The sequence below is a fragment of the Kribbella kalugense genome (assembly GCF_004365875.1).
Taxonomy (GTDB): Bacteria; Actinomycetota; Actinomycetes; order Propionibacteriales; family Kribbellaceae; genus Kribbella; species Kribbella kalugense.
On record NZ_SODF01000001.1, the window covers coordinates 2,906,622 to 2,964,292 of the forward strand.

Below are 57,671 nucleotides of genomic sequence, written 5' to 3' on the forward strand. Positions count from 1 at the left end.
TTCGACACCGGCCAGGATCGCGCCTCGGTGACCGATCCGACGTACTTCCCGGGCGGATTCAACGGCGTCGTCTACGACCGGCTGGCCAAGTTCCACATCGCCGAGCACGAGACCCTCGACGCGCAGCTGGGCACACTCGGATACTCGACCGCCGACGTCGACAAGGCAGTCATCTCCCACCTGCACCAGGACCACATCGGCGGGATCCCACAACTCCGCGACAGCGAGCTCCTCATCACTGCTGCGGAATGGGCCCAACTGTCCGGATTCTCCCCCGAGGCCCGCGGCTTCCTCCGGACGCACATCGACGTACCCGGCACGCACTGGGAACACATCGACTTCGGCACCGACCTGGGCCTGGCGCCCTTTCCTCGAGCGTTCGACGTGATGGGCGACGGATCGATCGTCGTACTCCCCACGCCCGGTCACACGCCGGGGTCGGTCTCGATGCTGGTACGTCGGCGCGACCTGCCACCGCTGCTCATGGTCGGCGACCTCACCTACCAGGCGGATCTGCTCGAACGCCGCCAGCTCCCAGGAGTCGGCGACCGGGGCGAACTCGCCCACACCACCGACAAGGTCCTGGCGCTCGCCGAGCTGTTGCCCGGCCTTGTCGTCCTCCCCGCCCACGACCCGACCGCGGCCCAGCGCCTGGTCGACAGCTCTCGGCGGTCCGAGTGAAATTCACCAACACGATCACCATCGAACGACCGCCGGCAACGGTCTTCGCCTATCTGGCGAACCTGGAGAACCTCCCCCAGTGGAACTACGCCTTGTCCGAAACCCAGCAGGTCACGCCCGGCCCACCCGGCGTCGGCACCCGGTACCGGCAGATCCGCACGATCCCCGTTCACACAGAGGAATCCCTGGAGATCATCGAGCTCGCCCCGAACCGTAAGCTCACCGTCCAGGGCACCCTCAGCTCCCTTCCGGCCATCCTCACCTACACCCTCGACGCGACCGACGGCACCACCGCGCTCACAAACACGGTCGACATCCGGCCCCCGCGTCCGTTGAACCTCCTGGCCCCCATCGCCCTCAGCCGCGTCAAGTCCGCCGTCGCCGCAAACCTGGCCGTTCTGAAACAACTCCTCGAACAGTCATAGCCGGCACGAACCCAGCGGGGTGGGGACAAGTGCAGGGTGGTTGAGGAGGTCTCCTCCGTCGCGTGCTGGCCGTCCTCGCCTACCTGAACCGCTGAACCGTATCCTCGGCACCATGTTGAGTGATGGAGTGCGGACGATCGCCGCGGGCGGGGTCGACCATTGGGTCCGGGTCGCCGGCGCGGGCAATGACGGAGTACCGCTGGTGTTGGTGCACGGCGGGCCGGGTGAGAGTTCGTACTCGATCGAGCGGTCCGTTGGTGACGAGGTCGCGAAGCTTGCGCCGGTGGTCTTCTACGACCAGCGCGGATGTGGCCGGTCGGCGCGTCCGTCCGACACCAGCACGTACACGATGGCTCAGCTCGTCGCCGACCTCGAGGAACTCCGCATCGCCTTGGGCGTCGACCGCATCATCCCCTGGGGTGTCTCGTTCGGTTGCCTGCTGGCCGCGGAGTACGCCGTTGCCCACAGCAACCATGTGGATCGGCTGGTCCTGCACGCGCCACCGATCGTCGATCCGCTGCACCCCGGCCTGTGGACGATGCGGCCCAGCGCCGTCGACCCGTTCCTCACGCCGACCGAGCGGGAGGCGCTTCGTACTCAACTGGAGCCCCTCACCGATCCCATCGAGCGCACACTCGCCGCCATCGGCGCGATCTCGCAGAGCGAGAACGCCGTCAACTTCTTCTACTACGACACGGCCAACATCCCCACCGACGACCCCGAGACGCCAGAATCCAACCTGGAGATGGCGCTCGCCCTCGTCGGCACCGAACGCCCCGACCTAGCCGATGACCTGTCCGCCGTCGACGTACCCACCCTCATTCTCGCCGGCCTCTGGGACCGCCACGTCGGCTTCGACATCCCCCGCGATCTGGCCGGTCGCTTGCCCCAGGCAACCCTCGAGATCTTCGACCGATCAGCACACTCGATCGACCAGGAAGAGCCCACCGACTACGTCGATGCCATCCGCAACTTCCTGGGGCGATGATGCAGACTCTCCAAACGACGGTCGAGTATCCCGGCCGCGGCCTGGCCATCGGCCGCGACCCTGACGGCGTACCGTTCTTCACCTACTGGCTGACCGGCCGTTCCCCTGCGTCCCAGGCTCGCGAGCTCGTTGTCCACGATCGCGAGATCATCGTCCGCGACACCTCCGGCGGCCCGGCCGACGACCTCCGCCACTACACCGCCGCCACCCGCGGAGACGACTGGGTCATCGTCGGCAACGGCACCCAGGTCAGCGATCTGACTGCCCTACGCCCACAACAACCCGACCTACAGCTGGCTCTGCGGGACCTCACCTACGAACCCGACCCACCGATCCGCACCCCACGCATCACCGCCGCCGCCACGATCACAGGCACCGAACTCACCGAGGTCGTGGTCGGATCAGCCCGCGCGTACGACGGTGCACCCGAGCTCACCGAGCACCCATCGCTCTACGCGGCCCGGATCCCGCCAGGCTCCGCCATCAGCACAACCACCTACAACGGCACCGCATCCGCCGTCATCACAGACGGCCGGCCCACAACGGCAACCGTCCCGTCCTCGTGGACCGCGATCACCGAAACTCTCTGGGCCGCCCTCAACCCATCCCTGCGGATCGCCATCGCGACCGTCCGGCTGGACGAGGCCACCTTCGCCAACGCCGATCTCCGGTGACCAGTTGATCGCCGGCTGTTACTCGTACATCTTGTCGAGTAGGTCGGCGTACTGGGTTTCTACGTACTTGCGTTTGAGTTTGAGGCTGGGGGTCATTTCGCCGGACTCGATGGTGAGGTCTCGGTCGAGGATGGTGAACTTCTTGATGGTTTCCCAGCGGTTGAGGGTGGCGTTGAGTTCGTCGACGTAGCCCTGGACCATCGTGTGGGCGGCGTCCGAGGTGACGATCTCGGCGTACGGCTTGCCGGCCAGGCCGTTCGACGCGGCCCAGCCGACGATCGCGTCGGGGTCGAGGGTGACCAGGGCGGAGACGAAGTTGCGCAGGTTGCCGTGGACGATGAACTGGCTCGCGTACGGGCAGATTGTCTTGAAGCGACCCTCGATCACCTGTGGGGCGACGTACTTCCCGCCCGAGGTCTTGAAGAGGTCCTTCTTCCGGTCGGTGATGAACAGGAACTCGTCCTCGAAGTGCCCGATGTCTCCGGTGTGGAACCAGCCGTCGGCGTCGATCACCTCGGCCGTCTGGGCGGGCTGGTTGTGATATCCGCTCATCACGCCGTCGCCCTTGACCAGGATCTCGCCGTCCTCGGCGACCTTGAACTGCGTGCCGGGGAAGGCCGGTCCGACGCTTCCCAGCCGGTACTGCGTCGGCCGGTTCAGCGACGCCCCCGCCGCCGTCTCCGTCAGGCCGTACCCCTCGAGGATCAGCAACCCGGCCGCGTGGAACCACTCCGCCAGCGTCTTGTCCAGCGCTGCCGATCCGGACACGAAGAACCGGATCCGCCCACCGAACCGCGCCCGGATCTTCGACAGCACCAGCCGATCGGCGGCGGCGAACTGAGCTGCGAGCAGACCGCTCGGCTCCTTGCCGGCCTGCCGTGAAGCGGAAACCTTGGCTCCCACCCCGAACGCCCAGTCGAACAGCTTGGCCCGCGCCCCGCCCTCGGACTGGATCATCGTCCGGATCCGTGCATGCGCCTTCTCGAAGATCCGCGGCGCCGCCGCCATGAACGTCGGCTGTACGATCGCCGCATTGTCGACAATCTTGTCGATCCGTCCGTCGACCGCCGTCGCGAACCCGATCTGGCACTGCACGGCGACCAGCACCTGACCGAACACGTGCGACAACGGCAACCAGAGGAACTGCAGGTCGTCGGGTGAAAGCACCCGCATCCCCTCGACCGCGGCACCCTCGTACGTCCACACCGAGTGCGGCAACCGCACACCCTTCGGCCGCCCGGTCGTGCCGGACGTGTAGATCAACGTGCAGAGATCGTCAGGCTTGATCCCCGCAATCCGCTCGTCGACCGCGGACGGGTGCTCGGTCAGGTAGTCGTCCCCCAGTACGTCGAGGTCGCCCAGGCTGATCACCCAGTCGCCGTCGCTGTCCAGCGGCGTACCGTCGATCAGCACGACCTTCCGCAGCGACGGTGTCTCGGACCGGTACTCGCGGAGCTTGTCGACCTGTCCCGCGTCCTCGGCGAACACGATCTGCAAGTCGGCATCCGCCACGATGAACGCCACGTCCGAGGACATTGTCGACGGGTAGATTGTCGTCGTCGCGGCCGCGGCGAGTACGGCGGCCAGGTAGCTCTCGATCCACTCGATCCGGGTGCTGGACGCGATCCCGACGCGCTGCTCGGGTTCGACGCCGAGCGCGATCAGTCCGGCCGCGCGCCGGCGGGTCAGCTCCTCGGTCTCCCGCCAGGTCACCGACTTCCATTGCTCCCCGCGAGGGAACCGGAACGCCTCCCGCGCAGGGGTCGCCTCGACCCGCTCCAGGAACATCTGGGCCATCGTGTCCTTGCGGTTGCTGAGGAGCGCGAGTTGGCCGGAGTCGGCGACAGGCGTCATGACTGGCCTCCAATCAGGGGGTCAAGTAACCGGAGAGTAATAGCTATCCAGTACTCCTGACCATGCCACTCGCTTGCCCGGCCGAACCTTCTCCATTACGTTTCCGCAACATGCGCATACGGCCGGTGGCCCTGGTCACACTCTCCGTTCTCCTGCTCGGCCTGGCCTCCCCGGCCCGGGCGGCGACCCCGCCGACGGAGTTCGGCTCCGACTATGACGATCCGCGGACGCCCGCACCCGTGGTGGCGGTGCCGGACACCAAGCACTGCGAAGTGCAGATTGTCCACAATCAGTTCAAGAACTTCGATCCGTACCAGTCGACCTACACGCCCCCGGCCGGCTGCCAGGGTCCGTGGTCCAAGGTCGTACTGCGGATGCACGGTGAGGTGAAGGGCGTCCAGTACGACCGCCTCGGCCACATCACCATCGGCGGCGTCGGCGTCTTCCGCACGTCCACCCCGGAGCCGAGCACTGACGGCATCGCCTGGAACGTCGAGAAGGATGTCACCTCCTACATCCCGCTACTGCGCACCCCGCAACCCGTAGTGATGGAGCTCGGCAACGTCGTCGACGACACCTACACAGGCGTCCTCGACATCACCGTGACGCTCGACTTCTACATGACCGACCGCCATACCCCGGCCGCCCGGACCGCGAACGCCGTACTCCCGCTACAGAACCAGACCCGCGAGGACTCCGATCTGGTGGGTACGGCGACTTTGCCGCGCAACACGACCCGCCTGCTCGGGGAGGTCTACGTCACCGGGTCCGGCGGCGGCTGCGAGGAGTTCTGGGACACGTCCGCCCCGGCCGAGACCGGGTACTCCTGCCCGGACGGATCGCCGTACCGCGAGGTCGACGTGTCGATCGACGGGAAGCTTGCCGGGGTCGCGCTGCCGTACCCGTACATCTACACCGGCGGCTGGTCGAACCCGTACTCCTGGCGTCCGTCCCCGGCACCGCGCGCGTTCGACATCAAGCCGTTGACCTACGACCTCACGCCGTTCGCCGGACTGCTCACCGACGGCAAGCCACACGAGTTCCGCATCCACGTCGACGGGGTGCCGGCCGGTCAGTCCGGCTGGTTCACCGTCCCCAACCTGCACGTCTGGACCGACGCACACCGCAGCCAGACCCGCGGCGGACTCACGTCGTACGCCGTCAGCCCGCTGACCAAGACCGACACCGTGACCGGCGCACCGAACGAAGCCGGCTCCGTGAACACAAAGGCGTCACGCAGCCTCAAGATCAGCGGGTACGTCGACACGTCGGCCGGCCGGATCCGTACGACGGTCCAGCGCGCGCTGAGCAACATCTCCAAGCACGCCTGGGAAGCCGGCGAGTCCCGCGACATCCTCGACGCGAGCTGGCGGGACACCTCGACAACCATCAGCAACGGTCACGTCGCCCGTACCGATCTCGACTACGGCAAGAACGGCGTCCTCACGTTCTTGCCCAACGCAACGATTCCCGGCGGGTACGACGTGGTCACGGACCTGAAGATCCACGACACGATCCGCACTCCGGGGCGCGTGACGACAGAGACGTACGACGGCCGCGCCTCCTGGATCTACGGCGTACCGCGCGACCAACGCCACGCAACCGGAACCCAGACCGTCCGCTTCCAGGCCCTAGGCAACGGCTGCTTCGACCACACCCTGACCGCGGTCAACGGAGTGTACACAAAGGACTTCTACCGCTGCTGATGCTTTCGGGCGACGACACGATGGATCGTCCGGCCCGAGCTCGCGCTTGTGACCTCCTCGTCGAGGAGGAGGTCACACGAGCCGAGGGCGCCCTTCACCGTGGTGACGTCGACGGCGGCGTACAGGCGGCCGGAGTCGTCACGCTTGTCGTCCGCTGACACCCGCCAGGTGAGGTAGAGAACGCCACCAGGCTTGAGGATGTCGACAAGACGTCGTACCGCGGGACCGACCGTGCTCGGCTCGAGGTGCATGATCACGGTCTCGCAGAGCACGTTGGTGAAACTGTTCGACGCGACGCCGGCGAGCTCGGGCAGGGCGGCGTCGTGAAACGCGACGTCCGGATGACGCCGCTCGGCCTCGGCACGGAGGCCGGCGGACGGCTCGAGACCGACCGCCTGGAAGCCGTTCGCGGTCAACCAGGCGGTGTCGCGACCGCTGCCGCACCCGACGTCCGCCGTCGGGCCGAGGGTGAAGTAGGTGCGGACGAGGTCCTGGAGATCGGTACCGGCGGGTTGCGTCTCCCAGTCGTCGGCGTACCCGGCGGCACCGGTGTCGTAGGCGTGCAGCGTCTCGGAATCCACCCGCCTATGGTGCGTCCCAGTTTCTCTCGATGTCAACCTTCTTGACGTCGAGATACCAAGAGTTCGGCGATCTGGACGGCATTCAGCGCGGCGCCCTTGCGGAGGTTGTCGTTCGAGACGAACAGGACCAGACCGCGGTTGCCCGGGACCGACTGGTCCTGGCGGATGCGGCCGACGTACGACGGGTCTTGGCCGGCTGCGAGCAGCGGGGTCGGGAGGTCCGTGACGGCCACACCGGGAGCGGCGGTGAGGATTTCGGTGGCCTGCTCCGGGGTGATCGGCTCGGCGAACTCGGCGTGGATGCTGAGCGAGTGGCCGGTGAAGACGGGCACGCGGACGCAGGTGCCGGCGACCGGCAGGTCCGGGATGTGCAGGATCTTGCGGCTCTCGTTCCGGAGCTTCTGCTCCTCGTCGGTCTCACCGGTGCCATCGGCAACGATCGAGCCAGCCAGCGGGAGCACGTTGAAGGCGATCGGACCGGCGTACACCTTGGGCTCGGGCAGCGTGATGCCATCGGTGCCGCGGGCAAGCTTCCCGCCGACCTCGGCGAGAGCGCGGGCCTGATCCTCGAGCTCACTGACGCCAACGCCGCCGGAACCGGAGACGGCCTGGTACGTCGAGATGACGAGGCGGGTCAGGGTCGCTTGGCGGTGAAGCGGGGCGAGAACCGGCATCGCGGCCATCGTGGTGCAGTTCGGGTTGGCGACGATGCCCTTCGGGATCGTGTCCAGGTCCCCGGGGTTCACCTCGGAAACGACCAGCGGTACGTCGGGATCCATCCGCCAGCCCGAGGAGTTGTCGACGACGACAGCACCCGCGGCCGCAACCTTCGGGGCGAGCTCCTTGGAGGCTGTCTTTCCGTTCGAGAACAACGCCAGCTCGAGCCCGGTGAAGTCGGCCGTAGCGGAGTCCTCCACCACGATGTCCCGATCCCCGAACGGCAACGTCTTCCCCGCCGACCGGGCCGAGGCGAAGAACCGCACCTCGTCCACCGGGAAGTTGCGCTCGACCAGCAACTCCCGCATCACGCCGCCGACCTGACCCGTAGCACCAAACACACCAACTCGCATGCTTGGCAGCGTAATAGGTCGGCGGCGTGAACGCCTGGAAGTTTCAGAGAGCGGACCGCCTAGGCGTCGGCGACCAGGGTGCCGCCGTTGGCTACGTCGGTCTTTTCGATTTCGGTGAAGACGATGCGGACGGCTTCGCGTTTGGCGCCGAGGATGGCGATCGCGGAGTCGGTGACGGCGGCGACGAACTCGCGGCGCTGGTCGAGGGTGCGACCGGAGAGCAGTTCGACGGTGATGTTCGGCATGGACGGTCTCCTAAAGGGTTTCAGTTGAGGACGGCCACCGGACGGGCGGTGACCTCTTCGGGATCGGTGTTCAGCGAGTCGAGCAGCTCGTCGACGTCCTGCCGATTCTCCGGCAGCAGCAGGCCGAGGCCGACGTACACCACCAGTGAGGTTGCCAACGGCAACGCGACGACCAAAGTCTGGTCGGTGGAATCGAAGCCGTACTTCACGATCACCCAGACGATCAGGCCGACCGCCCACGACACTAGTGCCGCCCGAGACCCGCTGCGCCGGAACCATGGAAGCAGCCCGAGCATCAACGGGATCGCGATCGGCCCCATCGTCGCGGCGACCAGGTCGACGACGATCTTCAGTACGACGCCCTCGCCGTTGGTCGCGATCGCGATCAGCATGCTCACCGTCACGAACGTGAACGTCACGATCCGCGCCATCTTCAACGTCGCGGCATCGGTCAGCCGGCGCACGCGAGGTACCAGCACCGGCGCCAGGTCCCGCGTGATCACGGACGAGATCGCGTTCGCGTCGGAGGCCACCATCGCCATCGTGTGCGAGAAGAACCCGGCCAGCACGAGGCCGATCAGCCCGCTCGGCAACAGCAGCTGCGACAGCTCGACGTACGACTGCTCGGGCTTGCCTGGGTGTACCAGCAGCGGCGCCGCACACATCGGGATGAACAGGATCAACGGCCAGACCAGCCAGAGCGCCGACGACAGCAGCGCGGACTTCTTCGCCGCGGATCCGGACGGCGCGGCCATGTAGCGCTGCGCCAGGTTCCACATGCCGCCGTTGTACTCGAAGGTCTTGATGAACAGGAATGCGATCAGGAAGATCGGCGTATACGGCCCGTTCAGCGCATGTCCGTGCCCCGCCGGCAACTGGTCCCACATCTTCCACAACGTCGGTACGCCGTCCAGGTGCGAGAGCACTCCGATGAACATCGCGACGCCGGCGCCGAACTGGATCACGAACTGCCCGAAGTCGGTCAGTACGTCGGCCCACAGCCCACCGAGAGTCGCATACAACATCGTCACCACACCGGTCAGCAGGATCCCCCACCGCATCGGCACGCCGGTGAATCCGTTCAGCAGAACGGCAATCGCGACCCATTTGGACGCGATGTCGACGACCTTCAGCGCGGCACCGGAGTACGCGAGGGCCTGTTGTGTCGGCAGGTTGTACCGACGGGCCAGGTACTCCAGCGGTGAGACCACGCCGTGCTTCGCGCGCAACCGATTCCAGCGGGCCGCGAACAGGAACGCGCCGATCCCAACGCCGACGCCGATCGTCATGGCCCACCACACGTAGACCGTGATTCCGTAGCTGTAGGCAACGGCCGCGAACGCGACGAACATGACCGCGCTGTAACCAGACATGTGGTGCGAGATGCCGGACAACCACCAGGGAATCCGGCCGCCGGTCGTGAAGTAGTCGACGACGGTCTTGACCTTGGTGCGCGACCAGAGCCCGATCAGCACCATCAACACGAAGTACGCGACCAGGACTGTCCAGTCCAAAGCGGTCATGGAGGACCTCCCAGGGGCGATGGGCAAGTGACTAGAAGGTTCCATTGAACAGAACCGAGTGTCAACAGACGGAACCTGGAACATTTCCAGACCGTGTTCCAGGCTTGACGGCAGGTTCCATGAGATAGAACCTAGTTCCGTGACTCTGCAGATCAGGCACGCCACCCATCCCGAGCAGCTGCCCGGTTTCGACACCGCCGCGCTGCGCCGCCACTACCTGGTGGACGACCTCTTCGTCCCGAACACGATCACCGCGGTGCTCACCCACCACGACCGCATCGTGCTCGCCGGCGCCCTCCCGACGAGCGGGCCGCTGACCCTGGACACCTACCCCGAGCTGCGCAGCGAGTTCTTCCTCGAACGCCGCGAGGCCGGCATCGTCAACGTCGGAGGACCGGGCACGGTCACCGCAGACGGCACGAAGTACGAGCTGACCACGGGCGCCTGCCTGTACGTCGGACGTGGCGTCCGTGACGTCGTCTTCGAGGGCCACGAGGCGGCGTTCTACGTCTTCTCCGCGCCCGCCCACACCGACTTCCCGACCACGCAGATCAACCCCGGTGAAGGCAACCGGCTCGAGCTCGGCGACCAGCAGACCGCGAACCGCCGCACGATCGACCAGTACATCCACGCCGACGGCGTCCGCAGCTGCCAGGTCGTGCTCGGTGTGACCACGCTGCACGCCGGCAGCACCTGGAACACCATGCCGGCTCACACCCACGACCGCCGTACCGAGTGCTACCTGTACTTCGGTCTGCCGGAGAGTGAGCGGATCGTCCACCTGCTCGGCGAACCCGACGAAACCAGGCACCTCCTGGTCGCCGACCGGCAGGCGATCATCTCGCCGAGCTGGTCGATCCACGCCGGCTGCGGCACGTCGTCGTACAGCTTCGTCTGGGCGATGGCCGGCGAGAACCAGGCGTTCGGCGACATGGACGGCGTCGACGTACAGGACCTGCGGTGACATTCAGCCTCGAGGGTCGTACGGCGCTGGTGACCGGAGCGCGGCGTGGTATCGGTGCGGCCATCGCGGCCGGGTACGCCGCGGCCGGCGCCGAGCTGATCCTGATGGCCCGGGACGCGGCGCTCGAGGACACACTCGAGGCGATCAAGCAGAACGGCGGCGAGGCGACCGTCATCACCGCGGACTTCGCCGACCCGGCAGCGGTCGAGAAGGCCGCGATCGAGCTCGCGCGCACCAGGCAGATCGACATCCTGGTCAACAACGCCGGCACGATCCGGCGGGCGCCGGCGGCCGAGACCACGACCGCGGACTGGCAGCACGTGATCGACGTGAACCTCAACTCGACCTGGGCGGTCACCCGGCCGATCGGGGCCGCGATGGCAGAACGCCGTACCGGGAAGATCGTCACGATCGCGTCGTTGCTGAGCTTCCAAGGCGGGGTCACGGTTCCGGCCTACACTGCCAGCAAGCATGCGGTCGCGGGACTGACCCGGGCACTGGCCAATGAGTGGGGACCGGCCGGAGTCCAGGTGAACGCGATCGCGCCCGGCTACATCAGTACCGACAACACCGCCGAGCTGCGCGCGGACCCGGCCCGCGAGGCCGCGATCCGGCAGCGTATCCCGGCCGGCCGCTGGGGGCGGCCGGAGGACGTCGTCGGCGCCGCGGTCTTCCTGGCCTCGTCCGCGGCGGACTACATCAACGGCCATGTCCTCGCGGTCGACGGTGGCTGGCTCTCCAGATAATTCGGCCAGATAGGAGTGGCAGGGATGAGCGACATGAGCTCGCCTTCGGCGATCGACAAGACGTTGATGGTGCTGGACGCCGTGCTGGAGCACTCGCGGTTCACGGACGTGGTGAACGCGACCGGTCTGGCCAAGTCGACCGTGCACCGGATCATGGCGTCGCTGGTCGAGCACGAGTTCGTCGCGCAGGCCGACGACGGCTCGTACCATCCGGGTCCGAAGGCGTTACGGCTGGCCGGTCATGCGCTGACCAACGTCGACCTGGCCACGGTCGCTCGTCCGGTACTCGCGGACTTGGTCGCGCAGACACGCTGCACGGTGCATGTCGGGCTGCTGAACGGCGACGAGGCGATCTACGTCGCACGCCTCGACGGCCCGAAGCCGTACCGGATGCCGTCCCGGGTCGGCAAGGCGATCTGGCTTCACTGCACCGGGATCGGAAAGGCTCTGCTCGCCGAGAAGGACGAGAACGACCTCGACGTCCACATCACGCGGACCGGTCTGCCTGCGCGTACGCCGCTCACCCACACCACCGCGACCGCACTCAAGACCGATCTCGCCCAGGTCCGCACCCGCGGCTACGCCCTCGACGACGAGGAGAACGAGCCCGGCATCCGCTGCGTCGCCGCCGTCATCCACGACCACACCGGCGCAGCCGTCGCCGCGGTCAGCATCTCCACCTTGTCGTTGGAACAGTCGATCGCCCAGGTCGCGCTGATGGCACCCGCTGCCATCGAGGCAGCCCGCAAGATCTCCGCCGCCCTCGGCTACCGCGAACCAACCAACTGACGCGCAGCCGCCCAACGCACCACCGGCACGAACAAGACCCCGACCACTGCGAACCACACGCCGAGGATGATCCAACCCGGTACGCCGAGACCGAGCGGAAGCAAGGCGAGGACGGTGGGTGCGACCATTGTGCTGATCGACATGCTGGTGTTCCAGACGCCCTGGTACTGACCTTGGGCGTGGTCCGGGGCGAGGTCGAAGCCGAGCAGGAACGAACCGGACGACTGCAGCAGCTCGCCGGCGACCTGGACCAAGGTGCCCAGTGCAAGCAGTCCGACGGCTACCGCGGCGTTCCCCCAGGAGGCACCGGCGAAGAGAACCATCGATGCCAGCAGCAACAGTCCGGCCGTCCGAGTCGCCCGCGCGGCCGACTTCGGGTCAGAGATTCCGCGTGAGGACCGGACCTGGAAGAGCGCGACCACCACGGTATTGATGATCAGCGTCAGCGCGACCGTCCAGCGCGGCGCGTTGGTGTGGTCCACCACCCAGAGCGGGATCGCGACGTCGAAGATCGCATAGTGGATCGACATACCGGCGTTGAGCCCGGCCACCGCGAGGTAGCCACGGTCGCGCAACGCAATCCAGACCGGACCGTCGTCGGAGTGCGGTAGCGGCGCGACGCGTGGAACTGCGAGGACGACCAGAGCCGCGACGACACTCAGTGCCGCGTCGAGCACGAACATCAAGCGGTACGCCGTACCTGTGTCGAAATGCAGCGCGAACGCACCGATCCCCGCGCCGGCCATGATGCCGATGTTGGTGACCGCCCGCAGATATGCCCGGGCGGCGACCCGACCGGAGCCCTGCGTAATCGCCGCGATCAACGCTGACCGGACCGCACCCGCGCCGCGGTCGACGACGGTCAGCACGATCGAGACGACGAGGAACTGCCAGAACGTGTGAACGAAGAGATACAGCAGCGACAGGCCGCAGACCATCAGGCTGAGTACGACGAACAGCGTGCGCGGACCGCGTCGATCGGCGAGGTGGCCCAGTGGGACCGCCGAGAGCAAGCCGAACAGACCGGCGACCGTCAGGCCGAGACCGATCTGCGCGATCGACAAACCGATGATGCGATTGAAGTACAGGACGCTGACGGTCATCAGCAGGCCGTTGCCGACCCGGCTGAGCAGTGTCGCGAGGGCGAGCGGCCGCAGTGGACCCGGCGCCGGCAGCAGGCCGTTGGCTGCGGGCGTGTCGGTGGCGGCGCTCACCCGCGCGCTGTCACACGGTGAGCGAGGTCACGGAGTTCGTCCATCAGGTCCACACCGGAGTCGAGCATGCCCTGCAGCTTGACTGGGTCCTGGGCGCCGAACATTTCGCGGACGGTGACCTCGTGGTCCGGGCGGCTCAGGATCTCGATCGGGTCACCGGCTCCGATGGTGCCGGTGCGGAGGACCTTGAGGTACGCGCCGGGCCGGCCGGCCAGGTGGAAGCGCTTGACCCAGTGGGGTTCCTGCATGCGGTGCTGGAAGGTGATGCACGGGATGCGCGGTGCGCGGACCATCACCTCGACCTCGTCGCCGATCCGCCAGATCTCACCGAGCAGCGCGCCGTTGACGTCGAGTCCCTCGGTCCGGAGGTTCTCGCCGAACAGGCCGGTCGGGATATCGCGGTCGAGTTGCGCGGCCCACCAGTTCGCGTCCTCTTCGGCGTACGCGTAGAGGGCGAGGTCGAGGCCGCCGTGGTTCTCGGTGTCGCAGACCCGGTCGCCGGCCAGTCCTAGTTCGCCGACGGGGACCCGGCCCGGCTGCGGTCGCTTGTCGATTGCGGTCTGTCCCGTCTCCTTAGGACCCGGGATCAGCTTCTCCACCACATTGACCGTTAGCAACCGCATACCAGCATCTTCCCTCGGTCACCTAGGTCGGATCCACAGGTTATTCGCGCTTGAGCGGCAGTACGGCGATGATCAGCAAGGTCGCTGCAGTCGCGGCCACGCCGATCCAGGCGGCGGCGCCGTACCCGGACTCGCGGGGGAAGACGCCCGTCGTGTGGGCCGCCAGGATGAGTCCGCCGAGCGCGCTTCCGGTGGAGAAGCCGACGCTGCGGACGACCGCGTTCACGCTCATCGCGCTAGCGGTCTCCGCGGCCGGGGTGACCGCGAGGATGACGGCGGGCATGGCAGCGGAGAACGCCCCGACGCCGAAACCAAGGATGCCGTTCGCAACGATCGGCTCGACCAGGTGTGACCGCGCGACCGCGAAGAGTACGAACGCCGCGAGGACAACCGCCGTACTTGCCATCAGCAACAATCGCGCACCGAGCCGCTCCCGCCAGCCCGGGACCAGACGGCCGGCAACGAAGCCGAGGATCGAGAACGGGACGAGGACCAGGCCGGCCTGGAAGGTGTTCAGACCGAAGCCGTAGCCGGCCTCGGCGGGCGTTTGCACGAACCGCGTGATCAGACTGAAGAGCAGGTACATGCCGACTCCCCCAGTCAGCATCACGAGGTTGGCAGCCGCAATCGCCGGATGACGCAGCAGGCGTACGTCGACCAGCGGTTGGTCGGTGTGGGCCTCAAGAAACGTCCAGCCGATCAGCAACAGGATCGCGGCCACGAGGATCGCGATCGCGAGACCGACGTGGTTACGCCAAAGGTTGGTCTGGCCAATGACCAGGAGTAGCGCGGGCAGGGCTATCGCCAGGAGGATCGCGCCGCGGACGTCGAGGCGGGTCGACGGACGTGGTGGAGCTTGTGGGAGCGCGAAGAAGGCGGCGAGCAAGGCGGCTGCGGTCACGACCAGACCGAGTCCGTAGGCGGCGCGTACGCCGGCGAGGTCGGTGAGCAGCCCCGACAACGGATAGCCGATGCCGATACCGGCGGTCGATGCCACCGACAACAATGCGATGGTGCGCGCCGATCGCTGCTCGTCCAGATGATCCCGAGCGACCGCCATCATCAACACGACCAGCCCGAGCCCGGACCCCTGAGCCGCCCGGCCGACCAGCAGAAACGCGAACGGCAGCGGGAGCACGGTCAGCAGACTCCCGACCACCTCAACCCCCAGCATCACCAGTACGACGGTCCGTCGCCGCGGCCCCGACCCGAGTCGCCCCAGCACCGGCGTCGCCACCGCTCCGGCGAGCAACGCGATCGTCAGGGTCCACTGCGAGGCCGCCAGGGATACGCCGTACTGCTCGGCCACCGCCGTGATCAGCGGGGCTCCGAGGCTCCCGATCACCGCGACGATCAGGCCGACGAAGACCAGGAACCAGACCAGCGTGCGGGGCGACGTCCTCATTGGTTCGTCTCGGTGGTGATGTGAGTGAAGAGGCCCGGTTTGATGAGGGTCCTGGCCTGGCGGGACCAGGGTTCATCGACGCGTGGCAGGTCGAGGGCGGCGTTCGTGTTGAGAAGCATGCCGAAGGCAAGGAACGACTTGATCGTGACCGGATCGACCTGGGCGGTGTCGGCGACGGCCTGCCACAGTCGCGCGAAGCTGGCGCGGACGGCGTCGCGGACCTCACCGTCGCCGGCGGCGGCCGCGGCGATCCCCTGAAGCTGGAGCAGCAGGGTCGTGCGATCGGCCAGCATGTCGTTGTACTCCTGCCCCATCGCCGTCAGCGCCTCGATCCCGCTCGACCCGCCGGCGGCCGCGAGCATCGCCAGCGCCATCCGCTCGAACGCGGCATCCACACAAGCCAGGAACAGCCGCTTCTTCGTCTCGTACAACCGGAACACGTACGCCTGCGTGATCCCGGCCCGACGGGCGATCGTCTCGGTCGAGGCGCCGTACAACCCGGCGGTCGCGAACTCCTCCGCCGCGATCCCGAGGATCTGTTCCCGCCGCTCCCGCCCGGTCATCCGCGTCATGGCATCGAAGTTAGTAGGTAGTAACTACTAACTACAACCCAATGTCTCGTACTTCACCCCCGGGTCGTGCAGCGACTCGAGCGGCCGCACCTCGATCGCGCGCAGCTCGACAGTACGTATAGGCCTACTTGACGCGCTTATCGGGGGCGTCACGCGTGCAAGCGGCCGCAGTGGACATATACGTACTGTCGAGCTGCCGACTCCACGCCCGGGAGGTCAGTCCTGGATGGCCTTGACGATCGCGATGTTGCGGGTCAGCCAGTCCTGGGGCAGCGACTCGTCGCTGCCGGCATCCTCGAGCGTCCACAGCACGTTCAGCATCTGCCGGACGATCACCCAGTTGCGGGCGCGGTCCTCGTCGAACCCGGCGGCGTCGACCGTGGTCCAGAACCGTTGCCGGACCGCGAACCGCAGGTCATGGGCGGCCGCCACCTCGTCCCAACGGTTCCAGATCAGCGGCGCCACCTCGAAGTTCGGATCGCCGGACAGCGGCTTCGGGTCGATCACCAGCCAGGGTTCGCGATCCGCGGCCAGCATGTTCTCGTAGTGCAGGTCGGTGTGGATCAGCCGGCCGTCGGTGGCCGGGTCGGCGATGAAGTCCTCCGACAACGAGATCGCCTGCTCGACGTACCGATGCGGGACGGGCGCGGACGCCGGCAGCTTCCGGAACCGCTCCACCCACCGCTTCAGCTCCCCGGACAACGTCCGGTACTGCGGTCCGGCCGGGATATGCAGCCGTTTGTAGGTGCCGCCAACGATCTCACAGGCATCGAGCGCATCGATCGTTGTCAGATCGCGCGATTCCAACCGCTCGAGCAGCAAGGCGAAACGGCGTGGATCCGCCCGCAGCAGCTGTACGGCGCCGTTACCGGCCCACGCCCGCAACGCCAGGTGCTCGGTCTCGGCCTCCCAGTGCGGGAACTGCACCTTGAGTACGGCCCGCTGATCGTCGGCAGTCAGCACCGGTACGACGAGCGCGCAGTTCCCGTACGCCGCCGTACCGTCAACCCGCAGGTCCCACTCGTCGAGCAGGTCGCGAGTCAGCCGCGGCAACCGATCAAGCCAGTCCGCCCAGTCCTGGCCGCGTGAAGCAACGACCAGCAGACCTTCCGGGATGTCGACGGACACCTACTTCTTGCCGGCCTTCTCGCCGGACTCCGTCGTACGGAGGGCTGCGATGAAGGCCTCTTGCGGGACCTCCACCCGGCCGACCATCTTCATCCGCTTCTTGCCTTCCTTCTGCTTCTCCAGCAGCTTGCGCTTACGGGTGATGTCACCGCCGTAGCACTTGGCCAGCACGTCCTTGCGCATCGCCCGGATCGACTCGCGGGCGATGATCCGGGACCCGATCGCGGCCTGGATCGGCACCTCGAACTGCTGCCGCGGGATCAGTTCCTTCAGCTTGCCGGCCAGCGCGACGCCGTACGCGTAGGCGTTGTCGCGGTGCACGATCGCCGAGAAGGCGTCGACCGTCTCGCCCTGCAGCAGGATGTCCACCTTGACCAGCGCCGCGGCCTGTTCGCCGGTCGGCTCGTAGTCCAGCGACGCGTAGCCCTTCGTCTTGGACTTCAGCTGGTCGAAGAAGTCGAAGACGATCTCGGCCAGCGGCAGCGTGTAGCGCAGCTCGACCCGATCCTCGGACAGGTAGTCCATGCCTTGCAGGTTGCCCCGCTTGGTCTGGCACAGCTCCATGATCACCCCGATGAAGTCCTTCGGGCTGAGGATCGTCGCCTTCACCACCGGCTCGTAGATGTCGGCGATCTTGCCCTCGGGGAACTCGCTCGGGTTGGTGACGACGTACTCCTTGCCGTCCTCCATCTCGACCCGGTAGACCACGTTCGGCGCGGTCGAGATCAGGTCCAGGTCGAACTCGCGCTCGAGCCGCTCCCGGACGATCTCCATGTGCAGCAGCCCGAGGAACCCGCAGCGAAACCCGAACCCGAGCGCACCCGAGGTCTCCGGCTCGTACTGCAGGGCGGCGTCGTTCAGCTGGAGCCGCTCGAGCGCGTCCCGGAGCGTCGGGTAGTCGTCGCCGTCGATCGGGAACAGGCCGGAGTACACCATCGGCTGGGGATGCTTGTAGCCGCCGAGGGCTTCGGTCGCGCCGTGGACCGCCGCCGTGACGGTGTCACCGACGCGGGACTGACGGACGTCCTTCACGCCGGTGATCAGATACCCGACCTCGCCCACGCCGATACTCGGTGTCTTCATCGGCTCCGGCGAGATCACCCCGACCTCGAGCATCTCGTGCACCGCGCCGGTCGACATCATCTTGATCCGGTCCCGGTGGACCAGCTCGCCATCGACCACCCGGACGTACGTGACCACTCCTCGGTACGTGTCGTAGACCGAGTCGAAGATCAGCGCCCGCGGCGGCGCGTCCTTGACGCCCTTCGGCGGCTCGACCTGGGCAACGATCTCGCTGAGCAGCTCCTCGACGCCTTCGCCGGTCTTGGCTGACACCCGCAGTACGTCCGACGGGTCGCAGCCGATGATGTGGGCCAGCTCGGCGGCGTACTTCTCCGGCTGCGCGCTCGGTAGGTCGATCTTGTTCAGCACCGGGATGATGTGCAGGTCGGCGTTCAGCGCGAGGTACAGGTTCGCCAGGGTCTGCGCCTCGATCCCCTGCGCTGCGTCGACCAGCAGCACGGCGCCTTCACACGCTTCGAGCGACCGCGAGACCTCGTAGGTGAAGTCCACGTGGCCCGGCGTGTCGATCATGTTCAGGATGTACGTCGTACCGTCCGGGGCCAGCAGCCCGCCGGGGGTGTCCGGCTTCGGGGCGAACGGGAGCCGGACCGCCTGCGACTTGATCGTGATGCCGCGCTCGCGCTCGATGTCCATCCGGTCCAGGTACTGGGCCCGCATCTGGCGCCCGTCGACGACACCGGTGATCTGCAGCATCCGATCGGCCAGCGTCGACTTGCCATGGTCGATGTGGGCGATGATGCAGAAGTTCCGGATCAGCGACGGGTCGGTACGACCCGGCTGCGGCACATTCGTGGGGCCAACGGGCACGGAGGGGATCCAGTTCTGGTCTTGGGTGATATCCGGTCAATCATCCCATGCGGGTCCAGCGGAATCTAAAATCGCGAGCGGCCGACCGCCTGACCGCCTACCGTAGTGACGCATGGCGCACGCTGCTGGGGTCCGGTTGCCCTACGAGAAGATGCCCTTGCCGGTCCGGGACTGGGTGGAGCGCACGCTCGGCTCCGAGGTGGTGACGGCTGCCACACAGCAGGGCGGTTTCTCGCCCGGAGTCGCTGCCCGCCTGGTGACCGCCTCCGGCCGCCGAGCCTTCTTCAAGGCCGTCGGTACGTCGCTGAACCCGAAAACGCCGGAGTTGTTCCGCCAGGAGATCACGGCCGTGCAGGCGATCGGCCCGCTCCCCATGGCACCCACGCTCTACGACGTGTACGACGACGGCGACTGGGTCGGGCTGCTGTTCGAGGACATCTCGGGACGGCTGCCGGCCCACCCGTGGGAGCAGGCGGACGCGGACCGGGTCCTGGACGCGCTGGAGTCGCTGACGGACGCGCTGGACCCGTCCCCGTGGCCTGATGCACCTCTGGTTGCCGTCCGGAGTCACGACTTCCTCAGCCGGTGGGACAACGTGCTGGCCGACAACCTCGCCGTACCGGCGTGGATGGAGGGCCGGGTGGAGGAGTTCGCGGAGCTGGCGCAGACCGGGATCCGGGCGCTGGCCGAGGGAAAGGCACTGGCGCACTACGACCTGCGGGCGGACAACATCATCCTGACCGACGACCGGGTGGTGTTCATCGACTGGGCGCACCCGGCGCTGGCTCCGCGCTGGACGGACACCGTCATCCTGCATGCGGACATGCGGGCGTCCGTCGTACTGCCGGACCTGCCTGACGACGTCGCGATCACCGGCTTCATCGCAGCCGTCGCCGGCGGCCTGTGGTGGGGCGCCGCCCAGCCGGCGCCACCGGGCCTGCCGACCATCCGGGACTGGCAGCGCGAACAGGCGATCATCCACCTCGACTGGGTCCGCGAACGGCTCTGATGCAGCGTTTCGGGGGGATGCGCGTCTCTGGGGGTGTGACGAATCTAGTGGTGAGTATCGAGCAGCATCCTCACCAGGCGGCGGCCGGCGACGAGGCGCGCGAAGCCGTCTCGGCGCTCTACGGCCGCGAGTGGCGCGGTCTGGTGCGCCTGGCCGTCCTGGTGATCGATGACAGACAGACAGCCGAAGACATAGTCCAGGAGGCGTTCGCCCAGCTGTACCGGCGATGGCCGCTGAGGGACTCCGACAAGGCACTCGGATACCTGCGCTCGGCCGTGCTCAACGCGAGCCGGTCCGCGCTGCGGCGCCGCAGGGTGGCACGCCTCTACATCCCACCGCCGCAGGCGCCGCAGGACTCCGCGGAGAGCACTGCGGTGCTCGGGGAGGAACGCCTCCAGGTACGCCGGGCACTCCAGCAGCTGGCCACCCGGCCCCGCGAGGTGCTGGTCCTGCGCTACTACCTCGACCTGCCCTTCGACGAGATCGCCGAGATCCTCGGCATCAGCGCATCCACCGCCAGGGCGACCGCGTCGCGCGGCCTCACGGCTCTGACCAAGAAACTCGAGGAACTCCGATGAACGACACCGAGACCCGTCTGCGCGACTACCTGCACGCCAAGGCCGACACCGTCCCCGACTCCGCCCAGGGCCCAGGCCTGGAACTGGACAGCACCGGCACCTCCACCCGTCGCCGCTGGGTGCCGATGGCGGTGGCCGCTGCCGGTATCGCAGCGGTACTGACCCTGTCCGTGCCCTTCCTGAACGGCTTGGGCAAGCACGACGACCAGCCGTCCGTCAGCGGCCTGCCCGCCATGGGTCCGGTTTCGGCCGGAGCACCCAAGATCCCGTACACGACTCTCGTCCAGAACAACCCGGACAACCCACTCGACACCTGGTGGGCGGCAATCCACGACGGCGGCACGACCGTCAAGAACCCGGGTGTGAAGGGCAATGTCGTCGCACGGACCGAGGGCGGCTGGCTCGTCAACACCGGCTACCCCGATCCGGACAAGGCACAGGTCGCCATCGTCTCGACGACCGGCAAGGTCCGGCCGATCGGGCCGCTCGGGGCCTTCGGCCCGAGGATCTCACCCGACGGGCAACAGTTCGCCGTCGCGCTCTCGAAGTACGGCCGGGCCGAGAATCGAGTGGTCGTCGTCGACATCAGGACCGGCAAGGAGGTGTCGAGCCTCACCGTCAAGACCCCGAACCTCGAACTCCTCGGCTGGAACAAGGACGGCATCTGGCTGGACGAGCACTCTCCGCACCCGGTGGCCGTGAAGCTCTGGCAGCCCGGATCGAAGGATGTCCGGACGGTCGGGACATTCAGCGCCGGCACCCTGCACATGACGCGCAGCAACAACATCGTCACGCACATCGCCTTCAAGGGCGACCAGTCCTGCGTCACAGCTGCCACGCTGGGAGCCAAGGGGCTCGAGGCGAAGCGTGAATACTGCTTCAAAGCCCCAGTGGCCGCGGCGTACGTGTCGGTGTCACCGGACGGGGCGACGATGACCATCAGCAACATCGGGGTCGCCGTCGACATCGCCAGCGGGAAGGTCACGAAGATGAAGCTTCCGGCCACGGCGAAGTGGTTCCAGGACGCGGTCTTCGAGGACCCGGACAACATCATCGTGGTCGACGAAGCTGGTCCGGCGCAGAAGCTGTTCCGCTGCGCCGTCGCGACCGGCGAATGCAAGCAGGTCGCGATCGTCAAGCCTGACGAGATCATCGCCCAAGTTCAACCCTGATCCACGTCCATCGGCTCAGCACGCTGGTTGCGTGCTGGGCCGATGTTCAGTGTTCAGCTGTCGACTCGGACGATGGTGGAGCCGGAGCCGTCGGCGCCATCGGTGAAGTGGACCTGGCCGAGGTAGCGGGTACCTGCGGTCAGGCCGGTCCAGTTGGCGGTGACGTTGGTCTGGCCGGCGACTGTCACCTGCTGGCTGGCCGGGGTGACGGTCAGGTTGCCTTCGGCCTTCTGCGGTTGCCAGTGGTTGAGTTTGACCGCTTGCTCGTTCGCTCCGGCGTACAGGTCGACGTACACGTCCACCTGGCCACCTGCTGGTCGCGGGAGGTTGACCTCTTCCTCCGCCGAGCCACCGGTGCTGCTGCCGAGCAGAGTCGTCGTACCGGCTTGGTAGACGAACACATCGAGGTCTGTGCCCGCTGGGTAGTCAGCGTCGAAGGTGGAGAACCGGGCGTACGTCGTACCCGCCGGGACGTTGACGGTGAACTTCGCGACGTGGTCGTTGGCCTTCGGGGCGGTCGTCGGGAACGCCACGCCACCCGGACTCTTCAGCGCTGCCTCGCCGACCGTGGCCGGGCTCAGACCGACCGCGCTGGCGTTGAGCGTTCCGGCGTACCCAGCCGTGACCGGGACCTCGACGGAACCGCTCGTCCCGGTGCCGTTGACCTGAGTCGGCGCCTTCACCGTGAGCGGTTTGATCGCCAGTGTGCTGGCCACGGAGTGCTGCGCGGACTTCCAGATCAGGCGGCCGAACGAGTACTGCTCGAGCGGTGCGCCGTTGTTCTCGAACGTCACCTTGTACGTCGTACTGCGGCCGGGCAGCGTGATCAGGATGCGTGGCGACACGGTCACCTTTAGAACCTTCAGGCCCTCGACCTTCGGGACGTAGATCTCCGGCAGCTTGCCGACGTTCGTCACGGTCCGGGTCACGGTCTGCTTGCCGGCCAGATCACCGATCGCGATCGTCGGGTAGTTGAGGTCGCTCAGATCGATCTTGCCGTTCGCGCACAGCTCGTGCGTGGCCGGCACCTGACCGGAACCGCAGACGAACTTCGCCCAGTCGGTGTACGTCGAGTCGTAGACCAGACCCGGGTCCATCCCCAGCTTCGGCTGCACCTCGCCGGCGCCGTACCCGAACGGGTTGGCCTGGGAGCCGGAGTCGTTCTTGATCGGCTTGCCGCTGGTGTCCTTGTCGGTCGCGGTCGTCATCATCGCGGACTTGATCGCCATCGGGGACCAGGTCGGGTGCTTGCTCTTCAGTACGGCGGCGATGCCGGCGATGTGCGGCGTGGACATCGACGTACCGCTCATGAACGCGTACTCGCCACCGGCCGCGCTGAACGCGGTCGTCGCGGCCAGGACGTTCGTACCCGGCGCCATGATGTCCGGCTTGAGCAGGTCGCCGTTGCCGGCCGGGGACGGGCCGCGGCTGGAGGAGGCGGCGACCATCGGGGCGGTCACGCGGACCGGCGTACCCGCGCTGATGGCCGCCGTCGGGTTGGCGGTGGCGCTGACGTACGCCTTGATCTCGGCGGCTTTGGTGTCGTCGAGATGGACGGTCGGGACCGAGTGCAGATCCGAGTCGAGCGTGCTCGGGGTGAGGTTGAGCAGGATCATGCCGACGCCGCCGGCGTTCTTCACCTGCAGACTCTTGTCGACGCGGGCGTTCACGCCACGGTCGCAGACCACGATCTTGCCCTTGACCTTCGCCGGGTCGAGCGTGCCGGCCTGGCAGAGTACGAGGTTGGCCGGGTCGGCTCCTTGCAGTCCCGCATCCTTCGCGAGGATCACCGGCGAGCTCGGTACGCCGGCACCGATACCCGCGCCGGTGTACGACTTGCCGTTGCCGAGCGTCACCGTGGTCTGGATGTCGCGGTCATGGGTGCCGTTGGCAACCGATGTCACCCACGGGTACGTCTTGCCGACGGTCGCCTCGCCCGGGCCGGTGTTGCCCGCACTGGAGGCGACGAACACGCCCGCCTTGGCCGCGCGCAGGAAGGCGAGGCCGGTGGCGTTCACGTACGACGAACCGCTGCCGGAGATCGAGTAGTTGATGACGTCCACGCCGTCCGCGACCGCGGCATCGATCGCGGCCACGATGTCGGCGTCGGTCCCGCTGCCTCCACCGGTCGCGTCGACTGCCCACAGGGCCTTGTAGATCGCGAGGCGCGCGTGCGGCGCCATTCCGGAGCCCTTGCCGTAGTCCCGGCCCATGACGGTCATGTCGACGCCGTAGTTGCCGGCCGCAGTACTCGCGGTGTGGGTGCCGTGACCGCCGTAGTCGCGCGGCGACTTGTACTCCGCCGGGATCGGACGGGTGCCGATGCCCTTGTCGAAGTACCGGGCGCCGATCACCTTGTTGTTGCAGGTGACGGGCGCCTCCTCACCGGCCTGGCAGGTGCCCTTCCACTTCTTCGCGATGATCGCGTCGGACTGCTTGGTGGTCTTCATCGGCGCGAAGCTCGGGCGCTCCGGGGTGTACCCGGAATCGATCATGCCGATGATCACGCCGTCGCCGGCCTTGTCGATACCGCCCGCCTGCTGCCACGCGCCGCCCTTACCGGACAGGCCGAGGAAGCGCGGCGTGTCGACGGTGTCCACGTGCTCGATCTCGCTCGGCTCGACGCTCTTCACACCGGACGACTTGGCCAGCTTCACGGCGTCGTCGTACGACATCTGGGCGGAGAATCCGGCGTACGTGTAGTTGTAGTCGTAGAGCTTGGTGATCTTGCTGTTGTGCAGGAGCTGGTCGCGCTCGCTCGCGAGGTGCTTGACGTAGTCGATCACCGGGGCGGCGGTCTTGAGGAGCTTGCCGCCAGGGGCGATCTTCGTCGCGGCGAGGCCGGCGATGTCACCGTCGTACTCCGCGACCGGGGAGTCGTCGAGCTGGACGATGTACGAACCGGTGTCGGAGCGTTTGAGGTCCGGGTCAGCGGTGGTCGGTTGGCTCGCGTTGGCGGCGTTCACCAGCAGCGGTACGCCGGCTGCGGCGGCGATCAGCGCGGTGGCGACGACGATCGCCTGACGTTTGCGGGTCACGGAGTTCCTCCAGGGCTTGGGCTGCGCGATGGTGGAGCTTGGGGCTCGCTTCCCGTGACCAGCGTCACGAGGGCCCGAGTATGCCGTCAGGCCCGCGTCGATGTCACGCTCACTCCAGCAGATGGATGCCGACAGCAAGGGAAAACCCGATGCCCCACCTGACCGAAACGATCTCCGTGCAGGCCTCTGCCGAGGCCGTGTACGCGCTGGTCAGCGATCTGCCCCGGATGCGCGAGTGGAGCCCGGAGTGCACCCGCGTCACCTGGTCGACTGTTGGTTCACGTTTTGTCGGGCACAACCGGGCGGGTGCGGTCCGCTGGGTCACGTTCGGCCGGGTGGTGGCCGCCGATGCCGGCCGGCGGTTCGCGTTCAGCATCCACTTCGGGCCGATCCCGATCTCGCTCTGGGAGTACGACTTCACCCCCACCTCGGGTGGCTGCGAGGTCACCGAATCCTGGACCGATCATCGGCCGTCCGGGCTGAAACTCCTCTTCCGGCCGATCTTCGGCAACCGCACTCCGCGTAATGTCCACGGCATCCACACCACGCTCGTGCGGCTGAAATCGACCGCCGAGGGGTCGTGAGTTTGGAGCTGGGCGTGGCTTGTTGGTAATCTGGCTGTTCGCGCGTTCACGGGTGGTGCTCAGCCGTGCGCCCGCAACACCATCCTGTACTGACCGCATACTTCTGATCGAGGCACTGCTCCGTGGCGAACATCAAGTCCCAGATCAAGCGCAACCGCCAGAACGAGGCTGCGCGACTTCGCAACAAGTCGGTGAAGTCGACCCTCAAGACGGCTGTTCGCCGCTTCCACGAGGCCGTCGACGCCGGCGAGGCCGAGAAGGCCCAGGAGACCGCCCGCAAGGCCGGCCGCCTGCTCGACAAGGCCGTCAGCAAGGGCGTCATCCACGCCAACCAGGCGGCGAACCGCAAGTCGGCCATCTTCAAGAAGGCCGCCTCCGTCTAACGCCGGGCCGCTCCCCGCGGCCCCCAAACGATCGGCCCGTCCCAGCTGACCGGCCGATCGTTTTTGCGTACCCAAACCACGGACCAACCCCCGCGCCAGCCGAGCACCACCGCCCATCCCCCGGCTCACCCACCCGGCGCCCTTCCCCAGACGGCCATCTCAGGGGTCAACCCCTCACCTTGCCGGTTGACCCCGCACAATCCGGCCGGACAACGGTCCAGCTCAGGGGTCAACCCCTGACCTCGCCGCATGGCGCGCAGTCCGGGCGGACAACCGGACCATCTCAGGGGTCAACCCCTCGGATTGCCGGTTGACCCCGCACATTCCGGCTGCGCAACCGGCAAGCTCAGGGGTTGACCCCTGAGATGGTCAGCTCGAGCAGGACCTTCGGGTTAGCGGGGTTTCGGCGCGACGGTCTAGCGGCGGCCGTGGGAGCGGGTGACGGTGAGCACCATGCGCTCCAGCGCGTACCCGGCATCCCCGGAAGCACCCTTGACGTCCGCATCGGCCTGCGCGACCGCCTTAATCGCGGTCGCGAGTCCGCCTGGGGTCCAACCGCGTGACTGCTGCTTGAGCTGCTTGAGCTTCCACGGCGGTACGCCGACCTCCCGCGCCAGATCCGCATCCCGCATCCCGCTCGGCGCACTCGAGTACTTCGCCAGCCCGCGCAACCCGCCCGCCATCGCGCTCGTCACCAGCACCGGCGCGACACCGCAGTCGAGCGCCCACCGCAGCTGCTCCAGCGCCGGCTCGGTCCGCCCAGCGATCGCGGCATCAGCAACGGCGAAACTCGTGACCTCCGCACGCCCACCGAAGTACTGCCCGATCAGCTCAGAGGTCACCGCCTGACCGCCGGAATCCGACACCAACTGCGAACACGCCCCAGCCAACGCCCGCAGATCATGACCGACCGCGTCGACCAGCGCCGCCGCAGCCCCCTCGTCGACAGTCCCGCCGTGCAGCCGGATCTCCCCTGCCACGAACTGCGGCAGCTCCCAAGCCTTCGGCGCCGTCGCGACGACCTCGTTGACCGATGCCTTCCGCAACTTGTCGAGAACGGCCTTCCCCTTCTGACCACCGGAGTGCACCAGCACCGCGAGTACGTCGTCCGACGGCGAACCGGCGTACTCGATCAACCGCGGCGCCATCTCGCTCGGCAGGTTCTCCAACATCCGCAGCACCAGCACCCGCTCGCTCGCGAACAACGACGGCCCGGTCAACTCGGCGAACACCCCGATGTCCAGCGTGGCCGCGTCAACGTCTGTCACCTCGATGTCGGAACTTTCCTTCGACACCGCCGCAATCGCCGACCGAACCGCCCGATCCGCAAGGAACGACTCGGCCCCGGTCACCAGCAACACATCACCAAGCTTCGGCGCAGAACCCCTACGAGCAGCCACGCCGCCAGCATCCCACGCGCCCCCGACAATCCCAGTGCACCCCCTCACCAAACCAGCGAAGATGACGCCATGAGCTCATCTCCTCGTCCCACCGACGCCCTGGTTGTTGTGGACATGCAGACCGCATTCGTCTCGGGCGATGGCGCCGTACCTGGAGCTGATCGGCTTCTCGCACGGGTGGATGAGCTGCTGGACCGAGCCCGGGCGGCTGGCGCAGTCGTCGTACACCTGCAAAACGACGGGCCACCTGGAGCTGACGACGAGCCGGAGACTCCCGGCTGGGAGCTGCACCTACCGATCAAACCCGGCCCACGCGAACACGTGATTCGCAAACCACGCGACGACGGCTTCGACGCCACTCCGCTCGGCGAGATCCTGGTCTCGGCCGGCGTCCGCGCCCTCACCATCTGCGGCGTGATGTCAGAGATGTGCGTACACGCAACGGCCAAGACCGCCCTCGCCCGCGGCTACCGAGTCGTCCTCCCGTACGACGCTCACGCCACCTACAACGCCCCCGCAGTCCCCGGCGTCGCCGACGAAATCCCAGCCCACATCGTCTCCCGCGTAGCCGCCTGGTCCCTCGGCGACCAACCCGAGAACACAGTCCCAACCTCATCCGTCACCTTCTCCTAGCTCCACCTTCCTTCCCAGCGCTTCACCTTCTCGTGGCGCCGTCCATTCCTGACGCCGTCACCTACTCGTGGCGCCGTCGCCTTTCCGTGGGTGCCTTCGCGTTCTCGTGAGTGCGCCTGGTCACGGCGCGGGATGGGCCGTCGTGAGGGCCAGGTGGTTGTTGGTGTTGGTGACGGCGAGCGGACCGCTGACGTTCGTGGTCGCTGTACGGATCGCGTCGTGGGAAAGCAGCTGCAAGGTCCTCGGCGCCGGATGGCCGTAGTCGTTGTCCCGCCCGGCCGAGATAAGCGCAAGCCGAGCGTTAGTAGCGGCGATGAAGTCAGGATCCTGCTGCGCCGAACCATGATGTGGAACCTTCAGGACATCTGCCCGAAGATCGACGCCGGTTGCCAGAACAGCCCGCTGGGATTCGGGTTCCAGATCCCCGGTGAGCAGGATCCGAAGGCCGGACACCTCGACCATCATCGCGATACTCGCGTTGTTCTCCGGAGAACCTTCGTCGGACGAGGTCGCGGACGACGTACCCGGCGGGGGCAACGCCGGCACCCCAGCCGGCCAAAGCGTCGTCCAACTCACCTGACCAACCGCCCGCGTCTCGTGAAACGCGACCGTACGCAACCCAACCCCATGCTGCGCCGCAAGCTCAACCACCCGGTCGTACTCCGCCCGCGGCGAGAAGTACGGCGTCACCTCGATCTCATCAACCCGCCGACCATCGAGTACTCCGGCCAGCCCGCCAACGTGATCCGCATGGAAATGACTGAGCACGAGCACCGGGATGTGCTTGACCCCCAACTCCCGCAAACACCGATCCATCGCAGCCGGATCCGGCCCGGTATCGACGACAACCGCCGTACCCTCGCCGGCGCGCAGCACCAACCCGTCGCCCTGCCCCACATCACAAACGACAAAGAGCCAGTCGTCAGGCGGCCAGCCGAGCGAGCCGACGGGACGCAGTACGACGACCGTCAGCACAACCAAGGCCAGGACCATCGCGATCGGGCGAGCCAGGATGCGGTGCAGACCCACCACGATCGCCAGACAGAGCAAGGTCACTACGGCGACCCCGACCGCCGTTGCCGGCCATGCGTTGGAGGCACCCGGGAGATCAGCTCCCTCGCGGGCGACGACGATGATCCACCGAGCGGGCCAACCTGCAACCCAGCCGACGAGTTGAGCCACTTCTGTGCTCAGCAATGCGATCCCGGCGGCTATGAAGCCGAGAATCGTGGCCGGACCGACTGCAGGTCCGGCCAACAGGTTGGCGGCGACTGCGACCAGCGACACCTGGCCGGAGAGCCACGCGACCACCGGCGTACACGCAAGTTGGGCAGCAAGCGGGCACGAGATCGCATCGGCCAGCCAACCCGGCAACCACTTCGCCAACGCGTCGCGCCAACCGGGTCCAAGCAGGACGATGCCCGCAGTCGCCAGCACCGACAAGGCGAACCCAGCCGAGCGAGCCAGCGACGTATCGAGGAGCAGCAACACGATCACCGCGACCGACAGACTGCGTACGGCGCGGCGCCGCCCTCCCCCGCCGGTCATCGCAGCCAACGCGATCAGGCCCATCGCAGCCGCTCGGAGAACGCTCGGCTGCGGTCTCGCCAGGACGACGAAGACCACGACCATCATCACGCCGACCACAGTCAGACCGCGCGCACGTACTCCGATCAGCCGCGCCAACGGCAGCACGAACGCGAGCAGCAACGTCAGATTCGTCCCCGACACCGCGGAGAGGTGCGTGAGCCCGGTGGTCTGGAAGTCTGCGTTCAGCTCGGCGGACACCCCGGACACATCGCCCATCACCAACGCCGGAACAAGCCCGCGTACGTCATCCGGCTCTCCGGCCACGGCCTTGCGGAGCCCGGCACGGACCTGCTCAGCGGCGCGCAACCACCACGGCGGCTCGTCAACGATTCGCGGCGGTGAACGAGTCGAAAGCATCGCAGCGACATCGGAACCGTCCTCAACAGCCTCAAGTCGCCCGGTGGCGTCAACGTGCTGCCCGTATCTAACGGTCTGCCACTTGACTGTGCCAATGAGGAAAACCGGAGTACGGATCCGGACTGTCCTGCCACGACCTGGGTTGGGGCCGCCTGTGCCGGAAGTGGTTGCGCTGGACGGGGTTGTGCCGGTGGGACCCGGGCTGGACTCGGTTGTGCTGGCGGGGCCTGGGCCTGGGCTCGACTCGGTTGCGCTCGTCTGCGACGTGCCGTTGGGGGTGCGTACCTCCTCGATGGTTGCCTTGACCACCACGTACGGCGGACGCCGGGAGGTGGTGCTTTGCCGAAGTGACGGATCTCCTTCGATCTTGAGCCGAACGGTGACGGTTGCAGAACTGGCTGCGAGATCGCGGATCGGTCCGGCGCGAAGAGTGGCGGCTTGAAGGGCAGCAGCAATCCCCAGCCCACCAACGACGGCCAAGGAACCAACCGCCGCCCAACCAACCGCCTTCCGGCGGGCGGGTCTGCTGCGCAGGACCACCCCGAGCGTGGCGGCAAAGACCAACGCCACGGCAGAAATGAGAACCGCAGTAAGCGGCGCCTGACCAACCAAAACCGCCGCAGTCATCCACCCCGCAGCCGCCGGGACAAGCAAACGCGCATCAAGCGGCTCCGACCCCTCCGCCTCAGACACACCCGCCACCGAGGTCCCCGCGTCCGATGCGCTCGCGTCTGAGATGCTCGCGTCCGAGGTCGTCGCGTCCGATGCGCTCGCGTCCGATGCGACCTTCGCCCGCTCCGCCTCGCCTGCCGCCAGCGGACCGCTCGCGTTCGCGGCGCGCCGATCGGGGGCGCGCGGATCCGCGGCATCCGGGTCTGAGGCGCTCGGATCGGACATCCGCGGGTCCGGGGGGCGCGGGTCTCGGGTGCGTGTGTCCTGGATGCCTGCGTCCCTGGTGCGCGGGTCAGGCGTGCTCGCGTGTGGGTCGGGTGGAGGTGGGGACGGGTGGGTGGGGTCAGATGCGGACATGGGGTTTGAGGGAGTCGAACTTTTTGGGGCCTACGCCGGGGACCTCCTGGAGTTGGTCGATGGTGGTGAAGGGGCCGTTCTGGGTGCGGTAGTCGAGGATGCGTTGGGCCAGGACTGGGCCTACGCCGGGGAGGGCGTCCAGCTCGTCGAGGGTGGCGGTGTTGAGGTTTACGGGGGTGTTGGATTCCGCGCCCGGGGTGGACGAGGTGGTTGCTGGTGGTGCATTCGTGGGCGGGAGCTGGGCTGGTTGGCCGACGATGATTTGTTCGCCGTCGGTGACTTGGCGGGCGAGGTTGAGGGTGGTGAGGTCGACGCCGCGGAGTGGGCCGCCTGCGAGGGCGAGTACGTCGGCTACGCGGGAGCCGGTCGGTGCGCGGACGAGGCCGGGGTGGCGGACCTTGCCGGCTACGTAGACGACGACCAGCGGTTGCCCCGGCGAACCCGAGGTAGGCGACTGATTGGCACCAGGCGATTGGTTCGCGCCGGGGTTGGTGCCGGGCGACTGATTTGTGCCCGGCCATTGGCTGGCGCCGGGTGATTGGGTGGCGCCCGGTTGAGATTGGGCGTTGCTCGGCTGGTTGGTGGCTGAGGTTGGTTGGGCTACGGGTGAGCCTGTGGTCGCGGTGCTGGGGCGGGTGTCGGGGAGGGTTTCCGGGCGGGCTCGGAAGAGGGACCAGGCGGCCCAGGAGAGTCCGACCGCGAGTACGGCGGCCAGCACGAGAACATGCCGTGCGGAGATCGTCCAGCGGGCGTCGCGCAGTCGCTCGGGCCGGACCTGTTCGGGAATCCATCCACCTCGCACCTCCTCATCACGCTCCTCCGGGTATTCGTAGCTGGACTGTTCGCCGGTCGGCCAACGGTCTGCCGACACGTCGTTGGTCGGCTGGTTGTTGGTTGGGGGATCGTCGGTTGGGTGGGTGGGGGCGTGGGTTGGGGGCCGGGCGGCGAGGCGGGCCAGGGCGCGCTCTCGGGCGCCCGGCTCAGCCACCGGAACACGACGAAAGACCTTCACGCCCAGAGAAGGTACGAGTCTGCGAGCCGTTCAGACCCACAACCTGAAAGCTGTGGATAAGCGGGTCTCCGACGCGACCGTGGGCGGCCTCTCGGCCCGGCTCCGGTTCACTTTGTGCACCAGTGCCGCATGTTCAGCGCGCGATGGTGCGGCTCCGGTGCACAAGGTGGCCCCGCGCGACGCCGAGCTGTCCGAAGCGGCGTGGCTCTTCACGGATCCCCGGCTGATGCCGTTGCCGGCGGGACTGCAGGCTCGCCTCGGGGATTGCCCGGTGGAAAAGGGCCGTCGGTGGAGGGCGGCTAGGTGGGGCTTACTACTACGGCTAGTAGGCCGGGGCCTACGTGGGCGCCTATTACGGCGCCTACTTCGCGGAGGACGACCTCTTTGGCGGCGGGGAGGCGGTTGGAGAGGTTGTCGGCGAGGGTTTGGGCCTTTTCCAGGTTGGCCAGGTGGTGGACGGCCAACTGGACAGGGGTGTCGCCGGCGCGTTGAACGGCTATGTCGGCGAGGCGGGCGATTGCCCGGCTCGAGGTGCGGACCTTTTCGAGGGGGACGATCCGGCCGCCCTTGATGGTGAGGAGCGGCTTGACCGCGAGCGCCGTACCGAGGAGGGCTTGGGCTGCACCGATGCGGCCGCCGCGGCGGAGGTACTCGAGGGTGTCGACGTAGAAGTACGCCGAGATGGACTTCATCCGGGCTCGGGCAGCTGCCTCGACCTCGGCGGCGTCCTGGCCGGCGGCGGCTGCGGCGGCCGCGGCCAGGACCGGGAAGCCTAGGCCCATGCCGAGTGAGCGGGAGTCGACCACCCGGACCGGAATCGGGGAGTCCTTGGCCCCGATCATCGCAGCCTCGAAGGTGCCGGACATGTCGCCGGAGAGGTGGATCGACACCACGGCGTCGGCTCCGTCGGCAGCGCAGGCGGCGTACGTGTCGGCGAACGTCTGCGGAGCGGGCCGGCTGGTCGAGACCGGGGTGAAGGTCTTGAGCGCTTCGGCGACCGCGTCGGCTGAGGTGGCGCCGTCGTCGTACGAAGTACCCCCGATCACGACCTGGAGCGGTACGACGGTCAGCGGCAGGCGGAGGAGCTCATGCGTGGACAGGCCAGCCGTGGAGTCGGTGACGACGTGCACGTGGGCTGACATGCAGCGAGGTTACCGGACAGTCATATGTCGGCGCGCGGTGCCAGACTCGGGAAGATGAAGGAGACTGCGGCGGAAGTCACGGAACTGCAGGGGTTGCTCGACGCGGCGTACGCGCGGTCCACCGAGCATCTGCGCAACATCATCACGGATCCGCGCCGGCTGGACGCCGGGGAGCTGGTGCGGGTTCTGACCGGGATGTGCACGCTGAACCTCGCCACCGTGACGGCGCGGGGTGAGCCGCGGATCAGCGCGGTGGACGGGCACTTCCTGCATGGGCGGTGGGTGTTCACGACGTCGGGGTCGGCGGCGAAGGCGCGGCAGTTGAAGGCGCGATCGGCGGCGAGCATTTCGTACGTCGATGGGGAGCGGATCGGGGTGTTCAGTCATGGGCAGGTTGAGTTCCTGACTGCGGAGCACCCGGACTTCGCGGAGATCGAGGAGCACCTCACGAACCACTACGGCAGCTCGCCGTCGAGCTGGGGTGACGACATCGTGTACTGCCGTCTCCAGCCCAGCTGGATGGTCGGTTACGCGTTCGACAAGACAGCAGTGCTCAAAGACACGTGAACCCTCGCTTCGCTCGGGGCGGGGGAACGGAAGACTGATAGCGAGGTGAAGGCCTACCCCTCCGGGGCCTTCACCTCGCTGGGACTTTGGCCGGGCCAGTGTCGTCCCCTGTGCGTCATTGGCCCGGCGGTCAGTCCTGCTGACTCCCCCTTGTTGTCAGCTCAAGTTGGTGGGGCCTCGGCGAGCTACTCCCCGTATCCGGATCCACGAAGGACCGGCCTGACCGCGAGCTCGACGAGGTCCCGGGAGGCCCCAGCGGCCGACTCGCCGGCGGGTGACCAAACCCGCCGGTTATCGATGCCAGCCGGGCCGCGACACTCGTCCCCTGTGTCGTGTGCCTGACCCGCTGCTGGGACCCCTCCCCGGAAGCAGTGCCCTGACGGTGCACGGCGTCCGGTACAGGCAGGACAGATCCACACTCCACAGCACTCCGGAGCTCTCGACAGCCGCTCGGCGCCCCCACCGACCAGCCGCCGGATGCCCTCCGCGTCGCCTTCGCCGCACTCCCCGGCAGTCCAGCGGTGTGCCATGGCCTCTTCATGGTCCACCGCCCTTTCGCTGCCGTGTGCCCGGTGTCGGACTCTGCTTCGTGGAACCTGCCCTACGGCTGTAATTCTTGGTCCCGCAGGCATGTCAGGACGAGGCAGATCCACCGGCAGTTACCCGGCAGCTTCAGCAGATCAGCGTCACGAAAGCGCAGCGAGTACGTCGTTCGCCAGCCGCTGTACGGCGGCCGCCGGATCCGGCTCCGGCCACCCGTCCGCCACGGACGCGCTCTCGCAGGACTCCTGCAGGATCGCCCACGCGGTCGGCAGCATCGGCGGGTCCATCGTCCGCTGCCAGGCCAGCAGCTGACCGCACAGCGCATCCCCCGCGTCCGAGCGACCCAGTGCATGCAGCACAGCCACGGCCTCCGGCAGTACTTCGAGCAGGTAGACGACCCGCCCTTCGAGCAGCAGCCGGCTGACCGCGTCCCGGATCGCGACCCGAGCCTGCTCGACCTCACCGGCAGCACGGGCCAGCCTCGACCGGTACAGCATCACCAGGTAGTCGAAGTACCCACGGTGTCCACGGATGTCAGCGTCGGCCTGGTCGAGGAGTGCCCGCGCCTCGTCGTACCGCTCGGCGTGGAACTCGACCATCGCCAGGCAGCCGGCGACCTTGGTCCGCTCAGGGTCGTCTGACGCCTGACTGTCGCGGGCGAGCAGTGCCCAATGACGGGCCTCGGACAGGTTCCCCAGCTCGAGATCGACCCGGCTGAGCGCCATGTACGCGATCTCGTCTGCGTAGACACCCGGATTGACCAGCGCGGCCTCCCAGGCGAGCAGGAGCTCCTTGGCCTCGGTCAAACGACCCCACCGCAGCAGCGCGAGCCCACATGTCGCCTGCACCGTCGCTGACCGCTGTACGTCGCCATGCTTGCGAGCGTCGGCCACCAGCGCCGGCACCTCGGCCAGACTCTGCGTATCGAGCAGGTGCGAACCGGACGACACCCAGCCGCCACGAGCGACCAAACCCATCTCGGTCTCGCCCGGGATCAGCGTGCGCGCCTCCTCGTAGTGCCGACGCGCACCACGGATATCGCCGGTCAGATTGGACAGCCGCCCCGCGATAGCGAGCAGTCGACCACTGACCTCTTTGTCGGACACGTGAGAAGCGCACAGCGTCGCCCACCGGATCCCGCTCTCGGCCACACTCGCCTGGTACTGCCAAGCGATCCGGAACCCGAGAACGATCCGCGCAGCCGTCTCCCACTCCCCCAACTCGACCGCTCGCTCCAACGCCACCTCGAACAGGGCAGAGTTCGCATGCGCGGCTCGGTACTGCCGATCGCGGTCCGGCGACGACCACGCGCCCTCAAGCCCCGAGACGTACGCCGAACACCACGCGACCGCCCGGTCCCGGAACTCGACCAGGTCGTCACCCTGCGACGACAGACCGGCGTACGCGTGCTCCCGGATCGTCTCCAGCAGCTTGTACCGCGCGCCGTACAGCTGCTCGAACTCAAGCACCGGCTGCAGCAGCGACTTGTCCACCAGCTCGGCCAGCAGCATCGGTACGTCGAGCCCGTCGATCGGATCGCCCGTACACACCCCGGCCACTGCCTCGAGCGTAAACGGCGAACCGAGCACGGAGCATCGGTAGAGCAGCTGCCGAGCCGCATCGGACAGCGCGTCGACGCTCCACGCGATCGTGTCCGCCAGCGTCCGCTGATGAGGAGCACCGAACCGCCGCGGCCCCGACAGCAACCGGAACCGGTCATCCAGCGCTGTCAGGATCGTCTCCACCGACAGCGACCCGGCCCGCGCGGCCGCCAACTCAAGCGCGAGCGGCAGACCGTCCAACCGCCGGCACAGGCGAGCCACGGTCGGGGCATTCGAAGGCGTCAGGACGAAGTCGGACCGCACCCGCGCAACCCGACGGCAGAACATCTCCACGGCCGGCGAAGCCGCGATCTCCTCGAAGTTCTCGTCGTTCGCCGGTACGCCGAGCACCTGCACCCGGCGGACCACTTCATCCGGCAGCCCCAACGGGATCCGTGACGTGACGAGCACGCCGATCCCCGGGAAGCTGCGGACCATCCGGTTGGCCACCGTCGCCACACCGTCGAGGACGTGCTCGGCGTTGTCCTCGACGATGACGAGGTCACCGGGCCGACGACCGGACAGTACGTCGTCGAGGTCCGACGTACCCGGAGCTGTGCCGAACGCGTCGAGGATGGCCGACGGTACGGCGGCATCGCGCTGGACGGTGGTCAGATCGACGACCACCACGGTCGTGTCCGCACCGGAGAACCGGTCGGCCGCAGCGAGTGCGAGCTCGGTCTTGCCGACCCCGCCCGGACCGACGAGTGTGACGAGCCGGTTCTGCCGCAGCAGCCCCTCCAGCTCGAACAGCTCCTGCTCCCGACCTACAAGTCCGTCCGGGATCGGCCGCGTACCGCGCCAGCGCAAACCCGTCGGAGCCGCGTCAGCGACCGAAACGACGGGCGCCTGGGCAACCGGTCGTACGACACCATGCCCAGCCGCGGCGAGGAACTGCGCGGTGTCCTGCAGGCCGAGCGCGGACGCCAGCAGCCGGACCGAATCCTTCCGCGGTCGCGCGACCCGGCCGGCCTCGATCTCCCGGATCGACCGGACACTCAGCCCGGCGCGGTCGGCCAGCTCCTCCTGGGACAGGCCGGCCTGGACCCTCAAGTCGAGCAACAGGTCGGCAAAATCCCGCCGACTACCGGTGTCCGACACAGCCCGTCACCCCTCTGGAGGCCCCACGTTCCTGTCACAACATAGCGTGACGGGCGTGTTCTCGCCGGGGCGGATCCGGGGTGCGGGATGCGGCCTGGGTCACACAATTCGTTGACCGCGGCAACAAGTTTGTCCTGATAAACACTTTGCTGCGGGATCAGAAATGCGCGTTTCAAGCAGTTGCGCGAACCGAGTGGGATTCATTGTCGGCGGCGTACAGAGAAAGCACACCGGCCCAGTCGTCGATCCGGGCGCTGGTGTCCGCGCGGCCGGAGTCGGCATTCAGCAGACTACCGACGGAAATCCCCCGGGTCGCCCGAACCAGGAGCTCAACGGTGACGTCGCGCAAGGTCTCAAGGGCTGCCATGCGGTAATTCAAGCGGAACCGTGTTTCGCAAACGTAACGCGATTGGCAACATCACGATAAGTCACCAAAATCCCGGAATGCGTTGTTACCCGGTAGTCCACTAACCGGCCAGGAACGACAGCCGAACGTGCCGGTCGGGATTGTCGCGATTGGTGTCGACCAGGCATATCGATTGCCAGGTGCCGAGCGTCAGCCGGCCGGCCAGAACCGGCACGGTCGCGTATGGCGGAATCAGCGCCGGCAGCACGTGGTCCCGGCCGTGTCCGGGCGAGCCGTGCCGGTGCTGCCAGTCGAAGTCCCGCGGCAACAGGTCCTCGAGCACGGCCAGCAGGTCGCTGTCGCTGCCCGCGCCGGTCTCGAGGATCGCGACCCCGGCGGTCGCGTGCGGCACGAACACGTGCAGCAGCCCGTCGCCGCGGCCGGAGACGAACTGCTCACACCGGCCCGTGAGGTCCATGACGACCTCACGGGCACCGGTGTGAACGTCCAGTACGACGGAGTCCATCAGGCCGGGACGATGTTGACCAGCCTGGGCGCCCGGACGATGACCTTCCGGGTACCGCGGCCGTCCAGCGCCTTCTGGATCGCCTCGGAGGACAGCGCCAGCTGCTCCAGGTCGGCGTCGGTGATGTCCGGCGAGACCTCCAGCCGGTCCTTGACCTTGCCGGCGACCTGGACCACGCAGGTGACGGAGTCCTGGACCAGCAGCGCCGGGTCGACCTTCGGCCAGCCGACCTTGGCGACGGTCGGCTCGTGGCCCAGCTCCTCCCACATCTCCTCGGCCGTGTACGGCGCGACCAGGCTCAGCAGGATCGCCACCGTCTCGACCGCCTCGCGGACCGCCGGGTCGGCCGCGCCGGGACCGGAGTCGATCGCCTTCCGGGTGGCGTTCACCAGCTCCATGATCCGGGCCACCATCACGTTGAACCGGTGCGAGTCGATCAGCTCGGAGGCGTCCGACACCGTGCGGTGGGTCAGCTTGCGCAGCTCGACGTCACCGGTCGTCGGATCCGAACCGACCGGTGCCTCGACCGCTCCGGCCAGCCGCCAGGCCCGCTGCAGGAACTTCAGCGAGCCCCCCGGCGACATGTCGGCCCAGTCGATGTCGTCGGCCGGCGGACCGGCGAACACCATGGTCAGCCGGACCGCGTCCACGCCGTACGCGTCGATCTGGTCGCCCAGGTTCACTCCGTTGCCCAGCGACTTGCTCATCGCCTTGCCCTGGTTGACGACCTGGCCCTGGTTCAGCAGCCGGGTGAACGGCTCGACCACGGACAGCAGACCCATGTCGTGCAGCGCCTTGACGAAGAACCGCGCGTACAGCAGGTGCAGTACGGCGTGCTCCTTGCCGCCGACGTACTGGTACACCGACATCCACCGGTCGGCCGCGTCCTGGTCGAACGGGCCGTCGGTGTACTCCGGCGACAGGTAGCGCAGGAAATACCAGGACGAGTCGACGAACGTGTCCATCGTGTCCGTGTCCCGCTCAGCCTTGCCACCGCACTTCGGGCAGTCGACCTCGACCCACTCGCGGTCGGCCGCCAGCGGCGAGACACCCTTCGGCTGCAGGTCGGCGCCGCGCAGGTCCGGCAGCTCCATCGGCAGCTGGTCGTCCGGAACCGGCACCTCACCGCAGGACGGGCAGTGGATGATCGGGATCGGGCAGCCCCAGTACCGCTGCCGGCTCAGCAGCCAGTCGCGCAGCCGGTAGTTGATCGTCCGCTCGCCCAGCCCCTTGCTCTCCAGCCAGTCGATGATCTGCGACTTCGCGTCGGCGACATCCAGCCCGTCCAGGCTGATCTCGTCGTTCGCGCTGTTGATCGCCGGTCCGTCACCGGTGAACGCCTTGCCCTCGAAGTCCTCCGACGGCTGGACAGTCCGGACGATCGGCAGGTCGAACTTCTCCGCGAACTCCCAGTCCCGGGTGTCCTGGCCGGGCACGGCCATGATCGCGCCGGTGCCGTAGTCGGCCAGCACGTAGTCGGCGGCCCAGATCGGGATCCGCTTGCCGGTGACCGGGTTGATCGCGTACGAGCCCAGGAAGACGCCGGTCTTCTCCCGCTCGGTGCTCTGCCGCTCGATCTCGGTGGTCGCCTTCACCTTGGTCAGGTACTCGTCGAAGGCAGCCTGCTGCTCCGGCGTGACCAGCTCGGCGGCCAGCTTCGCGTCCGGCGCGACCACCATGAAGGTGGCGCCGAACAGCGTGTCCGGCCGGGTGGTGAAGACCTTGATCGGCTCGTCGCGGCCCTCGACCTCGAAGCTCGCGAACGCACCCTCGGACCGGCCGATCCAGTTCCGCTGCATCAGCAGGATCTCTTCCGGCCACTGCAGCAGGTCCATGTCGTCCAGCAGCCGCTGGGCGTAGTCCGTGGTCTTGAAGTACCACTGGGTCAGCTCGCGCTTGGTGACCTCGTACCCGCAACGCTCACAGCGGCCCTGGACCACCTGCTCGTTCGCCAGCACGGTCTGGTCATGCGGGCACCAGTTGACGTACGACGCCTTGCGGTAGGCCAGACCGCGCTCGTACAGCCGCAGGAACAGCCACTGGGTCCAGCGGTAGTACTCCGGGTCGGAGGTGTGCAGCCGGCGGGACCAGTCGAAGCTGATCGCGTACCGGCGGATCGACTCGGCCTGGGTCTCGATATTGGCGTAGGTGAACGTCGCCGGGTGCTCGTTGCGCTTGATCGCGGCGTTCTCCGCGGGCAGGCCGAAAGAGTCCCAGCCGATCGGGTTCAGTACGTCGTACCCCTGCTGGAACCAGTAGCGGGCCAGTACGTCGTGCAGCGCGAACACCTCGGCGTGGCCCATGTGCAGGTCGCCGGACGGGTAGGAGAACATCGTGAGCGCGTAGCGCCGCTCGGCCGAGCCGTCGTCCTTCGCCTTGAACGGGTCCAGCTTCTCCCACACCGGACGCCACTTGGCCTGCATGGCGTTGAAGTCGTAGCCGCCCCTGTCGATGGGCGCGTCTTCCACCTGCTCGCTCACGGTCCTACTCCATACTTCGTGTGTTTGATGAGCCTTAATGTGCCAGATGGCACTCCTGGACATAAAAAAGCCCCTCACGCAGGAGGGGATGCCGTACTGACCACTGCCAGTACGGCTACATAAGGAGCAGGCTCACTCGCATGTGACCAGAATACCACTGCGCGTCGGGGTGTCGTTCTAGATGAACTCTGTGCCTCCGGCGCGGCGGTGGTCGCCGGGGGTGCGTCCGTACTTGCGTCTGAAGGCAGTGGAGAACGGGCGTACGTCGGAGTAGCCGCAGGCTCGCGCTACCTCGGTGATGGTGAGGCTGTGGTCGAGGAGGAGCTGGGCGGCTAGTTCGAGGCGGAGGCGGCGGAGGGTGGACATGATGGAGGCGCCGGTCTGCTGGGTGAAGAGGCGTTCCGCGTGCCGCTCAGAGAGGTGGGCGGCAGCGGCTACGTCCCGGACGGTGATGGGGCGGGACAGGTTGTCGCGGAGGTGGCGCTGCATGGCGTCGACGACCAGTGGGCCGCGGTCGCGGCGGACCGGTTCTACGGCGAGGTCCTCCTCCAGTGCGAATGCGCGAGCAGTCTCAAGAACCAGACTCGCCCCCAGAGCAGCCAGCATCGTGCTGTAACCGGACACCGGCGCCGCGGCCTCCGCGGCCAGTGCGCTGATGAGGGCGGGCAGCGAACCAACGCGCTGCGACATCACCGGGCCGTCAGCCCGAGTCAGGCCGGACCACCAGCCGGGCTCGGACGATCCAGGGCGGAAGGTGAAGCCCCAGAAGGCGATCCCTAACGGGGCCGACCGCGACGACTCGATTTCGTGGACGTCGCCGGGCCGGGCGAGGAACACTGCGCCCGGCTGGACGTCGTACTCGGAAGACCCGTGGTTGAAGCGGCCCTCCCCCGAGTACGCGAGGCAGACCTCGTGGAAGGAGTGCGTGTGCCAGTAGTTGCGCCAGTACTCCGGCCGGTAGTGGCCCCAGCTGAGGAAGTCCGCGTGGAAGCCGTCGACCTCGCAGAACTCCAGGAGTCCCGCGAGGTCGACGAACCTGTCCGCCGCAGCGACATCCGCGAGGGTCAAACAGCGCTCCTGCCGGTCGGGTCGACTCCTCGCAGCATCATGCCCTGACCGAGCGACCAGTCGTGGGTCTTGACCGCCGGCGGGTCCGACGGGTCGCGGTACTGGATCAGCCAGGTCGTCCGCGCCTCGTCGCTCACGTTCACCCCGGACCCGTGGACTGTGAAGTAGGTGAAGAACAGGACGTCGCCCGCCTCGGCCGGCTGCGGCGTCGCCTCCTCGAAGGCGGGCTCGAGCAAGTGGTACGACCCTTCCGCCTCATGCTCCCGCGGACCGGACTTGTGACTGCCGGGAATGACCCGCACGCAGCCCTTCTCGACCGGTGCGTCGTCGAAGTGGAAGATCGCCGCTCCGACCCGGTGGTAGGTGTGCGGGAAGAACGGGTAGTCCTGGTGCAGCGGGAACGGCGACCCGTTCTCCGGTGGCTTCACGAACAGCTTGGTGTGATGCAGCTGGACGTTGTCCACCCCCATCACCGCAGCGGCCACGTCGGTGAACCGCGGGTCCACCAGCAGCTTCGCGAACTCGGCGTCGTAGAACTGCGCGTCGTGCAGGTGCTGCAGCTTCGTCGGCGCGTCCGTCATCTCCCGGGCCGCGGCCCAGGTGGGGTCGTCGGGCCGGTTCAGCCGGGCCAGCAGGTCGTGGCTGCGCTGCCGGTAGTACGCCGCTTCTTCCTTGCTGAGCAGCCCTTTCACCAGGACGAAGCCTTGCTCGGCGTACTGCTGCGCCGTGGTCGACAGGTCGGGCCTGTCAGAGGTGATGGTCATCTCGAAGTTCCTCCTGATCGGGTACTTCGAGATTACGAAAACCGGCGTCCGGACGGGAGGACCCGACCGGACGCCGATGTTCGTCAAACGGACATGACTACAGCCCGAGCTGTCCCAGCCGGACGCTGATCCGCGGGTCCGTGGACACCACCGGAGCACTCGAACGGACCCACGGGTCGCCGCCGAAGTACGTCTTGAAGATGTTCTCGGCCGTCCGCGTCGCCAGTGCCTGCGAGGTGAGCGTCGGGTTCGGACCGCCCAGCCCGTTGGACAGCGCGGAGTTGTCGCCGATGAACAGCCCCTTCACCGCACGCGTCTCGCCGGTCGGGTCGACGACGGAGTTGCGCTCCGACGAGCCCATCCGCATCGACGACTGGACGTGCAGGATCAGCGGCGCCCAGTCGATCCGGTACACCTTCTTGGCGCCCGCGCCGCGCAGCAACTCCGCCGCCTTCCGCGCCATGAACTCGCGGTTCCGCAACGTCCGCGCGGTCCGCTGCCGCTGCTTGAACGCGACCTTCGGGATCGGCCCGTTCTCGTCCGCCGGCAGCGCTGACAGCGTGACCCGGTTCTGCGCCTCGACGTCGTCGTCGGTGATCACCAGCACGCTGAGCAGGTGGTCGATCCCGTGCGACAGGACCTCCTTCAGCTCGGGCCCCATCACCCGCCCGGCCGGCCCGTCCCACGGCCCGGTCTGTCCGCGACCGTTCTTGTACTGCCCACGGATCCCGCTGTCCGACAACGTCCCCGCGAAGGCGGCCAGCGCCGGCGGCAGGCCGACGTTCTCGAGACCGCCGTACGGCGGATAGTCCAGCCGGGCACTCGATCCGACGCCCTTCGGGTTGCCGGTGTAGTCGTCGAAGACGCCGAACACCCAGTCGAAGAAGTGGTCGGTGTACCCGCGCCCGACCCAGCCGTTCGGATTCGGCAGGCCGCTGTTCATCCACAGCCGCGGGTTCTCCGTGCAGCCGCCCGACATCACCACAACCTTGGCATCTTCGCGATGCTCGACATCCCCAGACCGCCAGGTCACACCAGTGGCAGTCAGCACACCGTGCTTCTTCTCAGCATGCACGCGGGTGACGAAGGCGTCCGCGACCAACGTGACGGGCTTGCCGCCGCGCGCCCAGACGTCCGCGGTCAGCGCCATCGGTACGTAGCTGTTGTCCGTCGACCGCTTCGCGAACTGGTTGCGCGGGGCACCCTTCGGCCGCATGCAGCCCTGGAAGCAGTACCCGCAGAACGTGCACCCGGTCGCCTGCGGATGGTTCAGCAGCTTCGGGTCCGCGGTCTTCCCCGCCGTCCCGCCCGGCTGCAGGATCGCGTTCTCCTGCGGCCGGTACGCCGGGTGATGCGTCGTCTTCGTGGTCTGCACCGGCAGCCCGAGCGTCTCGGCGCCGCGGAAGAACGTCTGCTCCTTGTGACCCATCGCCGCCGTCATCACCGGCATGGTCGCTTCGACCCATTCGAAGTACGGCACCATCTCCCCGTAGGTGAAGGGGAAACGGTGGTCGACGTCGTACCCGGACTTGTCGGCGCCGTCGTACCCCTCGAAGACGCCCGGGTACGCGCGGGGGTAGTTGCCGTAGAAGTGCTGGGTGGTCCCGCCGACGCCGGACAGCTGCCAGACGAACGAATTCTGCGGCCACTCCCGGTACCAGGCCGGCTTCGACCGGTCCGACGGACCCCAGCGCAGGTACCCGGTCAGCGGGTTGTTCGCGTCGTCCTCGTACGTCGTCCAGTTCTCCCGCGGATGTGCGTTCCGCGGACCGGCCTCGAGCAGCAGTACGTCGAGACCCTGAGCGGCCAGCTCCTTCGCCACGACCGGTCCACCGCCGCCGGCTCCGATCACAATGACGTCGCGCATCAGTCGTGCACCTCCTGGCGCCCTTGGTAGTACCCGATGAAGTCGTCCCAGCCCTCGACCGGGCCGTCCGGCTGATAGCCGGTCGCGGTCCAGCCGACCGGCCGCTTCCGCAACGTACGGCGAACCTTGTCGTAGACCGCCGATTCGCCGTACGCCCCGAAGGTGGCGAACTCGATCAGCGCGCCGCCGACGAACTTGAGCAGCCCGGACACCGAGTCCTTCAACGGCTCCGGGAAGTGCACGTCGAGCAACGCGACCAGGTCCGCGTCGGTCTTCTCGATCAACTCGAACGCCTGCGCCTTCTCGGCGTACGAGAGCCGGGCGAACGGCGACAGGTGCGGCCCGTTCACCGCGAGCGGGTTGACCTGGGTGGCCATCAGGTTCAGCAGGCCGGCGATCGGGAACGACAGCGGCAGCGCCTCGTCACTCTCCAGGTATGCCGCCAGCGCCTTGTCCAGCGAGTGCAGCTGGACCGGCAGTACGTCGAGACCGGGCAACTCGATGCCGGAGTCGGCGAGGCCGGTCACCAGGGCGGCCCCGATCGGCTGAGCGAGCTCGTCCGGGAACGGCACGAAGTTGTCGAGCGAGTTGATGATGAAGTCGGTCGCACCGGCCTCGATCGCGCCGGGCGTCCGGCTCGGCGTGCCCTGGGTCCGCGAGTATGCGTCCGGGCCGGGCATCGCGAAGACCGTCAGGCCGTTCATCGTGTCCCTGGCCAGCTCGGCGAGCACCGGCCGGATCAGGTCGACGGCCGGCGGCAGCAGCGGATTGGTCGCCGCGTCGGCCGGCGCCAGCAGGCTGCGGGCCAGCACTCCACCGCTCCCGACGGCCGCGCCGAGGATGCCGACCCGGGCCAGGAAGGCCCGTCTGGAAAGGGTTCCCGCTCTCGCCATGCGCCGTCCTCCGGTTGTGGGACCAGTAGGTCTACTGGTCCCACAACGAGCGCCGACGAGGCGGGGTTACTGCTCGGTCGCGTCTTCCTCAACTGGTACGGCGATCGGCCGCAGCCGGGCCCAGAGCACGAACAGGGCGGTGAACACCAGCATCCCGATGCCGCCCCAGAGGTTGATGTTGATCCCGGCGGCCTTGTCGACCTCGGACTGCTTCTCGACGATGCCGAGGATCGTCAGCACGACGCCGTAGATCCCGATCAGCAGCGCGATCACCACCCGGATGTCGAACGCTCCGGCCTTCTTCTTGTCTGCCATCTCGAACCCTCCCTCAGGCGAAGATGATGTTGAGGACGATGGTCAACGCCAGGGAGATCCCGGCCAGCAGGACCGGCTTGCGGTACCAGCCGCCGTCGCCGGCGACCGCCACCTCGGTGCGCTGCTCCTTCGGCGTCAGCGAGTACACCAGCCCGACCAGCTCGGATTCCTCCTTGGGCCTGGTCATCGTGCTCACCACGACGCTGATCAGGATGTCGACCACGAAGGCCGCACCGGCGCCGACGAAGCTGGCGCCCTGACCCGGCAGGTTGATCACACCGTTCTCGGACAGCACGAAGACCAGGATTGCGGTCGCCGTACCGCTGACGAGGCCGATCCAGCCGGCCGCCGCGGTCATCCGCTTCCAGAACATACCGAGGATGAACGTGGCGAACAGCGGTGCGTTGAAGAACGAGAACAGCTGCTGCAGGTAGTCCATCAGGTTGCTGTAGCCGGACGCGATCGCGGCCGTGCCGATCGCGATCAGCGTGCCCGCCACCGTCACCCAGCGACCGGTCCGCAGGTAGAAGTCGTCCGGCCGGTCCTTGATCACGTAGCGCTCGATGATGTCGTACGACATGACCGTGTTGAACGAGCTCAGGTTCGCCGCCATACCGGCCATGAACGACGCCAGCAGACCGGTGATGGCCAGGCCGAGCATGCCGTTCGGCAGCAGGTCGCGCATCAGCAGCAGCAACGCGTCGTTGTAGTCGACCTGGCCGCTGCCGGTGGCCTTGAACTGGGCCAGCTCGGGCACGACCACCGCGGCGATGATGCCGGGGATGATCACGATGAACGGGATGAACATCTTCGGGAACGACCCGATGATCGGGGTCCGCCGGGCCGCCGACATGTTCTTCGAGGCCAGCGCCCGCTGCACCTCGGTGAAGTTCGTCGTCCAGTAACCGAAGGACAGCACGAAGCCGAGGCCGAAGACGATGCCGATCACCGACAGGAAGTTGTTGTGGAAGCCGCTCAGCGCGTTCCCCGGCCAAGCCGACATCTGCTCCGAGCCACCCGGCGACCCGCTCACCTTGTCGACCAGGCCCTGCCAGCCGCCGACCTTGTGCAGGCCGACCAGCGTCAGCGGCAGCAGCGCGGCGACGATCACGAAGAACTGCAGCACCTCGTTGTAGATCGCCGCGGACAGGCCGCCGAGGGTGATGTAGCTGAGCACGATCGCCGCGGCCACGATCACCGACACCCAGATCGGCCAGCCGAGCAGCACGTTCACGATGGTGGCGAGCAGGAACAGGTTCACGCCCGCGATCAGCACCTGTGCGAGGGCGAAGCTGACCGCGTTCACCAGGTGCGCGGGCTTGCCGAACCGGCGCAGCATGAACTCCGGCACGCTGCGGACCTTGGAACCGTAGTAGAACGGCATCATCACGACGCCGAGGAACAGCATCGCCGGGACCGCGCCGATCCAGAAGTAGTGCACGGTCGGGATGCCGTACTGCGCACCGTTCGCCGACATGCCCATGATCTCGATCGCGCCCAGGTTGGCCGAGATGAACGCCAGCCCGGTCACCCAGGCCGGCAGCGACCGGCCGGACAGGAAAAAGTCCAGGCTGCTCGACACCGCGCGCCTGGCCACGTACCCGATGCCGAGGACGAAGACGAAGTACAGGGCGATGATGATGTAGTCGATCGCCGTGGCATCCAGTCTCAGGATGGATTCTTTAAGAAGCATCGGCCCTCCGGATCGCCTGAATGATGTGACGCATCGTGGTGTTACCGGTGAGGAACGTTACTCCACCTTTCAACCATGCGGATGGCGACCCGGCGACTGTGACCCGGCGGACGGCGACCTCCACCCGGATCTCCACCCGTGGACGGTCCAGGATCAGGTACCCCGCCGCCTACCGTCCGAGTCATGAGCTTCGGAACCCTGCCCAACGCACTTGTCGTGATCGCCGTCGTGGTCGTCGTACTCGCCCGGCGGCTGTCCTGGTCCGAGCTGGAGAACTCCGACACCGACGTCTGGCGCGGCCCGCTCCTGCTGACCGGTGTCGGGATCTACCAGCTGTACGACCGGCACACCGGACTCGGCGTCGTCGACGTCGTACTGCTGGTCATCGGCACCGCGGTCGCCCTGGTGGCCGGGACCGCCTCCGGCCGGGTCGCACAGGTCGAGCGGCGCGCCGGGAAGGTGTTCTTCCGGCTCGGATTGCCCGGACTGGGCATCATGGTGGCCTACCTGGTCATCCGGATCGGACTGGCGGGCGTCGGGCACCTGCTCGGGGCGTCGGTCTCGGGCGGCCCGGCGCTGATGGTCTCGCTGGGTGCGAACCTGTTGACCCAGTCGCTGGTCATCCAGAGCAAGGCCCGGCGCGACGCAGAGGAGTACAGCACCCGGTGAAATGGAAGGCACTCCTGCCGACGCGGCCGCACGGGGAGAGCGGCTGGGTCGGCCGGGTCCTGACCGCCGGCGTCGTGGTCGCCGTCCTGGCGACCGCGCGCCCCGCGGACGCCTGGGTCTGGGTCGTGCTCGTCGTGACCTTCGTCGTCTTCGCGGTCGGCTCGGTGCTGATGGCCACCCGCCCGTACGCCGCCTTCGCGCTGCTGTCCGTCGTCGCGGTCGCCAACGCGCTGATCGCGGGCTACCCGCAGTCGAATTCCCTGGCCCTCGTGCTGGTCGGGATCACCGACATCGCCGTGATCGATTTCCGCCGGCACGGCAACCGGCCGATCGTTGCCGTTGGCATCGGTGTGGCCGCGGCGTACGCGGTGTCGGCATGGTGGTTCGACCAGCCGGATTCCTGGTATTTCACCCAGCTTCTGTGGACCGGCGTACTCACGGCCTTCGGGCTGAACCGGCGTCAGTACGAGGTGCAGACGCGGCAGACCGAGCTGCTGCTCGAGCAGACCCGACTGGCGCAGAGCGAGCACACCCGGGCGGCCGCGCTGGAGGAACGTGGGCGGATCGCGCGTGATCTGCACGACGTGCTCGCGCATTCGCTGGGTGCGTTGAGCGTTCAGCTCGAGGTGGCCGAGGCGCTTCTCGACGAGCGCGGTGACACAGAGGGGGCACTTGAGCGGGTACGGCGTTCTCGGCGGCTCGCCGTACAAGGGCTGACCGAGGCGCGGAACGCGGTGGCCGCATTGCGGGCCGATGAGGTGCCGGACCTGGCGCAGGCTGTTGCTGCCCTTGCGGAGCAGCATGAGAACGATCACGGTACGGCGGTGCGGTTGTCGATCACGGGTCAGGTGTCGCGGACTGAGTCCGGTGTGACTGTTGCCTTGCTCAACGCTGCTCGGGAGGCGTTGACGAACGCGGCCAAGCACGCGCCCGGTCAGCCGGTGGAGCTGGCGCTCGGGTTCGATAACGGCGTACGGCTGTCGGTTCGCAACAAGGGCGCAACGAGTGGTGAGGGTTTCGGATTGGCGGGGATGCGGGAGCGGCTTGCCTTGGTTGGTGGGACGTTGGCGGCGGGACCGGACGGGGACGACTGGCTGCTGGTGGCGGAGGTGCCGAATGAGTGACGTGATCCGCGTCGTCGTGGCGGACGATCAGCAGGTCATGCGCGAGGGTCTGGTCGCGCTGCTCGGGCTGATCGACGGCGTCGAGGTCGCCGGCGCGGCCGCTAACGGCGTCGAGGCCGTCGACCTGGTTGCCCAGGGCAACGTGGACGTGGTGCTGATGGATCTTCGGATGCCGGTCCTCGACGGGACACTGGCCACCGCGCGGATCACGGCCGAATTCCCGGAGGTCGCCGTACTCGTGCTGACGACGTACGCCGACGACACGTCGATCGCGAACGCGCTCCGGGCCGGGGCTCGTGGATACCTGACCAAGGATGCCGGCCGGGCCGAGATCGGCGCGGCGCTGCGGTCGACCGCGGCCGGGCAGTCCACGTTCGATCCCGAGGTCTCCAAACGCCTGATCGCCGGGCTGACGCCGGCGTCGCCGGGCAACGACGGGCTGACCGCTCGAGAGACCGAGGTACTGCGGTTGATCGCGCGCGGACTGAGTAATCCGGAGATCGCCGGGCAACTGTTCATCAGCGAGGCGACGGTGAAGACGCACATCAACAACACGTTCGCGAAGATCGGCGCCCGGCATCGCGCCGAAGCCGTCCGCTACGCGTACCGGAAGGGCATCGCGTCAGATACGTAGTTCGGCGACGACCGGGCGGTGGTCGCTGCCCGTCGGTTTCATCACCCAGGCCTTGGTGGGAGTGACGCCGCGGACCAGGATGTGGTCGATCCGCGCCATCGGGAACTTCGCCGGCCAGGTGAACCCGAACCCCTGCCCGGCCGCACCCTGAGCCGACCGGAGGCCGGCCGTCAACGGGGCCAGGCTGCGATCGTTCGCCGTACCGTTGAAGTCGCCCATCACGATCACGCCGGCCAGCGACTCGTCGGCGATCTGCCGGGCGAGAGCCTTGATCGTGTTGTTGCGCTGATCCGACGTGAAGCCGCTGGTCCCGACGCGGACGGACGCGAGGTGCGCGACGTACACCGCGACCTTGCCTTCCGGCGTACTGACCTCGGCGCGCAACGCACGCGTCCAGGCGAAGCCGACGTCGACCGACTTGGTCTCCACCACCGGGTACTTCGACCAGAGCGCGACTGTGTCCCGGGACACGACGTACGGGTACGTCTTGGCGAACGCGGCCTTGTAGACCTTCAGATCCGCCGCAGTGATCTCCTCCAGCGCCATCACATCCGCGTTGGCGCCGAGCAGGTCCTTCGCGGTCCCCTCCGGGTCGGGGTTGGCGGCGTCGACGTTATGCGTCAGCACGCGCAGGTCGTACGCGCCGCCGTCGCCCTTGCCGGGAACGAGCAGATCGCCGAACATCATGCCCCACACGAGCGCGGGAACGAGCAGGGCGACGCCGGCCGTCGCGGACCTCCTGAGTAGGGCGGCCAGGCCGAGGACGGGTACGGCGAGGCCGACCCAGGGCAGGAATGTGTCGAGCAGACTGCCGAGGTTGCCGACCGAGTTCGGAACGTGACGATGGAAGATCAGCACCAGCGCGGACAGGATCGCCAGCACGGCGATGATCCAGCCGCGCCGCCACATCCCGCCCTTCTTCCGGCGCCGCGCGTTGGCGCGCGACGACGGCGGCTTGCGGGTGGCGACTGCGGTTTGGCGGTCCGGCATGCTGCGATTGTTGCGGACTCCAGGGCCTTACCAAAGTCCATGCCGGCTCAGGTACGGCGATTTCATCCGTACGGACGACTGGGCGGGACCGGAATGATGAGGAATCAGTGAGAGCTCTGGTGCCTTCGGGGGAAGAGCGCCGACAATGCCCGTATGCAGTCAGCGCAACTCAGCGAGCCGTTCGTGGTCAAGCGACACGGGATCGGGACTACCAAGACCGCGCTCGCGGTGGGCACTCTGGTGTTCGGGCTGATGGTGGTCCTGACGCTCGCGATCGTCGTGATCCAGGCGATCCGCGGCGGCTCGATCCGGGCGTCGCTCGAGTCGGTCTGGCTGAGCTGGGGCGGTACGCCGCTCATCTTCGCCGTCGGACTGCCGATCCTGCTGCTGGTGGGCGCGATCACCGCCATCGAGGAGGGTCGCGAGGAGGACACTGACGACGTACTCCTGACTGTTGACGACGCCGGGATCTCCCTGGGCGGCGAGCAACCGCGAACGATCCCGTGGGCCGAGGTCCGCGGCATCTGCCGAGTGGAACGCCAGGTGGTCAACGACGAAGGCGAGGAGACCTGGGAACCCCGCCTGGTCGTCGTGCTCCTCGACGAGACCGCCCTCCCCCGCAACACCAAAGCCTGGGGCCCCTCCTGCCCCTGGCCCGGCACCCACGAAATCCTCGCCCGCTCCCTCCCGTACGACGAGTTAGTCACCGCCATAGCCCAAAGAGCCCCCCAAATCCCCGTAACCAACCGAGGCCGCGTACAGGACTGATCGCGGGCGGACCTGGGTCACTCACTAAGTGCACGCGAATGCGGGCGGCCACGCTCAGGCCTGGGGCGGTGAGGGGCTGGGGGCGGGGTTGGTGAGTGACTCAGATCCGCGTCGGCCGCATCACTCGCCGCGCTTTGGACGGGGGGCGGGTTAGCGTCGGGGTATGACGGCTCCTGATATCAACAGTCCGGAAGAGCAGGCGCGCTATCGGCGCGGGTCCGACGTTCTCAACGCGGTCGACGGGGGTGCTGCGCCTGGCGTGATGGCCAGCCTCGCCGATATCGCTCCCGCCCTCGCGCATCACATCGTCGCGTTCGGGTTCGGCGACCTCTACTCGCGGCCCGCCCTCGAACCGCGGCAACGCCAGCTGGTCACCCTAGGCATCCTCACCTCGCTCGGCGGCTGCGAACCGCAGCTCGAGGTGCACGTACGAACGTCGCTCAACGTCGGACTCACCCCCGCCGAAATCGTCGAGGCCTTCATCCACGCGGCCGGCTACGCAGGCTTCCCGCGCGCCATCAACGCCATCTCCGTAGCCAAGAAGGTCTTCGCCGAACGCGATCTGCTCCCGGTCGAGGAAACCTGACATGGCCAAGCTCATCTACTCCGCGATCACCTCGCTCGACGGGTACGTCGCCGACGCCGAGGGCGGATTCGAATGGGCGGCACCGGACGCCGAAGTACACGCCTTCGTCAACGAACTCGAACGCCCAATAGGCACCTACCTGTACGGGCGCCGGATGTACGACACGATGGTCTACTGGGAAACCGCCGTCGACCATTCCCCGGTCAGCCAGGAGTACGCGAACATCTGGCAGGCAGCCGACAAGATCGTGTACTCGCGGACCCTCCAAGCGGTCACCAGCGCGCGAACACGACTCGAGCCCGAGTTCACCGCAGAGTCCGTCCAACGCCTGAAGGACTCCTCCAACACCAACCTCAGCATCGGCGGCGCCGAACTAGCCGGCCAAGCCCTCCACGCCGGCCTAGTCGACGAGCTCCATCTCTTCCTCACCCCAGTAATCGTCGGCGGCGGCAAACCCGCCCTACCCAACAACTTCCGAGCCCACCTCACCCTCACCGACGAACACCACTTCACCAGCGGCGTAGTCCACCTCCACTACCAGGTGGTGAACTAGCCCTTGGGGCCGAGGAGTTTTTCGAGGTCGGTTAGGACGCCCATGGCGCCGAGCGGGCCGAGGCCGAGGAACCAGACTTCGTCGTCTACTCGGGCGGACTTGCCGTTCTTGACGGCAGGCAAGGACTTCCAGAGGTTGCTGTTGACAACCTTGTTCTCGTCGGTGGTTTCCGGCTTGCCGTAGCTGGAGTAGAAGATCCAGTCACCGGCCGCCTTGCCGATGTTCTCCTGTGACACCTCGACGGCGAGGTCCTGCACGTCCTGGATCTTCGGCCTCGGCAGGCCGATGTCCTTCAGGATCACCCCGATGAACGACAGGTTCCCATACAGCCGGATCTCGCCCGGCCGGAACCGTACCAGCGAGATCGTCGGCGAACCCTCCACCTTCGACTTCACGTCGTTCGCGCGCTTCTGGTAGTCGTTCAGGATCCCGGTCGCCTTGTCCTCTTCGCCGACCGAATCCGCGACCAGCAGGAAGTTCTCCTTCCACGGGAACCCGGGCCGGATGCTGAACACTGTCGGCGCGATCGCGCTGAGCTTGTCGTACAGATCGTTCGCCCGCAGCTTGCTGCCCAGGATCAGGTCCGGCTTCAGCGCCGCGATCGCCTCCAGGTTCAGCTCGCTGATCCCGCCGATCGTCTTGATCCCCTGCGCCTTGTCCTTCAGGTACGACGGTACGCCGCTCTGACCCGCCGTCGTGGCCATCCCGACCGGCGTGATCCCGAGCGCGAGTACGTCGTCGAGCTCACCGCTGTCCAGTACGACGACCCGCTCCGGCTTCTTCTCCAGCTTGGTCTCGCCGAGCGCGTGCTTCACCGTCCGCGGGAACACCCCGGGCGCAGCGTCCGAGCCGAGTTTCGCGGTCTCCGCGTCCGCGGTCTTGAACAACCGCCCGCCGGTCGCCACGTCCTTGTCCCCGACCCCGGTGTCAGCACTCTTGGTGTCACCGCCCCCACACCCGGCAACCACCAGCACCGCACCCGCCACAACGATCCCGATCAGCCTCTTCACAGCCGTTGACCCTACAACAACTTTGGTTAGGCAGTCCTAACCAGGTCCAACTGCTGGCCGGCCGTCAGCTCAACGGTCCGCTCCCCGTCCGGCAACGCGATCCGGTGCGTCCCTGCGTGCGACGCCCGTACGACGGCCTCCGTGAGCTCGCCGTCGCGCCAGCTCACGTCGAAGGTCAGACCGCCTCGCGCGCGCAGGCCGTGGAACGAGCCGTCCGGCCAGTCCGAAGGCAACGCCGGCAGTACGCGGATGACGTCGGTATGGCTCTGCAGCAACAACTCAGGAATGCAGCCGGTCATGCCGAAGTTGGCGTCGATCTGGAAGATGTCGCCGTCGCGGTGCAGCAGGTTGTCCGAGACGAGCCGGCCCAGGTAGTCCTGGATCACCGCCGACGCCTTCTCCGGCTCGAAGAGCCTGGCCCACAACGCGACCAGCCAGGCGGCCGTCCAGCCACCGTTGGTCGCACCATCAGTCCGCAGCTCCAGCGACGCCCGAGCCGCAGCGGCCCACAACGGCGTACGCGCGGGATCGATCTCGGCACCCGGATAGAGGCCGTACAGATGGGACTGATGCCGATGCTGCGGCTCAGACGGCGGCCAGTCCGTCGGCCATTCGTACAGCCGCCCGTCCGGCGTCACCCGGACCTCCGCCAACCGCTCCCGCGCAGCCGCAGCACGCGAGGCCAGCGACGAGCTCAGCCCCAGCACGCCTTCCGCCTCGGCCAGGTTCGCGAACAGCTCGCGGATCAACCAGATGTCGTACGTCGACGTGAGATCGACGGATGCCTTCTCGCCGGACGGCAGGATGAAGTGATGCTCAGGGGCCGTCGACGGGATGAACTGCAACCGCTCACCGTCGTCGACAAGCATCGACAGCACGAACTCCGCCGCACCAGCGATCACCGGGTACGCGCGGTCCCGCAGGAAGTCCACGTCCAGCCCGAACCGGTAGTGCTCCATCAGGTGCGCCGTCAACCAGACCCCGCAGGTCGCACACATCGCCCAAACGGGATCGTCACCACCCGCGCCGACCGGCCACGTCGCCCGCCACAGGTCCGAGTTGTGGTGCGACACCCACCCAGGTGCGTCGTACAAGATCCGAGCGGTGTCAGCGCCCGACGCGGCCAGTCCTTCGAGCAGATCGGTGAGCGGGTCGAAGCATTCGTGAAGACCGGTCAGATCGGCCGGCCAGTAATTCATCTGGGTGTTGATGTTGTTGGTCCAGTCGCTGGCCCACATCGGCCGGCGGTCCTGGTTCCAGATGCCTTGCAGGTTCGCCGCCTGCGTCCCAGGGCGGGAGGACGCCATCAACAGGTAGCGACCGAAGTTGAACGTCAGCGCGACCAGATCAGGATCGTTGCCACCGGCACCGACTGCCCTGATCCGCTCGTCCGTCGGCCGGTCGACAACTGGCCCGAGCTCCAACGACGCACGATCGTAGAGCGCGACGTGATCCTCGACATGACGCTCGCGAAGCTTGTCCACGGCAACCGCATCCAGCAGACCCGTTGCCTCCTGCAACGCCACGAGCGGATCCCGCCCCGGCGGCACCGACCAGCCCGCGAAGGTGCTTGCCGCCGACACCAAAACAGTCAACGCAGAGGCCCCGCGAACGACAACACCACCATCCGTCACCGTCACCACGCCGCCCTCGTTCACCGCCCGCAGCGCGACACCGAACCCGATGCCGCGCCCTTCCTCATACCGAATCGGATCCGGACTCTCCCGGTACTCGATGGTCAGATCCGACGGCGCATGCCCAACGACCCCATAGGTGCCATCAGCAACAACCGCGACCGGATGCTGACTCTCCAACGAAAGATCGAGGTCGATCGCGCCCGCACGATCGGCCGTGATCGTCCAGACCATCACCTGGTCCGGCGTGGACACGAAAGTCTCACGCCGGAACCGGGTTCCATCCACTGTGCATTCCACACCAACGATCCCGGTGCGCAGATCCAAGCTCCGCCTGTAGTCCGCACCCTCGCCGCCCGACCGGATCAGCAGGTCGGCGAGCGGCTGGTACGACTCCACCAACGGACCCTGCAAATCCCGGGTCCGCTCGGTGGCCGCCAGCCGATCACCTTCCTCCAGCAACAACCGGCGTACGTCGGCCAGCACTGCCGGACCGTCCGTCACGTCGAGCCGCCGAGGACCGTCGCCCGACCAGACGTCGTCGAGGTTGAGGGCGATCCGTTCCTCACCGACCCGGCCGAACACCTTGGCTCCGAGGTGACCGTTGCCCAGCGGCAACGCCTCGAACCAATCCGGTGCAGGGGTGCGGAACCACAGAAGGTGTGACAACTATTTGCCTCCGGACTTGTACTTGTCGTAGGCCTGCTGGTTGATCTCCAGGTACCGCGGCATGCCGGTGCTGTCGAGCCCCTTCACGTACGCGTCCCAGTCGGTGTCGATGTTCTTCGAACCGGTGATGAAGGCCAGCTGGTTCTGGTTCACGTAGTTGCTCAGGTTGGTCTGCAGCGTGGCGAGCTCACCACTGAGGCTGGGGTCCGGCCAGACGAACGTCGACGGGAACCACTGCGCCTTGTCCTCGTGACCCTCGTACGTCTTGGTGGCGTCCCACAGCCGCCGCTCCAGGCCGGCGCCGGTGTAGATGTCCTTCGGCACGACCTGCGCGTTCCGGTAGGCCAGCGTGTTGTTGTACTGCGCCAGCGCGCCCCAGCTGATGTTCTTCGGGGCGTTCTGCACCGGGTTGTACATCGGCTTGGTGCTCGCGTCGAGCGCGATCTCACCGGTCTTCGGCGCGTTCCAGCCGACGCCCTTCGGACCCATCGTGGCGGTCATCTGACCGTCGTCGCTGTAGATGTAGTCAAGCATCTTGATGGCGGCGACCTGCGCCTCCTTGCTGGCCTTGTTCGTCAGCATGAACGTGTAGCCGGTGGAGGTCGGGTGGTTGTACCCGGTGTAGCTCTTGCCCTCCGGACCGGTCAGCGGCGGCACCGAGTCGTACTGCTTGTCCCGGCCGTCCTTCGAGTCGAGCTGGACGAAGATGCCCGGCCACAGCACCGGCACGGAGCCCAGTACGACGGCCTTCGGGTTGTTGCCCTGCGCCTGCAGCGCCTGCGCGTTCTGGGTGAACGCGGCCTGGTCGATCAGCCCGTCCTTGTAGAGGCCCGCGATGTACTTCAGGCCTTCCTTCCACTGGTCCGAGGCCACCGGGGTGACGACCTTGTCGCCGTTCAGGGTGAGCAGCGACCGTATGCCGTTGTTGGCACCGACCGGGTCGTAGGCGAACGCGTTCATCAGGTACGCGATCAGGCTGCTGTCCTGGACGTCGGTGGTCATCGGGATCTCGTCGGCCTTGCCGTTGCCGTTCGGGTCCTTGGTCTTGAACGCCTCGAGCACCTTGCGCAGGTCGTCGGTGGTCTTCGGCGGCTGCAGGTTGAGCTTCTTCAGCCAGGCGCTGTTGATCCACAGCTTGTCCGGGTAGGTGCAGTGGAAGCAGTCCGCCCACTGCGGCAGCGCGTAGATGTGACCGTCCGGCGCGGTCGCCATCTCCTTGTACTCCTTGTTGGAGTCGAGGACCTTCTGGATGTTCGGCGCGTTCTGCTTGATCAGGTCTTCCAGCGGTACGGCGACGCCCTGCTGGCCGAGCTTCAGCACCTCGGCCTGGGTGAACGCGTCGACCCACGGGATCAGGAAGAACAGGTCCGGGTAGTCGCCACTGGCGAGCGCGATCTGCCGCTTCTCCTTGGCCGGCCCGGCGTCGTACGTCGTGGTCTGCCAGCGGAACTGGATCTTGAACTTGTCGCTCATGATCTTGGTCACGGCGTTGGTGGTCAGGTTGGTGCTCGAGTCGGACGGGGTGAAGGTGTCGATGATGACCTTGCCGTCGGCCGAGGTCTCGTTCGCCGCCCCCTTGCTCGACTTGTCCGAGCTGCACGCTGCCAGGGCGAGCGCACCGGCCGCAGCCAGCGCGACGACCTTGCTCACGGATGAGCGCATTGCTGTGTTCCTCTCTGAAAGGGGCTGTTACTAGCCCTTGACCGCGCCGACCATCACGCCCTTGGTGAAGTGGCGGGCGACGAACGGGTAGATGATCAGTACGGGCAGGCTCGAGATAACGATGAGCGCGTACTTGAGGACGTTGGCCAGCTGTTGCTGTTCGAGCTGCTGGGCCAGGCTTGTCGTGGTGGTCGAACCGGTGAGGGTGTTCAGGATCAGCACGTTCCGCAGCACGATCTGCAGCGGGAACAGGCCCGGGTCCTTGAGATAGATCAGTGCGTCGAAGTAGCTGTTCCACTGGAAGATCGCGTACATCAGTGCGATCACCGCGATCACCGGCTTGGACAGCGGGATCACGATCGACCAGAGGAACCGCAGGTCACTGGCCCCGTCGATGGTGGCCGCTTCGTACAGCTCGTCCGGGATGGTCGAGCGGAAGAACGTCCGCGCGATGATCACCTGCCAGACCCCGATCGCGCTCGGGATCACCATCGCCCACCGGGTGTTCAGCATGCCCAGGTCCTGCACCACCAGGTACGTCGGAATCAGGCCGCCGGAGAACAGCATGGTGAAGATCAGCAGGCTCATGATCACGTTCCGGCC

Annotated in this window: 52 protein-coding genes (2 of these 52 cut by a window edge); 21 read left to right on the forward strand and 31 right to left on the reverse strand. The window is 67.3% G+C overall.

What is annotated here, in order from left to right; all coding sequences use genetic code 11:
• The 4 genes from EV650_RS13585 to EV650_RS13600 all read left to right on the forward strand — a co-directional run.
• Nucleotides 1-681 carry the 3' portion of an N-acyl homoserine lactonase family protein gene (locus tag EV650_RS13585; protein ID WP_134118872.1) on the forward strand. The gene continues 216 nt to the left of window position 1, outside the view, so the window shows 681 of its 897 coding nt (coding positions 217-897); its start codon lies off the left edge, out of view; its stop codon occupies nucleotides 679-681.
• Nucleotides 678-1,106 (forward strand): SRPBCC family protein, encoded by a 429-nt coding sequence (locus tag EV650_RS13590; RefSeq protein WP_134118874.1) that lies wholly within the window; start codon nucleotides 678-680, stop codon nucleotides 1,104-1,106. Before EV650_RS13585 ends, EV650_RS13590 begins: the two co-directional genes overlap by 4 nt.
• Nucleotides 1,107-1,218: 112 nt before the next feature.
• The gene (locus EV650_RS13595) at nucleotides 1,219-2,094 is read left to right on the forward strand and encodes an alpha/beta fold hydrolase (protein WP_134118876.1); all 876 of its coding nucleotides are present in this window, start codon (nucleotides 1,219-1,221) and stop codon (nucleotides 2,092-2,094) included.
• Nucleotides 2,091-2,768, forward strand: a complete 678-nt coding sequence (locus tag EV650_RS13600) for an IMP cyclohydrolase (RefSeq protein ID WP_134118878.1) — start codon at nucleotides 2,091-2,093, stop codon at nucleotides 2,766-2,768. Before EV650_RS13595 ends, EV650_RS13600 begins: the two co-directional genes overlap by 4 nt.
• Before the next feature lie 18 nt (nucleotides 2,769-2,786).
• On the opposite strand, the gene EV650_RS13605 is transcribed toward EV650_RS13600, so the two are convergent.
• Nucleotides 2,787-4,622 carry an AMP-dependent synthetase/ligase gene (locus EV650_RS13605; protein ID WP_134118880.1) on the reverse strand — a complete coding sequence of 612 codons (1,836 nt, stop codon included), beginning with the start codon at nucleotides 4,620-4,622 and terminating at the stop codon, nucleotides 2,787-2,789.
• A 110-nt stretch (nucleotides 4,623-4,732) separates the two neighbouring features.
• Here EV650_RS13605 and EV650_RS13610 point away from each other — a divergent pair, with 110 nt between their 5' ends.
• A complete protein-coding gene (locus tag EV650_RS13610) occupies nucleotides 4,733-6,328 on the forward strand; it encodes a peptide-N4-asparagine amidase (protein WP_134118882.1) in 1,596 nt (531 codons plus the stop codon).
• On the opposite strand, the gene EV650_RS13615 is transcribed toward EV650_RS13610, so the two are convergent.
• The 4 genes from EV650_RS13615 to EV650_RS13630 are packed head-to-tail and all read right to left on the reverse strand — an operon-like array spanning nucleotide 6,316 to nucleotide 9,747.
• Entirely contained in the window at nucleotides 6,316-6,909 is a 594-nt protein-coding gene (locus EV650_RS13615) for a class I SAM-dependent methyltransferase (RefSeq protein WP_134118884.1), read from the reverse strand. The two genes, EV650_RS13610 and EV650_RS13615, sit on opposite strands and share 13 nt — an antisense overlap.
• 32 nt (nucleotides 6,910-6,941) lie before the next feature.
• Complete coding sequence (locus tag EV650_RS13620) at nucleotides 6,942-7,979, reverse strand: aspartate-semialdehyde dehydrogenase (protein WP_134118886.1); 1,038 nt, start codon at nucleotides 7,977-7,979, stop codon at nucleotides 6,942-6,944.
• Nucleotides 7,980-8,038: 59 nt separating this feature from the next.
• Nucleotides 8,039-8,224: a tautomerase family protein gene (locus EV650_RS13625; RefSeq protein WP_134118888.1), complete on the reverse strand. Its 186-nt coding sequence runs from the start codon at nucleotides 8,222-8,224 to the stop codon at nucleotides 8,039-8,041.
• A 20-nt stretch (nucleotides 8,225-8,244) separates the two neighbouring features.
• Nucleotides 8,245-9,747: a sodium:solute symporter family protein gene (locus EV650_RS13630; protein ID WP_134118890.1), complete on the reverse strand. Its 1,503-nt coding sequence runs from the start codon at nucleotides 9,745-9,747 to the stop codon at nucleotides 8,245-8,247.
• Between the two features lie 139 nt (nucleotides 9,748-9,886).
• Here EV650_RS13630 and kduI point away from each other — a divergent pair, with 139 nt between their 5' ends.
• The 3 genes from kduI to EV650_RS13645 are packed head-to-tail and all read left to right on the forward strand — an operon-like array spanning nucleotide 9,887 to nucleotide 12,246.
• On the forward strand, nucleotides 9,887-10,711 hold the full coding sequence (gene kduI, locus EV650_RS13635; RefSeq protein WP_238174191.1) for a 5-dehydro-4-deoxy-D-glucuronate isomerase: 825 nt from the start codon (nucleotides 9,887-9,889) through the stop codon (nucleotides 10,709-10,711).
• Nucleotides 10,708-11,457 (forward strand): SDR family oxidoreductase, encoded by a 750-nt coding sequence (locus EV650_RS13640; RefSeq protein WP_134118892.1) that lies wholly within the window; start codon nucleotides 10,708-10,710, stop codon nucleotides 11,455-11,457. Before kduI ends, EV650_RS13640 begins: the two co-directional genes overlap by 4 nt.
• A gap of 33 nt (nucleotides 11,458-11,490) precedes the next feature.
• On the forward strand, nucleotides 11,491-12,246 hold the full coding sequence (locus EV650_RS13645) for an IclR family transcriptional regulator (RefSeq protein ID WP_134118895.1): 756 nt from the start codon (nucleotides 11,491-11,493) through the stop codon (nucleotides 12,244-12,246).
• Here the strand turns inward: EV650_RS13645 and EV650_RS13650 are convergent.
• The 6 genes from EV650_RS13650 to lepA form a co-directional block, all read right to left on the reverse strand.
• Nucleotides 12,225-13,460 (reverse strand): MFS transporter, encoded by a 1,236-nt coding sequence (locus EV650_RS13650; RefSeq protein ID WP_134118897.1) that lies wholly within the window; start codon nucleotides 13,458-13,460, stop codon nucleotides 12,225-12,227. The two genes, EV650_RS13645 and EV650_RS13650, sit on opposite strands and share 22 nt — an antisense overlap.
• Entirely contained in the window at nucleotides 13,457-14,083 is a 627-nt protein-coding gene (locus tag EV650_RS13655) for an MOSC domain-containing protein (protein WP_134118899.1), read from the reverse strand. The genes EV650_RS13650 and EV650_RS13655 overlap by 4 nt, the downstream gene beginning before the upstream one ends.
• A 40-nt stretch (nucleotides 14,084-14,123) precedes the next feature.
• Nucleotides 14,124-15,488, reverse strand: coding sequence for an MFS transporter (locus EV650_RS13660; protein WP_134118901.1), 1,365 nt, complete (start codon nucleotides 15,486-15,488; stop codon nucleotides 14,124-14,126).
• Nucleotides 15,485-16,060, reverse strand: a complete 576-nt coding sequence (locus tag EV650_RS13665; protein WP_202874495.1) for a TetR/AcrR family transcriptional regulator — start codon at nucleotides 16,058-16,060, stop codon at nucleotides 15,485-15,487. The genes EV650_RS13660 and EV650_RS13665 overlap by 4 nt, the downstream gene beginning before the upstream one ends.
• A 216-nt stretch (nucleotides 16,061-16,276) precedes the next feature.
• Entirely contained in the window at nucleotides 16,277-17,188 is a 912-nt protein-coding gene (locus EV650_RS13670) for an aminoglycoside phosphotransferase family protein (RefSeq protein ID WP_134118903.1), read from the reverse strand.
• The gene (lepA, locus tag EV650_RS13675; protein ID WP_202874497.1) at nucleotides 17,189-19,078 is read right to left on the reverse strand and encodes a translation elongation factor 4; all 1,890 of its coding nucleotides are present in this window, start codon (nucleotides 19,076-19,078) and stop codon (nucleotides 17,189-17,191) included. It lies immediately after the preceding gene.
• Nucleotides 19,079-19,190: 112 nt separating this feature from the next.
• Here lepA and EV650_RS13680 point away from each other — a divergent pair, with 112 nt between their 5' ends.
• Genes EV650_RS13680 through EV650_RS13690 form a run of 3 tightly spaced genes read left to right on the forward strand, consistent with a single transcriptional unit; the run spans nucleotide 19,191 to nucleotide 21,837 of the window.
• The gene (locus EV650_RS13680; protein ID WP_134118905.1) at nucleotides 19,191-20,087 is read left to right on the forward strand and encodes an aminoglycoside phosphotransferase family protein; all 897 of its coding nucleotides are present in this window, start codon (nucleotides 19,191-19,193) and stop codon (nucleotides 20,085-20,087) included.
• Nucleotides 20,088-20,122: 35 nt separating this feature from the next.
• Entirely contained in the window at nucleotides 20,123-20,665 is a 543-nt protein-coding gene (locus EV650_RS13685) for a sigma-70 family RNA polymerase sigma factor (protein WP_238174192.1), read from the forward strand.
• Entirely contained in the window at nucleotides 20,662-21,837 is a 1,176-nt protein-coding gene (locus EV650_RS13690; protein ID WP_134118909.1) for a hypothetical protein, read from the forward strand. Before EV650_RS13685 ends, EV650_RS13690 begins: the two co-directional genes overlap by 4 nt.
• A 53-nt stretch (nucleotides 21,838-21,890) precedes the next feature.
• On the opposite strand, the gene EV650_RS13695 is transcribed toward EV650_RS13690, so the two are convergent.
• A complete protein-coding gene (locus EV650_RS13695) occupies nucleotides 21,891-24,875 on the reverse strand; it encodes a S8 family serine peptidase (protein WP_134118911.1) in 2,985 nt (994 codons plus the stop codon).
• A 149-nt stretch (nucleotides 24,876-25,024) separates the two neighbouring features.
• Between EV650_RS13695 and EV650_RS13700 the strand changes: the two genes are divergently transcribed.
• On the forward strand, nucleotides 25,025-25,459 hold the full coding sequence (locus tag EV650_RS13700) for an SRPBCC family protein (protein WP_166678108.1): 435 nt from the start codon (nucleotides 25,025-25,027) through the stop codon (nucleotides 25,457-25,459).
• Between the two features lie 122 nt (nucleotides 25,460-25,581).
• Nucleotides 25,582-25,842 (forward strand): 30S ribosomal protein S20, encoded by a 261-nt coding sequence (gene rpsT, locus EV650_RS13705; protein ID WP_134118915.1) that lies wholly within the window; start codon nucleotides 25,582-25,584, stop codon nucleotides 25,840-25,842.
• A gap of 416 nt (nucleotides 25,843-26,258) precedes the next feature.
• Here the strand turns inward: rpsT and holA are convergent, their stop codons facing one another.
• Nucleotides 26,259-27,242 carry a DNA polymerase III subunit delta gene (gene holA / locus EV650_RS13710; protein WP_134118918.1) on the reverse strand — a complete coding sequence of 328 codons (984 nt, stop codon included), beginning with the start codon at nucleotides 27,240-27,242 and terminating at the stop codon, nucleotides 26,259-26,261.
• Nucleotides 27,243-27,311: 69 nt separating this feature from the next.
• Between holA and EV650_RS13715 the strand changes: the two genes are divergently transcribed.
• Nucleotides 27,312-27,875 (forward strand): isochorismatase family protein, encoded by a 564-nt coding sequence (locus EV650_RS13715; protein WP_134118920.1) that lies wholly within the window; start codon nucleotides 27,312-27,314, stop codon nucleotides 27,873-27,875.
• A 120-nt stretch (nucleotides 27,876-27,995) separates the two neighbouring features.
• Here the strand turns inward: EV650_RS13715 and EV650_RS13720 are convergent, their stop codons facing one another.
• From EV650_RS13720 to EV650_RS13730, 3 genes are all read right to left on the reverse strand, one after another.
• On the reverse strand, nucleotides 27,996-29,822 hold the full coding sequence (locus tag EV650_RS13720; RefSeq protein WP_238174193.1) for a ComEC/Rec2 family competence protein: 1,827 nt from the start codon (nucleotides 29,820-29,822) through the stop codon (nucleotides 27,996-27,998).
• A 1,015-nt stretch (nucleotides 29,823-30,837) separates the two neighbouring features.
• Nucleotides 30,838-31,863, reverse strand: a complete 1,026-nt coding sequence (locus EV650_RS13725; RefSeq protein ID WP_238174194.1) for a ComEA family DNA-binding protein — start codon at nucleotides 31,861-31,863, stop codon at nucleotides 30,838-30,840.
• A 299-nt stretch (nucleotides 31,864-32,162) separates the two neighbouring features.
• Nucleotides 32,163-33,005 carry a DegV family protein gene (locus EV650_RS13730; RefSeq protein WP_134118922.1) on the reverse strand — a complete coding sequence of 281 codons (843 nt, stop codon included), beginning with the start codon at nucleotides 33,003-33,005 and terminating at the stop codon, nucleotides 32,163-32,165.
• Between the two features lie 54 nt (nucleotides 33,006-33,059).
• On the opposite strand from EV650_RS13730, the gene EV650_RS13735 reads away from it, so the two are divergent.
• Nucleotides 33,060-33,572 (forward strand): pyridoxamine 5'-phosphate oxidase family protein, encoded by a 513-nt coding sequence (locus EV650_RS13735; RefSeq protein WP_134118924.1) that lies wholly within the window; start codon nucleotides 33,060-33,062, stop codon nucleotides 33,570-33,572.
• Nucleotides 33,573-34,258: 686 nt separating this feature from the next.
• On the opposite strand, the gene EV650_RS13740 is transcribed toward EV650_RS13735, so the two are convergent.
• From EV650_RS13740 to EV650_RS13785, 10 genes are all read right to left on the reverse strand, one after another.
• A complete protein-coding gene (locus tag EV650_RS13740; RefSeq protein ID WP_134118926.1) occupies nucleotides 34,259-36,817 on the reverse strand; it encodes an ATP-binding protein in 2,559 nt (852 codons plus the stop codon).
• A 172-nt stretch (nucleotides 36,818-36,989) separates the two neighbouring features.
• Nucleotides 36,990-37,184: a hypothetical protein gene (locus EV650_RS13745; protein WP_134118928.1), complete on the reverse strand. Its 195-nt coding sequence runs from the start codon at nucleotides 37,182-37,184 to the stop codon at nucleotides 36,990-36,992.
• Between the two features lie 100 nt (nucleotides 37,185-37,284).
• On the reverse strand, nucleotides 37,285-37,689 hold the full coding sequence (locus EV650_RS13750) for a YjbQ family protein (protein ID WP_134118930.1): 405 nt from the start codon (nucleotides 37,687-37,689) through the stop codon (nucleotides 37,285-37,287).
• The gene (leuS, locus tag EV650_RS13755) at nucleotides 37,689-40,169 is read right to left on the reverse strand and encodes a leucine--tRNA ligase (protein WP_255512033.1); all 2,481 of its coding nucleotides are present in this window, start codon (nucleotides 40,167-40,169) and stop codon (nucleotides 37,689-37,691) included. Before leuS ends, EV650_RS13750 begins: the two co-directional genes overlap by 1 nt.
• A 177-nt stretch (nucleotides 40,170-40,346) precedes the next feature.
• The gene (locus EV650_RS13760; protein ID WP_134118934.1) at nucleotides 40,347-41,237 is read right to left on the reverse strand and encodes a helix-turn-helix domain-containing protein; all 891 of its coding nucleotides are present in this window, start codon (nucleotides 41,235-41,237) and stop codon (nucleotides 40,347-40,349) included.
• A complete protein-coding gene (locus tag EV650_RS13765; protein WP_134118937.1) occupies nucleotides 41,234-42,001 on the reverse strand; it encodes a phytanoyl-CoA dioxygenase family protein in 768 nt (255 codons plus the stop codon). Before EV650_RS13765 ends, EV650_RS13760 begins: the two co-directional genes overlap by 4 nt.
• 97 nt (nucleotides 42,002-42,098) lie before the next feature.
• Nucleotides 42,099-43,868 carry a GMC family oxidoreductase N-terminal domain-containing protein gene (locus EV650_RS13770; RefSeq protein ID WP_134118939.1) on the reverse strand — a complete coding sequence of 590 codons (1,770 nt, stop codon included), beginning with the start codon at nucleotides 43,866-43,868 and terminating at the stop codon, nucleotides 42,099-42,101.
• The gene (locus EV650_RS13775) at nucleotides 43,868-44,761 is read right to left on the reverse strand and encodes a hypothetical protein (RefSeq protein ID WP_134118942.1); all 894 of its coding nucleotides are present in this window, start codon (nucleotides 44,759-44,761) and stop codon (nucleotides 43,868-43,870) included. The genes EV650_RS13770 and EV650_RS13775 overlap by 1 nt, the downstream gene beginning before the upstream one ends.
• Before the next feature lie 66 nt (nucleotides 44,762-44,827).
• Nucleotides 44,828-45,076 carry a hypothetical protein gene (locus EV650_RS13780; protein WP_134118944.1) on the reverse strand — a complete coding sequence of 83 codons (249 nt, stop codon included), beginning with the start codon at nucleotides 45,074-45,076 and terminating at the stop codon, nucleotides 44,828-44,830.
• 13 nt (nucleotides 45,077-45,089) lie between these two features.
• A complete protein-coding gene (locus tag EV650_RS13785) occupies nucleotides 45,090-46,769 on the reverse strand; it encodes a sodium:solute symporter family protein (protein ID WP_134118946.1) in 1,680 nt (559 codons plus the stop codon).
• A 183-nt stretch (nucleotides 46,770-46,952) separates the two neighbouring features.
• Between EV650_RS13785 and EV650_RS13790 the strand changes: the two genes are divergently transcribed.
• From EV650_RS13790 to EV650_RS13800, 3 genes are read left to right on the forward strand one after another with little or no spacing between them, the layout of a single operon-like run.
• Nucleotides 46,953-47,438, forward strand: a complete 486-nt coding sequence (locus EV650_RS13790) for a hypothetical protein (RefSeq protein WP_134118948.1) — start codon at nucleotides 46,953-46,955, stop codon at nucleotides 47,436-47,438.
• Nucleotides 47,435-48,562, forward strand: a complete 1,128-nt coding sequence (locus EV650_RS13795) for a sensor histidine kinase (RefSeq protein ID WP_202874499.1) — start codon at nucleotides 47,435-47,437, stop codon at nucleotides 48,560-48,562. Before EV650_RS13790 ends, EV650_RS13795 begins: the two co-directional genes overlap by 4 nt.
• Nucleotides 48,555-49,196, forward strand: coding sequence for a response regulator (locus EV650_RS13800; RefSeq protein WP_202874501.1), 642 nt, complete (start codon nucleotides 48,555-48,557; stop codon nucleotides 49,194-49,196). The genes EV650_RS13795 and EV650_RS13800 overlap by 8 nt, the downstream gene beginning before the upstream one ends.
• Here EV650_RS13800 and EV650_RS13805 read toward each other — a convergent pair.
• Nucleotides 49,185-50,105, reverse strand: coding sequence for an endonuclease/exonuclease/phosphatase family protein (locus tag EV650_RS13805; RefSeq protein WP_439648787.1), 921 nt, complete (start codon nucleotides 50,103-50,105; stop codon nucleotides 49,185-49,187). The two genes, EV650_RS13800 and EV650_RS13805, sit on opposite strands and share 12 nt — an antisense overlap.
• Before the next feature lie 234 nt (nucleotides 50,106-50,339).
• Here EV650_RS13805 and EV650_RS13810 point away from each other — a divergent pair, with 234 nt between their 5' ends.
• The 3 genes from EV650_RS13810 (at nucleotide 50,340) to EV650_RS13820 (ending at nucleotide 52,093) form a co-directional block, all read left to right on the forward strand.
• Entirely contained in the window at nucleotides 50,340-50,954 is a 615-nt protein-coding gene (locus tag EV650_RS13810; protein ID WP_134118952.1) for a hypothetical protein, read from the forward strand.
• A 163-nt stretch (nucleotides 50,955-51,117) separates the two neighbouring features.
• A complete protein-coding gene (locus EV650_RS13815) occupies nucleotides 51,118-51,540 on the forward strand; it encodes a carboxymuconolactone decarboxylase family protein (RefSeq protein ID WP_134118954.1) in 423 nt (140 codons plus the stop codon).
• Between the two features lies 1 nt (nucleotide 51,541).
• On the forward strand, nucleotides 51,542-52,093 hold the full coding sequence (locus tag EV650_RS13820) for a dihydrofolate reductase family protein (protein ID WP_134118956.1): 552 nt from the start codon (nucleotides 51,542-51,544) through the stop codon (nucleotides 52,091-52,093).
• Here the strand turns inward: EV650_RS13820 and EV650_RS13825 are convergent.
• The 4 genes in view from EV650_RS13825 to EV650_RS13840 are tightly spaced (at most 30 nt apart) and all read right to left on the reverse strand, a layout consistent with a single transcriptional unit that may run on beyond the window.
• Nucleotides 52,090-53,103, reverse strand: coding sequence for an ABC transporter substrate-binding protein (locus EV650_RS13825; protein WP_134118959.1), 1,014 nt, complete (start codon nucleotides 53,101-53,103; stop codon nucleotides 52,090-52,092). The genes EV650_RS13820 and EV650_RS13825 overlap by 4 nt on opposite strands.
• Nucleotides 53,104-53,129: 26 nt before the next feature.
• The gene (locus EV650_RS13830; protein WP_134118961.1) at nucleotides 53,130-55,406 is read right to left on the reverse strand and encodes a glycoside hydrolase family 95 protein; all 2,277 of its coding nucleotides are present in this window, start codon (nucleotides 55,404-55,406) and stop codon (nucleotides 53,130-53,132) included.
• Nucleotides 55,407-57,068 (reverse strand): type 2 periplasmic-binding domain-containing protein, encoded by a 1,662-nt coding sequence (locus EV650_RS13835; protein ID WP_134118963.1) that lies wholly within the window; start codon nucleotides 57,066-57,068, stop codon nucleotides 55,407-55,409. It lies immediately after the preceding gene.
• 30 nt (nucleotides 57,069-57,098) lie between these two features.
• Nucleotides 57,099-57,671, reverse strand: the 3' portion of a protein-coding gene (locus EV650_RS13840) for a carbohydrate ABC transporter permease (RefSeq protein ID WP_134118966.1). Its footprint extends 381 nt past the window's final position; only the last 573 of its 954 coding nucleotides appear in the window; its start codon lies beyond the right edge, outside the window; the stop codon is at nucleotides 57,099-57,101.

Bases quoted from the DNA above. Each gene is read 5' to 3' on its own strand.
- EV650_RS13595 (WP_134118876.1), top strand. From the start codon at position 1,219: ATGTTGAGTGATGGAGTGCGGACGATCGCCGCGGGCGGGGTCGACCAT.
- EV650_RS13600 (WP_134118878.1), top strand. From the start codon at position 2,091: ATGATGCAGACTCTCCAAACGACGGTCGAGTATCCCGGCCGCGGCCTG.
- EV650_RS13605 (WP_134118880.1), bottom strand. From the start codon at position 4,622: ATGACGCCTGTCGCCGACTCCGGCCAACTCGCGCTCCTCAGCAACCGC.
- EV650_RS13610 (WP_134118882.1), top strand. From the start codon at position 4,733: ATGCGCATACGGCCGGTGGCCCTGGTCACACTCTCCGTTCTCCTGCTC.
- EV650_RS13620 (WP_134118886.1), bottom strand. From the start codon at position 7,979: ATGCGAGTTGGTGTGTTTGGTGCTACGGGTCAGGTCGGCGGCGTGATG.
- EV650_RS13625 (WP_134118888.1), bottom strand. From the start codon at position 8,224: ATGCCGAACATCACCGTCGAACTGCTCTCCGGTCGCACCCTCGACCAG.
- EV650_RS13630 (WP_134118890.1), bottom strand. From the start codon at position 9,747: ATGACCGCTTTGGACTGGACAGTCCTGGTCGCGTACTTCGTGTTGATG.
- EV650_RS13645 (WP_134118895.1), top strand. From the start codon at position 11,491: ATGAGCTCGCCTTCGGCGATCGACAAGACGTTGATGGTGCTGGACGCC.
- EV650_RS13655 (WP_134118899.1), bottom strand. From the start codon at position 14,083: ATGCGGTTGCTAACGGTCAATGTGGTGGAGAAGCTGATCCCGGGTCCT.
- EV650_RS13660 (WP_134118901.1), bottom strand. From the start codon at position 15,488: ATGAGGACGTCGCCCCGCACGCTGGTCTGGTTCCTGGTCTTCGTCGGC.
- EV650_RS13665 (WP_202874495.1), bottom strand. From the start codon at position 16,060: ATGACGCGGATGACCGGGCGGGAGCGGCGGGAACAGATCCTCGGGATC.
- EV650_RS13680 (WP_134118905.1), top strand. From the start codon at position 19,191: ATGGCGCACGCTGCTGGGGTCCGGTTGCCCTACGAGAAGATGCCCTTG.
- EV650_RS13690 (WP_134118909.1), top strand. From the start codon at position 20,662: ATGAACGACACCGAGACCCGTCTGCGCGACTACCTGCACGCCAAGGCC.
- EV650_RS13700 (WP_166678108.1), top strand. From the start codon at position 25,025: ATGCCCCACCTGACCGAAACGATCTCCGTGCAGGCCTCTGCCGAGGCC.
- EV650_RS13715 (WP_134118920.1), top strand. From the start codon at position 27,312: ATGAGCTCATCTCCTCGTCCCACCGACGCCCTGGTTGTTGTGGACATG.
- EV650_RS13720 (WP_238174193.1), bottom strand. From the start codon at position 29,822: ATGCTTTCGACTCGTTCACCGCCGCGAATCGTTGACGAGCCGCCGTGG.
- EV650_RS13730 (WP_134118922.1), bottom strand. From the start codon at position 33,005: ATGTCAGCCCACGTGCACGTCGTCACCGACTCCACGGCTGGCCTGTCC.
- EV650_RS13735 (WP_134118924.1), top strand. From the start codon at position 33,060: ATGAAGGAGACTGCGGCGGAAGTCACGGAACTGCAGGGGTTGCTCGAC.
- EV650_RS13745 (WP_134118928.1), bottom strand. From the start codon at position 37,184: ATGGCAGCCCTTGAGACCTTGCGCGACGTCACCGTTGAGCTCCTGGTT.
- EV650_RS13750 (WP_134118930.1), bottom strand. From the start codon at position 37,689: ATGGACTCCGTCGTACTGGACGTTCACACCGGTGCCCGTGAGGTCGTC.
- EV650_RS13765 (WP_134118937.1), bottom strand. From the start codon at position 42,001: ATGACCATCACCTCTGACAGGCCCGACCTGTCGACCACGGCGCAGCAG.
- EV650_RS13770 (WP_134118939.1), bottom strand. From the start codon at position 43,868: ATGCGCGACGTCATTGTGATCGGAGCCGGCGGCGGTGGACCGGTCGTG.
- EV650_RS13775 (WP_134118942.1), bottom strand. From the start codon at position 44,761: ATGGCGAGAGCGGGAACCCTTTCCAGACGGGCCTTCCTGGCCCGGGTC.
- EV650_RS13780 (WP_134118944.1), bottom strand. From the start codon at position 45,076: ATGGCAGACAAGAAGAAGGCCGGAGCGTTCGACATCCGGGTGGTGATC.
- EV650_RS13785 (WP_134118946.1), bottom strand. From the start codon at position 46,769: ATGCTTCTTAAAGAATCCATCCTGAGACTGGATGCCACGGCGATCGAC.
- EV650_RS13790 (WP_134118948.1), top strand. From the start codon at position 46,953: ATGAGCTTCGGAACCCTGCCCAACGCACTTGTCGTGATCGCCGTCGTG.
- EV650_RS13800 (WP_202874501.1), top strand. From the start codon at position 48,555: ATGAGTGACGTGATCCGCGTCGTCGTGGCGGACGATCAGCAGGTCATG.
- EV650_RS13805 (WP_439648787.1), bottom strand. From the start codon at position 50,105: ATGTGGCGGCGCGGCTGGATCATCGCCGTGCTGGCGATCCTGTCCGCG.
- EV650_RS13810 (WP_134118952.1), top strand. From the start codon at position 50,340: ATGCAGTCAGCGCAACTCAGCGAGCCGTTCGTGGTCAAGCGACACGGG.
- EV650_RS13815 (WP_134118954.1), top strand. From the start codon at position 51,118: ATGACGGCTCCTGATATCAACAGTCCGGAAGAGCAGGCGCGCTATCGG.
- EV650_RS13820 (WP_134118956.1), top strand. From the start codon at position 51,542: ATGGCCAAGCTCATCTACTCCGCGATCACCTCGCTCGACGGGTACGTC.
- EV650_RS13835 (WP_134118963.1), bottom strand. From the start codon at position 57,068: ATGCGCTCATCCGTGAGCAAGGTCGTCGCGCTGGCTGCGGCCGGTGCG.